This window comes from Niveibacterium microcysteis (genome assembly GCF_017161445.1).
GTDB classification, from domain to species: Bacteria; Pseudomonadota; Gammaproteobacteria; order Burkholderiales; family Rhodocyclaceae; genus Niveibacterium; species Niveibacterium microcysteis.
In genome coordinates this window covers 3,204,461-3,261,310 of the sequence record NZ_CP071060.1, presented here as the reverse complement: position 1 = coordinate 3,261,310, position 56,850 = coordinate 3,204,461, and the positions used below count along the sequence as shown (strand labels likewise).

Annotated in this window: 48 protein-coding genes and 1 riboswitch (2 of these 49 only partly in view); of the genes, 17 read left to right on the top strand and 31 right to left on the bottom strand. The window is 65.7% G+C overall.

Features of this window, described 5'->3' with window-relative positions; genetic code table 11:
* On the bottom strand, positions 1-1,442 hold the 5' end (the start) of the coding sequence (locus JY500_RS22195) for an HD domain-containing phosphohydrolase (RefSeq protein ID WP_246479640.1). Its footprint begins 1,501 nt before the window's first position; only the first 1,442 of its 2,943 coding nucleotides appear in the window; the start codon lies at positions 1,440-1,442; its stop codon lies beyond the left edge, outside the window.
* A gap of 58 nt (positions 1,443-1,500) precedes the next feature.
* Complete coding sequence (gene otnI / locus JY500_RS14730; RefSeq protein ID WP_246479639.1) at positions 1,501-2,301, bottom strand: 2-oxo-tetronate isomerase; 801 nt, start codon at positions 2,299-2,301, stop codon at positions 1,501-1,503.
* 340 nt (positions 2,302-2,641) lie between these two features.
* Here otnI and JY500_RS14725 point away from each other — a divergent pair, with 340 nt between their 5' ends.
* Positions 2,642-3,421: a hypothetical protein gene (locus tag JY500_RS14725; RefSeq protein ID WP_206253587.1), complete on the top strand. Its 780-nt coding sequence runs from the start codon at positions 2,642-2,644 to the stop codon at positions 3,419-3,421.
* 66 nt (positions 3,422-3,487) lie between these two features.
* Here the strand turns inward: JY500_RS14725 and JY500_RS14720 are convergent, their stop codons facing one another.
* A complete protein-coding gene (locus tag JY500_RS14720) occupies positions 3,488-5,125 on the bottom strand; it encodes an electron transfer flavoprotein-ubiquinone oxidoreductase (RefSeq protein WP_206253586.1) in 1,638 nt (545 codons plus the stop codon).
* 133 nt (positions 5,126-5,258) lie between these two features.
* Here JY500_RS14720 and JY500_RS14715 point away from each other — a divergent pair, with 133 nt between their 5' ends.
* From JY500_RS14715 to JY500_RS14705, 3 genes are all read left to right on the top strand, one after another.
* The gene (locus tag JY500_RS14715; protein ID WP_206253584.1) at positions 5,259-5,669 is read left to right on the top strand and encodes an acyl-CoA thioesterase; all 411 of its coding nucleotides are present in this window, start codon (positions 5,259-5,261) and stop codon (positions 5,667-5,669) included.
* Positions 5,670-5,888: 219 nt separating this feature from the next.
* A complete protein-coding gene (locus tag JY500_RS14710; protein ID WP_206253582.1) occupies positions 5,889-7,532 on the top strand; it encodes a DEAD/DEAH box helicase in 1,644 nt (547 codons plus the stop codon).
* Between the two features lie 134 nt (positions 7,533-7,666).
* Positions 7,667-9,256, top strand: coding sequence for a BCCT family transporter (locus JY500_RS14705; RefSeq protein ID WP_206253572.1), 1,590 nt, complete (start codon positions 7,667-7,669; stop codon positions 9,254-9,256).
* On the opposite strand, the gene miaA is transcribed toward JY500_RS14705, so the two are convergent.
* Positions 9,253-10,212 carry a tRNA (adenosine(37)-N6)-dimethylallyltransferase MiaA gene (miaA, locus tag JY500_RS14700; protein WP_246479638.1) on the bottom strand — a complete coding sequence of 320 codons (960 nt, stop codon included), beginning with the start codon at positions 10,210-10,212 and terminating at the stop codon, positions 9,253-9,255. The genes JY500_RS14705 and miaA overlap by 4 nt on opposite strands.
* Before the next feature lie 2 nt (positions 10,213-10,214).
* On the opposite strand from miaA, the gene JY500_RS14695 reads away from it, so the two are divergent.
* On the top strand, positions 10,215-11,144 hold the full coding sequence (locus tag JY500_RS14695) for a TraB/GumN family protein (RefSeq protein ID WP_206253571.1): 930 nt from the start codon (positions 10,215-10,217) through the stop codon (positions 11,142-11,144).
* 16 nt (positions 11,145-11,160) lie between these two features.
* Here JY500_RS14695 and JY500_RS14690 read toward each other — a convergent pair whose 3' ends face one another.
* From JY500_RS14690 to JY500_RS14670, 5 genes are all read right to left on the bottom strand, one after another.
* Positions 11,161-11,421, bottom strand: coding sequence for a hypothetical protein (locus JY500_RS14690; protein WP_206253570.1), 261 nt, complete (start codon positions 11,419-11,421; stop codon positions 11,161-11,163).
* 133 nt (positions 11,422-11,554) lie between these two features.
* Positions 11,555-12,016: a hypothetical protein gene (locus JY500_RS14685; RefSeq protein ID WP_206253569.1), complete on the bottom strand. Its 462-nt coding sequence runs from the start codon at positions 12,014-12,016 to the stop codon at positions 11,555-11,557.
* Positions 12,017-12,146: 130 nt separating this feature from the next.
* Positions 12,147-13,931, bottom strand: coding sequence for a DNA mismatch repair endonuclease MutL (gene mutL / locus JY500_RS14680; RefSeq protein ID WP_206253568.1), 1,785 nt, complete (start codon positions 13,929-13,931; stop codon positions 12,147-12,149).
* Between the two features lie 67 nt (positions 13,932-13,998).
* Positions 13,999-16,569, bottom strand: a complete 2,571-nt coding sequence (gene cphA / locus JY500_RS14675) for a cyanophycin synthetase (protein WP_172197990.1) — start codon at positions 16,567-16,569, stop codon at positions 13,999-14,001.
* Positions 16,570-16,615: 46 nt separating this feature from the next.
* Positions 16,616-18,802 carry a cyanophycin synthetase gene (locus JY500_RS14670; protein WP_206253562.1) on the bottom strand — a complete coding sequence of 729 codons (2,187 nt, stop codon included), beginning with the start codon at positions 18,800-18,802 and terminating at the stop codon, positions 16,616-16,618.
* Positions 18,803-19,117: 315 nt separating this feature from the next.
* Here JY500_RS14670 and JY500_RS14665 point away from each other — a divergent pair, with 315 nt between their 5' ends.
* The 3 genes from JY500_RS14665 (at position 19,118) to JY500_RS14655 (ending at position 22,793) form a co-directional block, all read left to right on the top strand.
* Positions 19,118-21,376: a cyanophycin metabolism-associated ABC transporter gene (locus tag JY500_RS14665; protein WP_206253561.1), complete on the top strand. Its 2,259-nt coding sequence runs from the start codon at positions 19,118-19,120 to the stop codon at positions 21,374-21,376.
* Positions 21,377-21,381: 5 nt separating this feature from the next.
* Positions 21,382-21,846 (top strand): cyanophycin metabolism-associated DUF1854 family protein, encoded by a 465-nt coding sequence (locus tag JY500_RS14660; protein WP_246479637.1) that lies wholly within the window; start codon positions 21,382-21,384, stop codon positions 21,844-21,846.
* Positions 21,847-21,974: 128 nt separating this feature from the next.
* Positions 21,975-22,793 carry a M90 family metallopeptidase gene (locus JY500_RS14655; RefSeq protein WP_206253557.1) on the top strand — a complete coding sequence of 273 codons (819 nt, stop codon included), beginning with the start codon at positions 21,975-21,977 and terminating at the stop codon, positions 22,791-22,793.
* Positions 22,794-22,796: 3 nt separating this feature from the next.
* Here JY500_RS14655 and JY500_RS14650 read toward each other — a convergent pair whose 3' ends face one another.
* The 8 genes from JY500_RS14650 to JY500_RS14615 form a co-directional block, all read right to left on the bottom strand.
* Entirely contained in the window at positions 22,797-23,015 is a 219-nt protein-coding gene (locus JY500_RS14650; RefSeq protein WP_206253555.1) for a KTSC domain-containing protein, read from the bottom strand.
* A gap of 49 nt (positions 23,016-23,064) precedes the next feature.
* Entirely contained in the window at positions 23,065-23,640 is a 576-nt protein-coding gene (locus JY500_RS14645) for a TMEM165/GDT1 family protein (RefSeq protein WP_172198005.1), read from the bottom strand.
* Between the two features lie 3 nt (positions 23,641-23,643).
* Positions 23,644-23,826: riboswitch (yybP-ykoY riboswitch) on the bottom strand.
* Between the two features lie 89 nt (positions 23,827-23,915).
* Positions 23,916-24,086, bottom strand: a complete 171-nt coding sequence (locus tag JY500_RS14640; RefSeq protein ID WP_172198008.1) for a hypothetical protein — start codon at positions 24,084-24,086, stop codon at positions 23,916-23,918.
* An 86-nt stretch (positions 24,087-24,172) separates the two neighbouring features.
* On the bottom strand, positions 24,173-25,342 hold the full coding sequence (locus JY500_RS14635; RefSeq protein ID WP_206253553.1) for an MFS transporter: 1,170 nt from the start codon (positions 25,340-25,342) through the stop codon (positions 24,173-24,175).
* Between the two features lie 48 nt (positions 25,343-25,390).
* Positions 25,391-26,293, bottom strand: a complete 903-nt coding sequence (locus JY500_RS14630) for a carbohydrate kinase family protein (RefSeq protein ID WP_206253551.1) — start codon at positions 26,291-26,293, stop codon at positions 25,391-25,393.
* Positions 26,294-26,296: 3 nt separating this feature from the next.
* Positions 26,297-28,126 carry a maltodextrin glucosidase gene (gene malZ / locus JY500_RS14625; protein WP_206253549.1) on the bottom strand — a complete coding sequence of 610 codons (1,830 nt, stop codon included), beginning with the start codon at positions 28,124-28,126 and terminating at the stop codon, positions 26,297-26,299.
* A gap of 100 nt (positions 28,127-28,226) precedes the next feature.
* Positions 28,227-29,306: a GGDEF domain-containing protein gene (locus JY500_RS14620; RefSeq protein ID WP_172198020.1), complete on the bottom strand. Its 1,080-nt coding sequence runs from the start codon at positions 29,304-29,306 to the stop codon at positions 28,227-28,229.
* A gap of 79 nt (positions 29,307-29,385) precedes the next feature.
* On the bottom strand, positions 29,386-31,374 hold the full coding sequence (locus tag JY500_RS14615) for a DUF1631 family protein (RefSeq protein WP_172198023.1): 1,989 nt from the start codon (positions 31,372-31,374) through the stop codon (positions 29,386-29,388).
* Positions 31,375-31,610: 236 nt separating this feature from the next.
* Here JY500_RS14615 and JY500_RS14610 point away from each other — a divergent pair, with 236 nt between their 5' ends.
* Positions 31,611-32,882, top strand: a complete 1,272-nt coding sequence (locus JY500_RS14610; RefSeq protein WP_343073295.1) for a Glu/Leu/Phe/Val family dehydrogenase — start codon at positions 31,611-31,613, stop codon at positions 32,880-32,882.
* Positions 32,883-32,949: 67 nt separating this feature from the next.
* Here JY500_RS14610 and mlaD read toward each other — a convergent pair whose 3' ends face one another.
* From mlaD to JY500_RS14590, 4 genes are read right to left on the bottom strand one after another with little or no spacing between them, the layout of a single operon-like run.
* Positions 32,950-33,417, bottom strand: a complete 468-nt coding sequence (gene mlaD / locus JY500_RS14605) for an outer membrane lipid asymmetry maintenance protein MlaD (protein WP_206253546.1) — start codon at positions 33,415-33,417, stop codon at positions 32,950-32,952.
* A 37-nt stretch (positions 33,418-33,454) separates the two neighbouring features.
* Positions 33,455-34,999 (bottom strand): DHA2 family efflux MFS transporter permease subunit, encoded by a 1,545-nt coding sequence (locus JY500_RS14600; RefSeq protein ID WP_206253544.1) that lies wholly within the window; start codon positions 34,997-34,999, stop codon positions 33,455-33,457.
* Between the two features lie 8 nt (positions 35,000-35,007).
* A complete protein-coding gene (locus tag JY500_RS14595; protein ID WP_206253533.1) occupies positions 35,008-36,135 on the bottom strand; it encodes an HlyD family efflux transporter periplasmic adaptor subunit in 1,128 nt (375 codons plus the stop codon).
* 23 nt (positions 36,136-36,158) lie between these two features.
* Positions 36,159-37,532, bottom strand: a complete 1,374-nt coding sequence (locus JY500_RS14590; RefSeq protein WP_172200672.1) for an efflux transporter outer membrane subunit — start codon at positions 37,530-37,532, stop codon at positions 36,159-36,161.
* Between the two features lie 208 nt (positions 37,533-37,740).
* Here JY500_RS14590 and JY500_RS14585 point away from each other — a divergent pair, with 208 nt between their 5' ends.
* Complete coding sequence (locus JY500_RS14585; protein WP_206253532.1) at positions 37,741-38,352, top strand: TetR/AcrR family transcriptional regulator; 612 nt, start codon at positions 37,741-37,743, stop codon at positions 38,350-38,352.
* An 11-nt stretch (positions 38,353-38,363) separates the two neighbouring features.
* Here the strand turns inward: JY500_RS14585 and JY500_RS14580 are convergent, their stop codons facing one another.
* Entirely contained in the window at positions 38,364-40,382 is a 2,019-nt protein-coding gene (locus JY500_RS14580; protein WP_206253530.1) for an ABC transporter substrate-binding protein, read from the bottom strand.
* Positions 40,379-41,623 carry an EAL and HDOD domain-containing protein gene (locus JY500_RS14575; RefSeq protein WP_206253519.1) on the bottom strand — a complete coding sequence of 415 codons (1,245 nt, stop codon included), beginning with the start codon at positions 41,621-41,623 and terminating at the stop codon, positions 40,379-40,381. Before JY500_RS14575 ends, JY500_RS14580 begins: the two co-directional genes overlap by 4 nt.
* Positions 41,624-41,732: 109 nt before the next feature.
* Here JY500_RS14575 and JY500_RS14570 point away from each other — a divergent pair, with 109 nt between their 5' ends.
* From JY500_RS14570 to JY500_RS14560, 3 genes are read left to right on the top strand one after another with little or no spacing between them, the layout of a single operon-like run.
* Positions 41,733-43,265, top strand: a complete 1,533-nt coding sequence (locus JY500_RS14570) for a DUF4118 domain-containing protein (protein WP_206253517.1) — start codon at positions 41,733-41,735, stop codon at positions 43,263-43,265.
* Positions 43,262-43,951, top strand: coding sequence for a response regulator (locus JY500_RS14565; protein ID WP_206253516.1), 690 nt, complete (start codon positions 43,262-43,264; stop codon positions 43,949-43,951). The genes JY500_RS14570 and JY500_RS14565 overlap by 4 nt, the downstream gene beginning before the upstream one ends.
* 26 nt (positions 43,952-43,977) lie before the next feature.
* Positions 43,978-45,864, top strand: coding sequence for a potassium transporter Kup (locus JY500_RS14560; RefSeq protein WP_206253514.1), 1,887 nt, complete (start codon positions 43,978-43,980; stop codon positions 45,862-45,864).
* Positions 45,865-45,873: 9 nt separating this feature from the next.
* Here JY500_RS14560 and JY500_RS14555 read toward each other — a convergent pair whose 3' ends face one another.
* From JY500_RS14555 to JY500_RS14545, 3 genes are all read right to left on the bottom strand, one after another.
* Positions 45,874-47,739: a tetratricopeptide repeat-containing diguanylate cyclase gene (locus JY500_RS14555; RefSeq protein ID WP_206253512.1), complete on the bottom strand. Its 1,866-nt coding sequence runs from the start codon at positions 47,737-47,739 to the stop codon at positions 45,874-45,876.
* Between the two features lie 144 nt (positions 47,740-47,883).
* The gene (locus tag JY500_RS14550) at positions 47,884-49,260 is read right to left on the bottom strand and encodes a phosphomannomutase/phosphoglucomutase (RefSeq protein ID WP_172198053.1); all 1,377 of its coding nucleotides are present in this window, start codon (positions 49,258-49,260) and stop codon (positions 47,884-47,886) included.
* Between the two features lie 50 nt (positions 49,261-49,310).
* Positions 49,311-50,288 (bottom strand): hydrolase, encoded by a 978-nt coding sequence (locus JY500_RS14545; RefSeq protein ID WP_172198056.1) that lies wholly within the window; start codon positions 50,286-50,288, stop codon positions 49,311-49,313.
* Between the two features lie 124 nt (positions 50,289-50,412).
* Here JY500_RS14545 and JY500_RS14540 point away from each other — a divergent pair, with 124 nt between their 5' ends.
* Positions 50,413-51,234 (top strand): hypothetical protein, encoded by an 822-nt coding sequence (locus JY500_RS14540; protein ID WP_206253510.1) that lies wholly within the window; start codon positions 50,413-50,415, stop codon positions 51,232-51,234.
* Here the strand turns inward: JY500_RS14540 and JY500_RS14535 are convergent.
* The 4 genes from JY500_RS14535 to JY500_RS14520 form a co-directional block, all read right to left on the bottom strand.
* On the bottom strand, positions 51,204-51,635 hold the full coding sequence (locus JY500_RS14535) for a YybH family protein (protein WP_172198062.1): 432 nt from the start codon (positions 51,633-51,635) through the stop codon (positions 51,204-51,206). The genes JY500_RS14540 and JY500_RS14535 overlap by 31 nt on opposite strands.
* A complete protein-coding gene (gene waaF, locus JY500_RS14530; protein WP_206253509.1) occupies positions 51,632-52,654 on the bottom strand; it encodes a lipopolysaccharide heptosyltransferase II in 1,023 nt (340 codons plus the stop codon). Before waaF ends, JY500_RS14535 begins: the two co-directional genes overlap by 4 nt.
* 76 nt (positions 52,655-52,730) lie before the next feature.
* Positions 52,731-52,931, bottom strand: coding sequence for a zinc-finger domain-containing protein (locus JY500_RS14525; RefSeq protein WP_172198068.1), 201 nt, complete (start codon positions 52,929-52,931; stop codon positions 52,731-52,733).
* 12 nt (positions 52,932-52,943) lie between these two features.
* Positions 52,944-53,864: a branched-chain amino acid transaminase gene (locus JY500_RS14520; protein ID WP_172198071.1), complete on the bottom strand. Its 921-nt coding sequence runs from the start codon at positions 53,862-53,864 to the stop codon at positions 52,944-52,946.
* Between the two features lie 107 nt (positions 53,865-53,971).
* On the opposite strand from JY500_RS14520, the gene JY500_RS14515 reads away from it, so the two are divergent.
* From JY500_RS14515 to JY500_RS14505, 3 genes are read left to right on the top strand one after another with little or no spacing between them, the layout of a single operon-like run.
* Positions 53,972-54,445 carry an NUDIX hydrolase gene (locus JY500_RS14515; RefSeq protein ID WP_246479636.1) on the top strand — a complete coding sequence of 158 codons (474 nt, stop codon included), beginning with the start codon at positions 53,972-53,974 and terminating at the stop codon, positions 54,443-54,445.
* 27 nt (positions 54,446-54,472) lie between these two features.
* Positions 54,473-55,567, top strand: a complete 1,095-nt coding sequence (gene mnmA, locus JY500_RS14510; protein WP_206256497.1) for a tRNA 2-thiouridine(34) synthase MnmA — start codon at positions 54,473-54,475, stop codon at positions 55,565-55,567.
* A gap of 16 nt (positions 55,568-55,583) precedes the next feature.
* On the top strand, positions 55,584-56,210 hold the full coding sequence (locus tag JY500_RS14505) for a hypothetical protein (protein ID WP_206253507.1): 627 nt from the start codon (positions 55,584-55,586) through the stop codon (positions 56,208-56,210).
* A 23-nt stretch (positions 56,211-56,233) separates the two neighbouring features.
* On the opposite strand, the gene JY500_RS14500 is transcribed toward JY500_RS14505, so the two are convergent.
* On the bottom strand, positions 56,234-56,850 hold the final stretch of the coding sequence (locus tag JY500_RS14500; RefSeq protein ID WP_206253506.1) for a wax ester/triacylglycerol synthase family O-acyltransferase. The gene runs 928 nt beyond the window's last position; the window shows 617 of its 1,545 coding nt (coding positions 929-1,545); its start codon lies beyond the right edge, outside the window — the gene reads right to left on this strand; the stop codon is at positions 56,234-56,236.

Here is a 56,850-nt window from a genome sequence, read left to right as displayed (position 1 = left end):
GGGATCTCGGTTTCACCCTGGCGGTTGATCGCTGCCGCCGTGAGGCGTGTGCCGCTCGCGTCCGCAAGGTAGAGCACGCCGCCGGTGGCCTGTGCCGCGTCGATGACCTCGTTGAGCAGACGCGGCAGCAGGCGTTCGAAGTTGTCTTCCGCCGCAATCGCCGACGAGATGTCCAGGAAGCGGCGGATGGTCCGCTTCATCCCTTGCATCGTCGCGGCGAGATCATCCACCTCCTGCACCAATGAGCTCACCACGATCGGCCGAGTGAAATCGAAGTGCCGGATTGCGTCAGCCTCGCCGACCAGTCGGCGCAGCGGATTGGCCACTGCACGCGCAACAACCAGCGTGAGCGGGATCGCCAGCAGCATCACGATGGCGGTGGCAAACAGCAGCTCGTTGCGCAGTTCCCGCGCGTGAGCGAGCAATTCGTCATCGGGCACGGCAAGCGCGAGGAAGAGCGGGCGCGCGTCGCTGCCAGGCAGGCGCACTGCGGCGGTGTGCCAGTCACGGCCGTCGATGTGAAGCGCTTTCGGATGCGGCGCGGTGTCGGTTGCCACCGTTTTGCCCAGATGGGCGAGCGCCGGGCTTCCGAAGGATTCGAGCTGCACCAGTTGCGGCCGTTCGCCGTTGCGGTCGCTGCGCACGACCCGTTCGATCTGGTCCGCGGCGATTACCCGGCGCTGTGCATCGAAGATCACCAGTTGCGTGCCGGGCGTGAACTTCTGTTGCTTGAGCAGATCCGCGACCGTCTCGAGCCGGATGTCGATCCCGACGATGGCGTGCGGGTCGATGCTGCGCCGCGCCAGCGTTACACCGACACGTGCGGTGGTGAAGAAGACGTAGGGGTCGGTACGGATTACGCCCGCGGCCGCGCTGGCTTGTTTATACCAACCGCGTTCGCGCGGGTCGTAGCTTGCATAGCTGTCGCGGGCATCGCGGCCAAGTGGGCGCAACTCGTTGTCAAAGAACAGGAATTCGCCAACCGTGCCGCGCGCATCGCGCTCGACGCTCTGCACCGCGTAGGTGGCGCCGGCGGGCGCGTTCAGGAGCTTGATCGTTTCCGGATCATCGAGCTTGCGGACCAGAAAGAAGTCGCCATCGTCGTAGCCGGCATAGACCGAGGTGGCGGAGGGCGTCGATTCCAGCGCGCGGGCATAGAAACCGAGGCTGTCGAGCCTGTCCGGCAGGTTGCGGGCACGGACCACCCGCTGCTCGGCCTGCAGGCTGAGCGCGGTTTGCGCTGGCGCGACGATGCCCTCGAGCTGGTTCGTCGTCTCGCGCACGATCCGGGTGAAGACATCCTGCACGGCTTCTTCGATGATCTCGGCGCTGCGCGCATACGAGAGCCATGCGAGCAGGCCCCCGATGGCAAGCAACATCACGAAGAACAAGGTCGTGATGTGGACGTAAAGCGGGAAACGTCTGCCAGACGGTCGATCCATGACTGCCCTCTACGTGCGGCGCGGAGCAGTCAGTTTAGGCGGTTTGGCCGCCGGCGGATCAGCGCGCGGTCAAGCGCTCCCGCCAGTGCAGGCCGACTACCGTGTCGGCCGCGGGGCGATATTCGCAGCCGATCCAGCCCTCGAATCCAGCGGCGTCGATCTGCGCGAACAGCATTCGATAGTCGAGCGTACCGGTATCGGGTTCGTTGCGCCCCGGGCTGCCGGCGATCTGGATATGCGCAACCTGTGGTTGGGCGACCGCGAATGTGGCACCGACATCGTCCCCAACGCGATGCACATGGTAGGCGTCGAATTGCAGCCGCAAGTTCGGCTCGCCGACTTCGGCAATGATCTCCAGCGCCTGCGAGACGTGGGTGAGGAAGTAGTGCGGCATGTCGCTCGGGTTGATCGGCTCGATCAACAACTCGATGCCGCTGGGCGCGAGGCGTCGGCATGCCTGGCGCAGGTTCTGGATGTAAACATGGCGTTGCAGGCTGTGCGGCAGATCCGGATCGGTGAGACCGGCCATCGCGTGAAGCCGCTTCACGCCCAGTGCGCGCGCATGCAGCAGGGCGAGTTCCACGCTGGCTGCGAAGTCCTGCTCACGACCCGGTTGCGCGGCGAGTCCGCGTTCGCCGTTGGCCCATTCGCCGGGCGGCAGATTGAACAGCACGGTCTGCACGCCGGCATCACGCTGCCACCGCGCTACCGCTTCCGGGGTGTAGTCATAGGGGAAGAGGAACTCGACGGCCTCAAAGCCCGCCCTGGCAGCGGCCTGGAAGCGACCAGGGAAGTCGAGTTCGGTGAACAGCCAGGACAGGTTCGCTGCAAAGCGCGGCATGGCGGCAAGTGGGTTCAAGGACTGCCACTCACCATACCTGAATGTCGGTGCCTCGCGATACGAAGCCAAGACTGCCGGTCCCTGCGCAGCCCGGTCGGGTATCCGCATCTACGTGCGGTTGTTGTGAAATGGCGACACATTGAGCCGCCAGATCGCACTGCATGCTCATGTGTCACCTTCAGTTAGATCAGGGACTTGCCTGCGTGCCCGCCGCAGAGCTTCGAATTTGATGATGAATCAATAAATCAGTGCAATGAGGGGGAATGTCACCGTGTTGCTAGATTCCCGACCGCACGGCAGCAATGACGTGTGTGGTGGGGGCTCGGGGCCATGCAATGCAAGATCTGGAGTAGATGAAATGCACAAGCGTATTGGTAGTTTGGTTTTCGCTCTCTTGTTGGTGTTGCCGGGCCTTGCCGCGGCAGCTGGCGAAGTGGCGTTGAAGAAGGCGAACAGCTACGTTTCCTACTACCGTGGGTACTGGCACAACGGCCGTTTTGAGGTCGAGGTCGCCAATCTTGGTTACCAGAAGCAGGTGGCCGCCTACATCAAACAAGCAAACGGTACCTGGGCCGACTTCCCGCTCAGCTACGTGCGCGGCAGCGGCGCCAACAAGGAGATCTGGGCCGCCGACTTCTCGTCGTATTCGTTGCCCGATTCCGTCGGCAACACGATCGAGTTCGCGGTCAAGTACTCCGTTAACGGAACCACTTTCTGGGACAACAACGGCGGCGCCAACTACAAGCTCGGTAAGGGTGCCGGTTCCCTGCTTGGCAATGGCGTGAATGTCTACGGCGCGAACTACAGCGCGGAGATCTACGCTGGCGCAGGCGTCACCACATGGTCGGGCTACGTGACGGTGCGCAACCTTGCGTATGCGAAAGACGTGAAGCTTGTGTATTCCACCGACAACTGGGCGACGTCGAGTACCGCGGTAGCGACATTCAGCAAGGACTTCTGGTCGTCGAGCTATTACAGCATCGGCAACCCGAACACGATGGGCTTTGAGGAGTGGCGCTATCAGCTGAACATTGGCAACGCTTCACAGGTGGAGTACGCAATCTCGTACACCGTGAACGGCGTGACCTATTGGGACAACAACAACGGTCGCAACTACTTCAGCCGCATCCTGCGCTGAACACGCGCTTCGCGCAGCAATGAAAACGCCCGCATTGCCGCGGGCGTTCTTCTTTGCGCGCGGCGCTTACATCTGCTGGTAGATCGGGCCTTCACCGCCCTGCGGCACGACCCACACGATGTTCTGCGTCGGATCCTTGATGTCGCATGTCTTGCAGTGCACGCAGTTCTGCGCGTTGATCTGCAGGCGCGGGCCGGCCTCTTCGCGGACGATTTCGTAAACGCCAGCGGGGCAGTAGCGTTGCTCCGGTGCGTCGTACTCCGCGAGGTTCACCTTCACCGGCACGCTGGCGTCCTTCAGCTGCAGGTGGCAGGGCTGATCTTCCTCGTGGTTGGTGTTCGACAGGAACACCGATGAGAGGCGGTCGAAGGTCAGCACGCCGTCGGGTTTCGGGTAGGTGATCGGGGCGCACTCCGATGCCTTCTTCAGCTTCGTGTGATCGGCGGTGTTGTGCAGCGTCCACGGTGCCTTGCCGCGCAGCAGTTGCTGGTCGATGCCGTAGAGCAGGGTGCCGAGCCACAGGCCCTTGGCCATATACGGTTTGAAGTTGCGCGCCCGATACAGTTCGTCGAACAGCCAGGATTGCTTGTAGGCCGCCGGATAGGCGACCAGCTCGTCCTGCGCGCGGCCAGCGGCGACCGCCTCGAAGGCGGCGTCACCGGCCATCATGCCGCTCTTGATTGCGGCGTGGGAGCCCTTGATCCGCGCGGCATTGAGGAAGCCCGCGTCGTCGCCGATCAGCGCGCCCCCCGGGAAGGTGAGCTTGGGCAGGCTTTGCACGCCGCCGGCCGTGATTGCACGCGCGCCGTAGGCGATGCGCTTGGCGCCGTCGAAGTAGCCCTTGATCGACGGATGCGTCTTGTAGCGCTGAAATTCTTCGAACGGCGACAGATGCGGGTTGCTGTACCCGAGGCCCACCACAAAGCCGATCGCCACCAGATTCTCGCCGTAGTGGTACATGAACCCGCCGCCGTAGGTGTCGGGGTTCATCGGCCAGCCAGCGGAGTGCAGCACCAGACCTTTCTGGAACTTCTCCGGCTTCACCTCCCACAGCTCCTTGATGCCGATGCCGTAGGTCTGCGGATCAACGCCGTCGCGCAGGTTGAATTTCGCTTCGAGTTGCTTGCCGAGGTGGCCGCGGCAGCCTTCGGCGAACAGCGTGTACTTCGCATGCAGTTCCATGCCTGGCTGGAAGTTGCCGCCCGGTTCGCCGTCGCGGCCTACGCCCATGTCGCCGGTGATGACGCCCTTTACGCGGCCCTGCTCGTCGTAGAGCACCTGCGCGCCGGCAAAACCCGGATAGACCTCGACACCCAGCGCTTCGGCCTGCTCGCCCAGCCAGCGTGCCAGCATGCCGAGGCTGATGATGTAGTTGCCTTCGTTCTTCAGCGTGGCCGGCGTGGCCCAGTGCGGTACTTCGGTGGCTCCGGATTCGGAGAGAAACAGCACGCGGTCGTGCGTGACGGCGGTTTCGAGCGGGGCGCCGAGTTCCTTCCAGTTGGGGAACAGTTCGTTGATCGCGCGCGGATCCATCACCGCGCCAGACAGGATGTGGGCGCCGATCTCGGCGCCTTTCTCGATCAGGCAGACGCTGACGTCCTGACCTTTCTCCTGTGCCAGCTGCTTGATGCGGATCGCCGCCGACAGGCCCGCAGGCCCGCCACCCACCACCAGCACGTCGAATTCCATCGACTCGCGTTCCATTCCTACACTCCTGGAAAATTCAGCCCGTCTGCGCGACCGGTGTCCGCAAAACGTCATTCACCATACGGTACGGTATGGTAGATTACCCCCGTGATGCGCCTCGAATCAAGGCGCGAAAACCCGGAGACAGAACATGCAGGACAACGCTGGCACCTTGCTACACGAATGCGACATCCCGGTTCGCTGGGGCGATCAGGACGCGCTCGGACACGTCAACAACACCGTGTTCTTCCGCTTCATGGAACAGGCGCGCGTGGAGTGGCTTGACAAGCAGGGTTTCGTCTGCGACCCCGCCGAGCCTCAGGTGCCGGTGATCGTTCACGCCGCCTGCACCTTCCTGCAACCGATCAATTATCCCGCAACCGTGCGGGTAAAGCTCTACGTCGGTGATCCGGGGCGCTCCAGCGTCCAGACGCGCTACGAGCTGGTCGATGCCGCGAATGGCAAAACCTACGCAACCGGCGAGGCCAAAGCCGTGTGGATCAACCTGAATACCGGCAAATCCGCACCTTTGCCGCAGAAGCTGCTGGACCTGATTGCCTGAGGTTTTCAAGGCCGGGCGCAGGGGCTGACCTGCGCCGAGGCTGACTTTTACCCGAATCACGGGTATGCTGCGCCCACCCTGCGAACGCCAATCGTCGTAGCGGTCTCTGCTTACCACCCGATCGTCCGGCCACTCAAGGCCTTCTCCTCGATCTCATTCACGTCTGCCTGGATTGGTGTCGCTCGGTTTACAGCGACGGGCCGTCGCTGGAGCTGTTTGATGAATTCCGAAGTTACGTTTGCCAGCCTGGCGCTGGCCGAACCCCTTTTGCGTGCAATCGGCGAAGCCGGTTACACCCACCCGACGCCGATCCAGGCACAAGCCATTCCCCTCGTGATGCAAGGCGGTGACCTGATGGCCGCCGCACAAACCGGTACCGGCAAGACCGCCGGCTTCACGCTACCGATCCTGCATCACCTCGTGACCAAGCCCAAGCGCGCAACGCCCGGCAAGCCGCGTTGCCTGATCCTGACCCCGACGCGCGAGCTCGCCGCACAGGTCGAAGAATCGGTGCAGACCTACGGCAAGCATGTGGACGTGACCTCGATGGTGATGTTCGGCGGCGTGGGCATGAACCCGCAGATTGCCGGCTTGCGCAAGCCGCTTGATATCCTGGTTGCCACGCCGGGCCGTTTGCTCGACCACATCGGCCAGAAAACGCTGTCGCTCGCCGAGGTCGAAATTCTCGTGCTCGACGAAGCCGACCGCATGCTCGACATGGGCTTCATCCGCGACATCAAAAAGGTGCTCGCGCTGCTGCCCAAGCAACGCCAGAACCTGCTGTTCTCGGCCACGTTCTCGGACGAGATCAAGGCGCTGGCCGACGGCCTGATGAACAAGCCGGGCTATGTCGAAGTCGCGCGTCGCAATACGGCGAGCGAGCTGGTCGCGCAGTCGGTTCACCTGATCGGCCAGAAACAGAAACGCCACCTGCTGGCGCACCTGATCAAGAAGCACCAGTGGTTCCAGGTGCTGGTGTTCACGCGCACCAAGCACGGCGCCAATCGCCTTGCCGAGCAGCTCGACAAGGACGGCATCCCGGCCCTTGCGATCCATGGCAACAAGAGCCAGAACGCGCGTACCCGCGCACTCTCCGAATTCAAATCGGGCGACCTGCAGGTGCTGGTCGCAACGGACATCGCCGCACGCGGCCTGGATATCGACCAACTGCCGCAGGTGGTGAACTTCGAACTGCCGAACGTACCGGAAGACTACGTCCACCGTATCGGCCGTACTGGCCGCGCGGGTTCGACCGGCGCTGCGATCTCGCTGGTCGACGACGAAGAGATGAAGCACCTCGTCGCGATCGAGCGCCTGATGCGGCGCAAGATCGATCGTGTCACCGATCCGGATTTCGTACCGGTGGCGCTACCTGCCGGCGGCGAATCGCACGCTGGCCATGCACGCCCGGCACACCCGGCGCCGGCGCATACACGCGGCGGCCGCAATGCTGGCGGTGGTCGTGGCGGCAATGCGGGTGCGCGCAGCGGCAATGCGTCGCCACAGCAGCATCCGGCGCGCGGGCCGCAACCCGGCCCGCGTCATGGCAAGCCGGCAGCCGCGACGGCCCAGGCCCCCAAGCGCTCAGGCCAAGGACAGCCCGGTAACCGCAACGCAGCGCCCGGCGCGCGTGCTGCCGAAGGCACGACGACCCGGTCCGATCGCCCGGCCCGGCCGCAAGGCGAGGCGCGCCGGGGCGGTGCATCGCAGCAACAACGCCATGCCAACGCGGCGCCGCGCCATGCAGAAGCCGCACCGCGCGCCAGCGCGACCCCTGCCAAGCCGGAAGCGGCGCCGGTCGGCGGCGCCCAGCGCGCGCTGCGTGCCGTTGCGGCACTGCTCGGCGGCAAGCGCAAGGACTAAACGGTTCCTGGGCGGGCTTGACCCGCCCGTCGCCGTGCTGTGGCCGCCGCAGCATGGCGCTTGGCGTGTGCGGACGTGGTGAAGACGGGCGTTGGATCGTACCTTTGGGGTTCGACCCAAAGCCCGGAGTTGCCATGGTTTTCCGATTGTCGCTGCTGATCGTCTCCGCCTTTGTCGGCTGGGGCCTGATCTCGCCCGCCGGCCTTGCCGCCACCACCACCGGATGGCTCGCCGCGACGATTCACAACTTCGGTTGGTACTACCTGCTGGTGGTGTTTGGCATCGTCGTCTTCGCGCTGGTGCTGGCCTTCGGCCGCTTTGGCCGGATACGGCTTGGCGGCGAGGATGCGCGGCCCGAGTTCGGCCGCGGCTCCTGGTTCGCCATGCTGTTTTCCGCCGGCATGGGGATCGGGCTTGTCTTCTGGGGCGTGGCCGAACCGCTTTCGCACTACCTCGCTCCCCCCAGCTATATCGACGCGGCAACGCCCGAAGCTGCCCGTTTCGCGCTTCGCGCATCGTTCTTCCATTGGGGTCTCCATCCCTGGGCGTTGTATGCCGTGGTTGGACTCTCGCTGGCCTATTTCAAGTTCAACCGTGGGGCGCCTGGGCTGCTGAGTGCGGCATTCCGGCCGCTGTTGGGCGCGCATGCCGAGGGCTGGGCCGGCCGCACCATCGACATCCTTGCAATCGTCGTCACGGTATTCGGTGTAGCCACATCACTTGGCTTCGGCGCAATGCAGATCTCGGGCGGGCTTAGCCACGTGTTCGGCCTGCAAAAGGGCACCGCGCTGACGCTCTCCGTGATCGGCATCGCGACGGTGCTGTTCCTGTTGTCTTCAGCCACTGGCCTCGCGCGGGGCATCAAGTGGCTCTCCAACACCAACATGGTGCTGGCGGCGCTGCTGGCGATCGCCGTGCTCGTGATGGGGCCAACGCTTTTCGTGATGGACGCCTTCACGACAACCGTAGGCGCTTACCTCGGTGGCCTGATCCAGCAGTCCATGCGCCTGACGCCCTTCACGCAGGGGTCCTGGACGGCAGACTGGACCGTCTTCTACTGGGCCTGGTGGATTACCTGGGCGCCGTTTGTCGGCATGTTCATCGCACGCATTTCGCGCGGCCGAACGATCAAGGAATTCATGGTTGGCGTGATGCTCGTGCCCTCGCTGGTCAGCTTCCTGTGGTTCTCGATCTTTGGCGGCAGCGCGCTGCAGCTTGAAATGTTCGGCGGCGTTCCGATTGCGGCGGCCGCCAAGGCCAGCGTCGACAATGCGCTGTTTCTGCTGCTTGAATCCTTGCCCTTGGGGCAGCTCCTGTCGATGCTCGCGATCGGGGTGGTCGGCGTCTTCTTCGTCACCTCCGCGGATTCGGCGACCTTCGTGCTCGGCATGCTGTCGTCGAAGGGCTCGCTTAACCCTTCGGCGGCCACGAAGCTTGTGTGGGGGCTGTTGATCTCGCTGATTGCCGCGGTGCTGCTGATCGGTGGCGGGCTCAAGGGGCTGCAGACGATGTCGATCGTCTCGGCATTGCCCTTCACGCTGGTGCTGCTGGGGCTCTGCGCGTCGACGTGGCGGGCGCTGTCCGAAGATGCCGACGCGCAGGACTTGCGCGATCAGCGCGTGCAGCGTCGCCTGCGCGAAATCGCAGACGCGGACTTGATGGACGCGCCAACCGAGATGCGTGGCGTGGACGACAGCGCCCGATTCGCTGCCGAGCTACGTTAGTCCGCGAGGGCGCGCTGTGCTGCTTCACGCACCGCATCGACCAAGTCCGTGCGCAGACAGTCGATGCGGGTGACTTCCGGCCAGGTGGCGGCGAACTTGCGTTGCCAGGTGATCTGGCGCTTTGCCAGCTGACGCGTGGCGTAGATGCCGCGATCGCGCAGTTCGGCCAGGTCGTAGTCGCCATCGAGATGCTCCCACGCCTGTCGATAGCCGACACAGCGCATCGAGGGCATTTCGGCATTCAGAGGGTAGCGCTGGCGAAGACCCGCCACTTCGTCGACCAGACCCATCGCGAGCATTTGCTCGAACCGCTGTGCGATCCGCGCATGCACCACGCTGCGATCCGAAGGTTCCAACGCGAGAATCGCGAGCGACGGGGTGGCGGTGTCGTCTTCCCGCTGCGCGTAGTTCTCAGCCAGCGAGCGACCGGTCAGGCGCACGATCTCCAGCGCGCGCTGAATGCGCTGTGCGTCATTCGGTTTGAGCTGTGCGGCCGCGGCCGGATCGATCACCGCAAGATCTGCATGCAAGGCGGGCCAGCCACGAATGCGCGCTTCTGCGTCGATCTCCGCGCGCATGTCGGCATCGGCTTGAGGCAAGTCCGACAGGCCGTCGTGCAATGCCTTCAGGTAAAGCATCGTGCCGCCCGCGAGCAGCGGCACACGGCCACGCGCGCGGATCTCCGCAATCAGGCGGATCGCGTCGGCGCGAAACTGGGCCGCGGAATAGGCATCGGTCGGATCGATCACGTCGATCAGATGGTGCGGGCAGGTCGCCAGCTCCGCCGGTGTCGGCTTGGCGGTGCCGATATCCATCTCACGAAACACCAGCGCGGAATCGATACTGATGATCTCGCACGGCATCTGCTGTGCAAGATCCAGCGCGCACGCGGTTTTTCCGCTGGCGGTGGGGCCGATCAGCGCGATAGCATCGGGACGGATAGACGGAGAAGACACGGATGAACTCGTTGCGCGAAGCGGCTGACAGGGTGCGCCATTCTAGGGGGCGCGGCGGGCTTCTGCGCGCGCTGAGTGGCGTGCTGTGCATTTCCGTGGCGTTTGCGGCCCAGGCGGCCCCCTTGCTGCTGTGGGAAGTCAGCGGCGGAGCGGCGCCAATGTGGTTGTTCGGCTCGGTGCACGTGTGCCGGGCGGACTGCTTCCCGCTGCCCGCGGCGGTCGAGTCCAAGTTCCGCCGCGCCGAGGTGCTGGCGGTGGAGGTGGATGCGACGCGGGCGGACATCGCCGGCGCGCTGGGCGATGTATCGGGCGGCGGCGCGGGCTTGCGCGAACAGCTTGGCAATGCGGACTGGCGCCGGCTCGTCAAACAGCTCTCGGCGATGGGCATGCCCGAAGAATCGGTCGACGCGCTGTCGCCAGCGATGGCGAACGTGTTTGTCGCGGTGGCGGCGGCGAGTCGCGCCGGCTTGTCACCACTTCACGGCATCGACCTGCATTTCATCAACCGCGCGCAGCACGATGGCAAGGCGCTGGTCGAGCTGGAAACCGTTGAACGGCAAATGCAGGCGCTCGCGGCCGGGTCCGAGCGCGAACAGATCGAGTCGCTGCGCTCGAGCCTCAAGGCTGCGGACGACGGCTCATTGCGTGCATCGCTCGACGAGCTGGTCGGTGCCTGGCGGCGCGGCGATGCGAACGGCCTTGCCGAGGCGCTGCGCAAGGCTCAGGCTGCCGATCCGTCAAGCCGGGCAATGTTCGAGGAGCTCTTCGATCGCCGGAATCGCGAGATGACCGATGCCATCGCGAAGCTCGCACGCGAGGGGCGGCCTGCCTTTGTGGTGATCGGGAGTGGTCATCTGGCCGGGCGCGAAGCGATCCCGGCACTATTGGCGCGTCGTGGCTTCCGCGTGCGCCAGCTCAGCAGCAGCGATTGAGCTTCGTAGGCCGCGCTCAGCCCGGCGGGCGCTGCGAGAGATACAGCGCGGTGCAGTAAAGCAGCGCCGTCTGGAAGCTGACGACACCAGCAACGCCCCACAGTTTGCGCGCCTCGCGCAGGATGTCGGCGGCGAGGTTGCCGGCGAGCACCGTCAGACCATCGGGTGATTCCACGTCGAGGTGTTCGTTGTGCGGGTTCGACGTAACACTGATGCCGGCTGCGCGCGCTGCTTCGGCGCCCCGACTGACCTGCATGGCAAGAATGACATTGTCCATCGCGCGAGTCTCCGTTTTCGTTGCATGCGACGCGGGGGAGGCGCCGATGCTGCCAGTGCGTCTGTTGCGCTTTGATGAATGAGTGCCGATTATGCTTCCGGCATTGCGCTGCAGCAAGCCCATTTAGTCACGATCATTCCGCGTTATAGCGCGCCAGCAAAGGCTTGGCAGCATTTCCGACGGACGGATATATTCGATTGGCGAACGAACATCGTGCAGTGCGGCGAACGTGCCTGAGGCTGCTGGGAGCGCTGTCGTCGCCCCGCAAGAATGCGCGGCTGCCTGGCGTGGGCGCTGAGCGGCCGTGGTGCGGGTCAGCCCGGCGATCCGGTAACGCCTGCAGGCCGCTCACCAAAATGCGCTTGGCCACTACATGCAGCAAGGCGCAGTCAAAGCTCACCGCGTCCGCGACGGTCCAGACCGTTCGAGCGTGCCGCAGCATGCGTTCGGCTTCGCTCGTCGAGAAGGTGAATTGGCGGCCGCGCCGTGTCAGCACCAACTGACCGCGTTCGAAGCAGAATTCGATCTGGAAGCCGTCTTGGCGCAGCCGATCGGCGGTTGCGGCGACTTCGTTCGCGAAGGGCGATTTGGACATGTAGGTTCCCCTGTTCAGACCGTCGCTGCATTGTGTGCATTGACGTCGGGAATATTGTCCGCGTCGCGTGGCTACGGGCCCTTGTCTTGCCGGGCCCCCGGTTTGTCCCTCGGTGCCAACAGGCGTCGGCTCAGCGGCCGCGCAGGAACAGCTTGTCGAGGTCGCTCATCGAGAGCTGCACCCAGGTCGGCCGGCCATGGTTGCACTGGTCGGCGCGCTCCGTGGCTTCCATCTCGCGCAGCAGTGCATTCATCTCGGGCAGCGTCAGGCTGCGATTGGCACGTACCGCACCATGGCACGCGAGGGTGGCCAGAAGTTCGTTGCGGCGCGCGGAAACGACGTCGGACGCGGGGTAGTCCACCAGTTCGCTGAGCAGTGCGCGCGTCAGGGCGACGATGTCTGCCCGGGCGAGCAGGGTTGGCACGCTGCGCACGGCGAGTTCGGCTGGGCCGGCGGCAGCGATTTCGAAGCCGATGCGGTCGAGCGTCTCGCGCTGCGCTTCGGCACACGCCATTTCCTTCGCGCTGGCACCGAAGACGGCCGGGATCAGCAGGTGTTGCGTGCTCGGGGCGCCGTCGAGCACGTTCTTGAGCTTTTCGTACAGGATCCGCTCGTGGGCTGCATGCATGTCCACCAGGATCAGGCCGCGTGCGTTCTGCGCCAGCACATAGACCCCATGCAATTGCGCGAGGGCGTAGCCGAGCGGCGCGCCTTCCGTGTCGGCCGCAGCAAGCGGCAGGGTCTGCGGCATGGGGGTGTTGAGCGCTGCCGGCCGGAAGAACTCCGCCATTGAGCCGGCCGATGGGCTGCGAGCAGGTGAGTCGCTGCCAAAGTGGTAGGGTGTTCTCGGCTCCTCGACGGCGAGCCGGATTTGCTCCGGCTGCGGCATTGGCGGCGCATGGGTCTCGATACGCGGCGCCGTGGCGGCGACAGCACCGATCGTAGCGGCAAGCCCGCGGCTGACAGCGTGATACACGAACTGATGGATCGCCCGTGCTTCGCGGAATCGCACTTCCGTCTTCGCCGGGTGCACGTTGACATCGACGCCGGATGGGTCGAGTTCGAGGAACAGGGTAAAGGCCGGGTGTTTGCTGCCGTGCAGAATGTCGGCGTAGGCCTCGCGCAGCGCGTGCTGGATCAGCTTGTCGCGCACAAAGCGGCCGTTGACGAAGAAGTACTGCGCGTCGCGGCTGGCGCGTGCGTAGGCGGGCAGGGCGGCAAAGCCGGACAGCCGCAGGCCGGCGGCCTCCACGTCGATCACGCGAGCGTGCTCGAGAAACTCTTCGCCGAGAATGTCGCCGCAACGCCGACGCATGTCGCCCGTTGCCAGCCGCAGGCTGACACGGCCGTTGTGCTGCAGCTGGAACGCCACCTCGGGGCGAGCAAGCGCGATGCGGCGAAAGGCGTCGTCACAGTGGCCGAACTCGGTGCCTTCGCTTTTGAGGAATTTGCGGCGCGCGGGAACGTTCCAGTACAGGTCGCTCACCTCGACAACCGTGCCGCTGTTCAGCGCCGCGGGCGAGGGTGACGTTTCACCCGCATGGATCCGCCAAGCGTGCGGCGAGCCCTGCGCCCGGCTGGTGAGGGTGACGCGCGCGACCGACGCGATCGACGCGAGCGCCTCACCGCGGAAGCCCATCGTGGCGACGCATTCGAGATCGTCGAGCGAGGCGATCTTGCTGGTGGCGTGGCGTTCCAGCGCGATGCCCAGTTCGTCCTTGTCGATGCCGCAGCCGTCGTCGGCGATGCGGATCTGCTTCACGCCGCCTTGTTGCAGTTGCACTTCGATTGCGCGCGAGCCGGCGTCCAGGCTGTTTTCCAGCACCTCCTTGAGCACCGAAGCCGGTCGTTCGACGACCTCGCCAGCGGCGATCTGGTTGATCAGGAGTTCGGGCAGGCGGCGAATCGTGGGCATTGTCGGATTTGCGTTCCAGAAGCGAAAAGCCCCGCCGGAGCGGGGCATGGGCCAATGCTAGCAGGCTTCAGCCTTCGGCGATCCGCTTGGCGATGTGGGCAAGCGCCTCCTCGACCTGGTCCACCAGGATCAGGCACAGATCACCGGGTTGCAGGCGGGCGAGGGCTTTGTCGATCGCGATGAATTCGCCAGTGATTTCCTCGACATGGGTGGTGCGTGGGGCGCCGACCAGGCCTTCGCGCAGCAGTCCGATCACTTCGCCGTCGGCACGACCGCGCTGACAGGCGTCCTGATACAGCAGCACATCGTCGAAGGCCTTGCCGAGGATCTCGGTCTGCTGGCGGATGTCCTCGTCGCGGCGGTCGCCGGCGCCGCTGATAACCACGCTGCGGCGCTTGCCCGGCATGGCTTCCACGGCGTTCACCAGTGCGCTCATCGCATCCGGGTTGTGGCCGTAATCGGCGATCAGCGTCGCGCCACGGTAATCGAACACGTTGAAGCGGCCCGGTGCGTTGTCCGAGTCGTTCATAAAGGTGGCGAGACCCTTGCGGATCACGTCCCACTCGAGCCCGGCGGCCCAGCCAGCGGCCACCGAGGCCATGACGTTCTCGACCTGGAAGCCGATCGTGCCATTGCGGGTGATCGGGATCTCCGCCAGCGGCACGCGATGCTTGACCATGCCTTCGGCTGCGACGATCGCATCGCCATCGACGTACACCACGCGGTTGCCCTGTGCGCGGTGCGTTGCCATCACAGGCAGATGGCGGTCGGCGGCGAAGAACGTGACCTTGCCGCTGCAGTTGTCCGCCATGGCGGCGACGATCGGGTCTGCGGCGTTGAGCACAGCGGTGCCGTCCGGCGCCACGTTTTGCACGATCACGCGCTTGAGCACGGCGAGTTCGTCCACCGTGGTGATGAAGTTCAGGCCAAGGTGGTCACCAAGGCCGATGTTCGTCACCACCGCGACCTTGCAGCGATCAAACGCGAGGCCTTCGCGCAGCACGCCACCACGGGCGGTCTCGAATACTGCGGCATCCACCGTCGGGTTCAACAGCACGTTGCGCGCGCTCTTCGGGCCCGAGCAGTCGCCGCTGTCGATGCGGCGGCCCTGGATGTAGACGCCGTCGGTGTTGGTCATGCCGACCGTCTGGCCGTTGGCCATGAACAGATGCGCGATCAGGCGCACGGTGGTCGTCTTGCCATTGGTGCCGGTGACTGCGACAACCGGAATGCGGCCATCCTCGCCATTCGGGAACATGCTGGAGATGATCGCTTCGCCGACCGCACGCCCTTTGCCGAACGACGGGTTCAGATGCATCCGCAGGCCCGGCGCGGCATTCACTTCGACCATGCCGCCGCCTTGCTCTTCGAGCGGCTTGAGCACGCTGTCGCACACCACATCCACGCCGCAGATATCCAGCCCGACCATCTGGGCCGCGGCTACGGCGCGCGCGGCGACTTCCGGATGCACGTCATCCGTCACATCGGTGGCGGTGCCACCGGTTGAGAGGTTGGCGTTGTTACGCAGCACCACGCGCTTGCCCTTGGGCGGCACGGATTCCGCCGTGAGGCCTTGCATTTCGAGACGCGCGATCGCGATCTCGTCAAAGCGGATTTTCGTCAGCGAGGTGGCGTGGCCGTCACCGCGGCGCGGGTCGGCGTTCACCTGGTCGACCAGCTGGCGCACCGTATGCACGCCGTCGCCAATGACGAAGGGCGGATCGCGTCGTGCGGCAGCCACCAGCTTGTCGCCCACCACCAGCAGGCGGTAGTCGTAGCCGGGCAGGTAGCGCTCGACCATGATGTCGTCGCGGAATTCGCAAGCCACCTTGTAGGCCATCTCCAGCTGTTCACGGCTGGTGATGTTGACGGTGACACCCTTGCCCTGGTTGCCGTCCTGCGGTTTGACGACGACCGGCAGGCCGATTTCCTGTGCAGCAACCCAGGCGTCCTCGATATCCGCGACCGGGCGGCCCACCGGCACCGGCACGCCGGCGGCAAGCAGCAGGCGCTTGGTCAGCTCCTTGTCCTGCGCGATCGATTCGGCGATCGCGCTCGTCGTATCCATCTCGGCAGCCTGAATGCGACGTTGCTTGGAACCCCAGCCGAACTGGACCAGGCTGCCTTCGGTCAGCCGGCGGAACGGGATGCCGCGCTCGACGGCGGCTTGCACGATGGAGCCGGTGGACGGGCCGAGTCGCACGTCCTCGTCGACTTCGCGCAGACGTGCCAGCGCGCTGGCGAGATCAAACGGTGTGTCATCCACCGCGGCCTGGATCAGCGTTTCGGCAAGCTCCAGCGCGAGGCGGCCGACCGCTTCTTCCGAATACTCGACGACCACTTGATACACGCCGGTTTCCAGCGTGGCGTGACAGCGGCTGAAGGTGACCGGGCAGCCCGCCTGCGCTTGCAGGCTCAGTGCGGCGGCTTCCAGCACATGTGCCATCGCGACCGAGGTGCTGTGGCCACGCGGCTGCAGTTGGCCAAGATCCGGGAAGCGTGCGCGCAGGCGCGCCTCAAAGCCGGGAATGGTGTCGATCTCGGTCTCGGGCCCTTTGCAGGCAACGATGGCCTCGATCGAAGTGTGGCGGCTCCACAGGTTCGGGCCACGCAGGGCCCGGATGCGGGAAACTTCCATCAAGCGATCTTCCTGTATCTGTCGCAGTCGTCTGGGCGACGGTCGTTCAATGTGCGCGTGCCCGAGCGGCGGTTTGCTCGGCTTCGAAGGTTTCGATGCCGGCGCCGATCAGGTCGGGCGACATTTCAAGGGCCCAGGCTGCGCCGACCGCAGCGAGGATGTTCTCGGCTTGCAGCGTGCCGGTGTCGGGCGCGGGCAGCATCGCTAGTTCGTCCAGGCGCTCTTCTTCGGCGCCGGTGGCGAGGAAGACCCGGCCATCGCGCGCGAACACCGCGCGGCCGCCGGCGGCGCGATGCGCGACGATAGCGGGCAGCGTTTCCGACAGGCCGTAGAAGATCACCGCGCCGTCACATAGCGGGGCCAGTTCGGCGACCGTTGCATCCGCTGCATTCAGCACTGCGAAGCCGTCCGGCAGGATCACGTCGATCTGGGTGCGCAGCACGTTGACCAGCTTGTCCGCGTCGTCGATGTAGAACTCGCCGAGCGATTCGAAGCCGGATACATCGGTGACGACGCCGATCGTGCAGCGATCGTAGGGCAGGCCTTCACGCAGGATCGATTCACCGCTGTGCTCAAACACCGCGGCGTCCACATTGCGGTTCATCAGCAGGCGCTGCCCGGACTCGAAATTGACGCCGTTGCGGCGGTCGACCTGGCGGCGATCGAGGAACAGACCATCATTGCACGCGAGGCCGACATGACGGCCAGAGAGCCGCACCAGCCAAGCGATCAGGCGGGCAATCTGCGTCGTGCCCTGGCGCCCGGTCACGCCGATCAGCGGCACACGGCCCGAATCGGATGGGCTGAACAAGTGGTCGACAATCGCAACGCCCACCGGGCGCGGCTGGCCTTGGGCCGGTTTCAGGTGCATCAGCAGGCCTGGGCCTGCATTGACTTCGACCACGGCGGCATCCTGCCCGCTGAGCGGGCGCGAGATGTCTTCCGCGACGAGATCGACGCCGGCGATGTCGAGGCCAACGACGCGGGCGGCGAGCGCGACGACTTCGGCGAGTTCCGGATGCAACTCGTCGGTGCAGTCGAAGGCGACGTTGCCGTTACGCTGGATCAGCACGCGCTTGCCCGCGGCGGGCACCGAGTCGGGCGTGAAACCCTGGCGCGTCAGATCGAGCTGGATCGCGGCATCGTTCGCGACAATGATCTTGTTGAGCGGGAATTCCTCGGTGAGGCCGCGACGCGGATCGGTATTCAGCTGTGAATCGATCAGTTCGAGGATCGTGGATTTACCGTCGCCGGTGACCCATGCCTCTTCACCGCGCGCAACGGCGACGACCTTGTTGCCAACCACCAGCAAGCGGTGCTCGTTGCCGCGGATGAAGCGCTCGACGATCACCTCGCTGCCGTGTTCGAGCGCGAGCGCGTAGGCGGCTTCAATGTCTTCACGACGCGACAGGTCGAGCGAGACGCCGCGGCCGTGGTTGCCATCGACCGGTTTGACGACGACCGGCAGGCCCACATCTTCGGCCGCTTCCCAGGCATCTTCGGCGCTATCGACGATGCGGCCCTGCGGCACCGGCACGCCGCAGGATGCCAGCAGGCTCTTGGTCAGATCCTTGTCGCTGGAAATGCTCTCCGCGATCGCGGAGGTGCGGTCGGTCTCGGCGGTCCAGATTCGGCGCTGGCGCGCGCCGTAGCCCAGCTGGACGAGGTTGCCTTCGTTCAGCCGGATCGACGGAATGCGCCGATCGGTTGCAGCGTCGACGATGCATGCGGTGCTGGGGCCGAGGCACAGCGAATCGACCATGTCCGTCAGGCGTTCGACAGTGGCGGCAAGGTCGTACGGGCGATCTTCGACGGCTGACAGCACCAGTTCGCGACCCGCTTCCAGTGCGGCGCGGCCGACTTGCTCATTGCGGGTGCGGAAGGCCATCTTGTAGATGCCACTGCCTTCGGCGGTCTGGCGCGTCTTGCCGAACCCGGTGCGCATGCCGGCGAGGTTCTGCAACTCCAGCACGACGTGCTCGAGCACATGCCCGATCCACGTGCCTTCGTTGAGCCGCTGGATGAACCCGCCCGGTTCGCCCACGCCGCAGCGATGCACGGCAAGGCCGGGCAGCCAGGCGACCAGGCGATCGACAAAACCAGGCAGGGTGTTTGACGGGTGCTGTTCGAACGCACCGATATCCAGCCAGGCTTCGATGACTGGTCGGTAGGTCCAGATGTTCGGGCCGCGCAGATGCGTGACGCGAAGAAACGTGATGTCTTTCTTCTTCATGTTCCAGTCGTGAGTCCCGGTCGGCCGTGCCGCAGGGACCATTTCCGAGGTCGCTTCGCCTCGTGTTCCGGGCTTGTGCCCGAATACCTCCGCGCGTGAGGGCGCGGGGGCCGGTGCGGTATACTTCCTTGCCATCTGGCTGGGTGGGAAGTTCCGACCCGCCAGAATATCGCAATTGTGCGTTTCTCTCCCGCTCGCACGCTCAGAAGACCGGGAAAAGACCGCGGTCAACCGGATTGCCGTGCCATACGTTTTGCCCGGTTTCCCGGGCGATCCAGCCCATTCACAACTCAGGCGCCTGCCGAACAGCCCCACATGACGATTGAACCACTCGCCGCGGATACCGCACGCAACGCAGTTCCCGAGGTCTGGCGCGAGGCGCTGTCAGGGCAGCTTGAACGGGGAGAGAACGTTCTCGCGGCGGTTGAGGTTGACCTCGACGCGCGCCTGCGCTTCGGATCCGGCCTTGTCGCGATGACTGATCGCCGCCTGCTCGCGCGCGCGCCTGGCGATTCCGAGTGGCGGGCCTGGCCTTTGCGCGAGGGGCTCGCGCTGCTGCACCACGACCATGCCGGTGTCGGGACGCTGGAGCTGCGTGACGCCACGTCGCTACTCGCAAGCTGGCGCTATACGTTGGGGCAGAACGTCGCGGCGCTGCGAGTGATTGACCAGTTCGACGCGCAATTGCAGTTGCTGCTCACCGGCAAGCCCGTCGAGCACGATGGCGAAGATATCTGCCCGACCTGCAATACGCCGCTGCCGCCGGACGAGGACGAGTGCCCGATCTGTACCCGCGAGCTGCACACGCCGCCCTCCACCTGGACGCTGTTCCGCCTGTGGCGATTCGCACGCCCCTACCAGGGCCAATTGCTGGCGGGCTTCCTGCTGATGCTGGGCGCGACGGCCGCGACGCTTGTATCGCCCTACCTGTACATGCCGCTGATGGACGAGGTGCTGATCCCCTTCCAGAACGGCCAGCACATCGAGCCGGGCAAAGTCGCGCTCTACCTCGGCGGGCTGTTCGCTGCGGCGATGGTGTCGTGGTCGCTGGGCTGGGCCAAGACGTACATCCTCGCACTGGCCTCGGAGCGCATCAGCGCCGACCTGCGCACGACAACCTTTGAACACCTGTTGCAACTCTCGCTCGAATACTTCGGCGGAAAACGCACCGGCGACCTGATCTCGCGTATCGGCTCGGAATCGGACCGCATCAGCGTGTTCCTGTCGCTGCACGCGCTGGACTTCATCACCGACGTACTGATGATCACCATGACTGCGGTGATCCTGTTCAGCATCAATCCGGCCCTCGCGCTCGTCACGCTGCTGCCCTTGCCGTTCATCGGCTGGATGATCCACCTGGTGCGCGACCGCCTGCGTACCGGCTTCGAGAAGATCGACCGGGTGTGGGGGGAGGTCACCAACATCCTCACCGACACGATTCCCGGCATCCGTGTCGTCAAGGCGTTTGCGCAGGAGCAGCGCGAAGCGAAGCGTTTCCGCGAAGCCAACCGCCACAATCTGCTGATCAACGATCGACTCAACAAGACCTGGTCGCTGTTCTCGCCGACGGTGTCGCTGCTGACCGAGATCGGCCTGCTTGTGGTGTGGGCGTTCGGCATCTGGCAGGTCTCGAAGAGTGAGATCACGGTGGGTACGCTGACCGCCTTCCTCGCCTACATCGGCCGCTTCTATGGCCGGCTGGATTCGATGAGCCGCATCGTGTCGGTGACGCAGAAGGCCGCTGCCGGCGCCAAGCGCATCTTCGACGTGCTGGATCATGTGTCCAACGTGCCGGAACCGACCAATCCGGTGCATCTGGAGACCGTGCGCGGCGAGATCGAGATGCGCGACATCGGCTTCCGCTACGGCAATCGCTCGGTGATCCGCGGCCTTTCGCTGACGATCAAGCCGGGCGAGATGATCGGCCTGGTCGGTCACAGCGGTTCGGGCAAGAGCACGCTGGTGAACCTGATCTGCCGCTTCTACGACGTCAGCGAGGGCGCAATCCGCGTCGATGGCGTCGACACCCGTTCGCTGCCGGTCGCCGACTACCGCCGCAACATCGGCCTCGTCCTGCAGGAGCCCTTCCTGTTCTTTGGCACGATCGCGGAGAACATTGCCTACGGCAAGCCGGACGCGACGCGCGCCGAGATCATCGCTGCGGCGCGCGCGGCCCATGCGCACGAATTCATCCTGCGCCTGCCGCAGGGCTACGACTCGCTGGTGGGCGAACGCGGCCAGGGGCTCTCTGGCGGCGAGCGTCAGCGGATTTCGATTGCACGCGCGCTGCTGATCAACCCGCGCATGCTGATCCTCGACGAAGCGACCGCCTCGGTTGATACCGAGACCGAGCGCGAGATCCAGCGGGCGCTGGACAACCTGGTTCAAGGGCGCACCACGATTGCGATTGCGCACCGCCTGTCCACGCTGCGCAAGGCCGACAGGCTGGTGGTGATGGACCGCGGCCAGATCGTCGAGGTGGGCCATCACGACGAGCTGATGGAAAAGCAAGGCGCCTACTGGCGGCTCTACCAGGCCCAGGCCCGCAACGCCGAAACGCACCTTGAGGAATGAGCGCCATGATCGACTGGCAACTTGAACGCAATGCCTTCGGGCGACTGGAGCTGACTGATGCAGCCGGCGAGCGGCATGAGAATGTGGTGCCGGTGCGCGCGTTTCCCATCGCAGCGCCAGAGGACGGGCTCTCGCTGGTCAGCCAGGATGGCCATGAACTCGCCTGGGTCGATCGGCTGGGCGATCTGCCGCCGACGGTGCGCGAGATGGTGGAGACCGAACTGGGCAGCCGTGAATTCGTGCCCGAAATCCGCCGGCTCATCAGCGTGTCGACCTTCGCGACGCCGTCCACCTGGACGGTCGAGACCGACCGCGGGGAGACGCAGTTCATCCTGCGCGGCGAGGAAGACATCCGCCGTCTGGCGGGCTCAACGATGCTGATCGCCGACAGCCACGGCATCCAGTTCCTGATCCGCGATCCACAGGCGCTGGACCGGCATTCGCGCAGGCTGCTCGACCGCTTCCTCTGAGCGTCCGCTTGCGGCGCGTGCGCCAGCGCGCTGCCGGAAATGAGACTTGGCCGGGTGCGGTGCTTGAATTCGGGCGGCGCGCGCCCAGATAGCCCTCATCGCTCATCGAGCATTTGCGGGGCCTGATCGTGGCGTTTCTGTTGCTGGCGGTGCTCGCCCTGGGCCTCGCGGTATGGATCGGAATGTGGCCCTCGCTGGTTGAGCGTCGCCGCAGCGCGGTGCGCGCGCGGCCGTTTCCCGATGCCTGGCGCGAGATCCTGCGCTGGCGCGTGCCGTACTTCCGCCGCTTGCCGGCAGACCTCCAACTGCAGTTGAAGCAGCACATCCAAGTGTTTCTCGACGAGAAGTCCTTCGTCGGCTGCGGTGGGCTGGAGATCAACGACGTCATCCGCGTCACGATTGCGGCGCAGGCCTGCCTGTTGCTGCTGAATCGGCCGACGGATTACTACCCCGGTCTGCATGAAATTCTGGTGTATCCGGCGGCATTCGAAGTGCCGACGCGGCAGATCGATGCGAGCGGCTTGGTCACCGAAAAGCGCGAAGGGCGTGTTGGCGAATCCTGGGCACGCGGCCAGGTCGTGCTGTCCTGGCATGACACGGTGGAGGGGGCGGCGGAGCATGAGGACGGGCACAACGTCGTGCTGCACGAATTTGCCCACCAACTCGATCAGGAGACCGGTTCCGCGAACGGTGCTCCGGCCCTGCCCTCACGGCGGCGCTACCGCGAATGGTCGTCCGTCTTCAATGCCGCGTACGCTCAGCTTCAGGCGCGGCTTGGCGTGGGTGAGCCCAGCGTGCTACGCGCCTACGCTGCGACGAGCCCCGGTGAATTCTTTGCCGTCGCAACCGAGGTGTTCTTCGAACTGCCCGCCACGCTGCAGGAGGAATACCCAGCGCTCTACGAACAACTCGCGCGTTACTACCGTCTCGACCCGCTCAGCTGGTGAGCGTCATTTCACACGGCGCTGCGTGAATTCGTCCTGGATGTTGTCGCGGTAGTAGCTTGCCGGCGAGCCGCTGGACAAGAAGCGGCGAGCGATCTCGTCGCCGACCCCGGTGTGCTGGATCACCGATCCATTGTCTAATTCGATTTCCAGCACCCGCGCGCTGCGATCGTAGCCGGCGGACTTGATGCCGCCACGACGGACCGGTTTGCGTTCGATGGACATGCGCTACCTCCGGAAGGCGGGGCGCTGCGGCGCCCCGCGCGTTACAGACTCAGAAGCCGAAACGTTCGCCGGCACCCAACAAGGTGGCGACACCGAGCACGGCGAAGATCGCGGCGGCGACACCATGCACGACGCGAACCGGGATGCGGTTCGCGATGCGGTCGCCGAGGATCACTGCAGGTACGTTGGCGAGCATCATGCCCAGCGTGGTGCCGGCCACGACCATCACGACAGACTTGTATTGCGCGGCCAGCGCGACGGTGGCGATCTGCGTCTTGTCGCCCATCTCGGCGAGGAAGAACGCGATCAGCGTTGTGGTGAAGACGCCGTAGCGCGCGAGCTTGGCGTCGTCTTCATCGAATTCATCCGGCACCAGGATCCAGGCGGCCATCGCGATGAAGGACACGCCGAGCACCCAACGCATCACTCCGGGGCTGACGAGTGAGGTGATCCAGGCGCCCAGCGCGCCGGCGCCAGCGTGGTTGGCGAGCGTGGCGACGAGTATGCCGAGCACGATCGGTACGGGGCGACGGAATTTTGCGGCGAGGATGAAGGCGAGCAGCTGCGTCTTGTCGCCGATTTCGGCCAGGGCGACGACGCCCGTCGAGATGAGGAAGGCTTCCAATTTGAACTCCCTGGCCGGCGGATCCAATGACCACGCGCGCCCCGGCCAGTCCGGCAGCGTCGTGGTCAATGGTCTTGCCAAGTACGGGAACCGCCTGCGCCATGGCCGGGTGGGCCAAGTGTGTTGACGCAGGCCCCTCCGCTGGCGCGAAGGGCGGCTACTCCCCAATGACGGCGCGCATTTTAGCGTGTTCGGCCGCGATGGTCGAACGCGGCGTGCTCAGATCGTTGCCGCGGACCGAGGTGGCAAGGCCCTTGCGCCTCGCCTGAAGGGGTTCAACGCAGGCCGAGCCGGCCTTCTTCGTAAGTGGCGAGCAGGCCCCAGGTGCGGCCGCGGCGGCGAACCACATCCAGCATTGCCAGGGCTCGCAGGCTCAGGGCGGCGTCACAGGCGCGCAGCGGTGCACGCAGGGCTGAGGAGGTCAGGGTGCGGGGCATGCGGATCATGGCGGGTCTCCGGTGAGGGCTTTGAACAACGTGTAGCTGGAAGCTTATACAGTATCGCAACTGTATGCAATGCCAGTGGTGGTTGTTCAGCGTTGATCGGCAGTTTCGCTTCGTGGTCGAAGCGCCCGCGTGGTCAGCAGCGCGACGAGCGCGGCAAACACGGCAACGACGAAGAGCCCGACGCCAAGGCCCCAGTGCTGCGCAATCGCCCCGATCACCGGCGGGCCGATCATGAAGCCGAGGTAGCCACAACTGGAAACGCCAGCGATACCGCGAGCCGGTGTGATGCCGGGAATCCGGGCTGCCGCGGTGAAGAGCACGGGCACGACGTTGGCGAATCCGATGCCGACCAGCGCGAAACCGAGCAAAGCGGCCCAGGGTTGGGCGATCAGCAAGGCGGCACTCATCGCGGCAGCGGCAAGCCAGGCAGAGGCGCGCAGCAGCGGTTCCGGCCCCACATGCGCGCGCACCCAGTCGCCGCCGAAGCGCGCGGTGGCCATTGCCGCGGAGAAGGCGCCGTAGGCCAGGGCTGCCTGTGCCTGCGGACTGCCCAGTTCCTTGGCCATGTAGAGCGTACTCCAGTCGTACATGGCGCCTTCGCCGACGAGGCCGAGGGCTGCCAGCAAGCCGAGCAGCAGAATCGGCCCCGGCGGCAGGCTGAAGCCGCCACTTGGCTCGTCCGGGGAATGAGTGGCTTCATCCGGCAGCATCCAGCGGCTTGCGATCAGGATCACCGCGCCGCCGCCGATGCCGGCAAGCAGAAGGTGCGTTGTCGGCGCGACACCCGCGGCCGCGACAAGGCTGCCAATGCCGGCGCCGACCATGCCACCAAGGCTGAAGAATCCGTGGAAGGAGGACATGATCGGCCGCGCATAGGCGTGCTCGACTGCCACCGCTTCCGCATTCATCGCGACGTCGAAGGCGCCGGTCGCAAGCCCGAATGCGAACATCAGCGCGAGCATCGCGAGATAGCCTGGCATCCCGAGCAGCAATACCAGCGGCGCGGCGACGGCCACTCCGCCCACCATCACGACCGGCCGCGCGCCATGCTGTGCAACCCAATGGCCGACGCGAGTCAGCGCGATCAGGGCGCCGATGCCGGAGGCCAGCATCAGACCGGCGAGTGCCGATTCGGACAGCAGGTAATGCGCCTTGACCGTGGGCACATGCACGCCCCAGGTGGCAAACAGCAATCCGCTGACGAAGAAGTGCGCCTTGGTCGCAATGCGGGCGGCAACCGGGGTGATACGGGCCATGCGGTGAATCCAGATCAATCAATCGGTGACGGGGTGGGCGCCTGCGCCTCAGTAGGTGGCAGCAATCGCTTCGGCGAAGCGCGCTGCGTTCATGAGCCCACAGGTTGCGCCACTCTCGCTGATTTTCGTGCCGGCAAACAGCGCCGCATTACGAAGCGCAAGCGGGGCACGGGTACCGCGCAGCGTCTGGTCGACGAAGGCGGAGAACAGCGCGTCGCCGGCACCGATGGTGTTCACCACGCCGCGTGGTGCGATTGCCGGAACGTGCAGCGTGTCGGCACCGCGTTCCGACAACAGTGCGCCGCCAGCGCCGAGGCCGACGACCAGCACACGCGGATCGAAGCGTGCGCGCAGCGCGGCGATGGCCTCCTGCGGTGCGCAGGGCAACTGCTCGTGCGACAGGAACAGGATGTCCGCCGCGGCCATGAAGTCGCGGTTGTACGCGTCGTCAAAGTTGCTGAGCGCATGCACATCCGTGGCGATCGGGATGCCGCGTTCGCGCGCCGCGGCGAGCAGGGGGCGTGCGAAGTTGATGTTGCACACCACCGCCAGCGCAGCGTCGGCGAGCAGGCTGTCGACCTTGTCCTGCGGATAGTGATTCTCTTGCAGGTCTTTCAGATCACAGTGGATCTGGCGATTGCCGTCCGGTGCGACGAGGATCACCGACTGCGAAGTGGCCGAAGCGATCCGCGCGACGTGGCCGCCATCCAGCCCGAAGCGGGGCAGGGCGGCGAGCAGGTTGTCGCCCGGTTCATCCTGCCCGATCAACGTGGCGAGCCTGACTTCATGGCCGAGGCCCGCCAGTGCGACCCCGACGTTCAGCCCGACGCCGGCATGCGCCTGCGTGATGCCGTGAAAGGGGTAGGTGACCGGGTAGTAGGGGAGCGGAAAGCCCTCGATACGCAGGTTGGTTTCCAACGTATAGAGCCCTGCGACTGCAATGCGTGCCATGGCTTAATCCTCGCCGAGCAGGATCACATGCGAGCGGGGCGGCAGGATCGTCGTGATCCAGCCCGGCTCGTTGGCGATCGGCTCGCCGCCAGGCGCGCACCAGTGCTTCTTGTGCAGCGGCAGCACCCACAGCGGCAGGCGCACGGCATGCGGGCGATCGCCCCGGTTGAGGGCGAACACCGACACTGATTCTTTCGTGTAGCGCGCGAAGGCATAGGTGTCACCTTCTGCCAGCAGGGTCTGGTAGGCGCCGTGGCGCAGTTCGGGCCGTGCCTTGCGCAGTGCGATCAGCGCCTTGTAGTGCTCGAACAGTTCGCGATTCCAGTGGTTGCGATCCCAGTCGAAACAGCGGCGGCAATCCGGGTCCTGACCACCTTCGAGGCCGATCTCGTCGCCGTAGTAGATGCAAGGCACACCGGGGTAGGCAAAGAGCAGGCTCACGGCGAGCTTCATCGCTTCGGTGTCGGTGCCCACCAGCGTGAAGAAGCGCGCCGTGTCGTGGCTGTCGAGCAGGTTCAGCTGCGTCAGCTGGTTGTCGTAGGGGATGCGGCCGCGTGCCGAATCGAGCCAGGCGCCGAACTCCACCGTATCGAGCCGCGCCGCGTGATACGCGATGTCGGTGCCGGCCAGCCATTCGCGCACAGGGTGCGCGAAGCCGTAGTAGTTCATCGCGCCGTCTTCCTGGTCACCCTGCAGCCACCGCGTGGCCTCGTTGAAGTGCTCGCCCATCACATAGGCTTGCGGGTTCTCTTCGCGCAGGGCCTTGCGGAATTCGCGCACATAGTGGGCGTTGTTGTTCGAGCCTGGGCCTTCACCCAGCATGTGGATCACGTCGAAGCGCCAGCCATCGATGCTGTAGGGCGCCCGCATCCAGTGCCGCAGCACCGCATTGGGCCCAGCGTAGATCGCATCACGCAGACCTCGCGAGCTGAAATCCAACACCGGCAGCGACTTGTGACCGTTCCAGCCGTAGTAGTAGCCGGCTTCGTCGAAGTAGTACCAGTCGCGCCACGGTGACTTCGCGCTCTGCGTTGCGCCGATGCTGTCGTGCCGGCCGTGCAGGTTGAACCAGGGGTGGTTGGTGCCGGTGTGGTTCACCACTGCGTCGAGGATCAGCCGCATGCCGCGGCACTTCATCTCGGCGGACAGCGCGGCGAGGGACTCATTGCCGCCCAGGTGCGGGTCGACGTTGTAGTAGTCCTCGGTGTCGTACTTGTGGTTACTCCCCGAGACGAAGATCGGGTTGAGATAGAGCGCGGTCACGCCGAGCTCGTTCTGCAGGTAGTCGAGGCTGCGGCGCACGCCGATCAGGTCGCCGCCATAGAACTCGGTGGCCGGCAGCTCGGGATTCACCGGCTCGCCCCAGCGCTTGGCGACCACCTTCATGCGGCCGCTGCCGTAGGTGTATTCGCCGGTCTGCACCGCAAGCGAGGGGTCGCCCTGGCAGAAGCGGTCGGGGAAGATCTGGTAGAAAACCTGATCACGCACCCAAGTCGGCGGCGTATCGACGCGGTTGATGCGGAACATCTGGTCGCGATGCGGCACGCGATGGTGCTGGCCATCGCCGGCCAGCCAGTACTGCTTGCCTTCTTCGATGACCTTGAAGCAGTAGACCGTGGGGTCGTTGCCCGAATCCCATGGCAGGGTGGCCTCGAAACGGTGCAACTCGGCTTCGCGGCCGGTATGGGTCATGTCGATGAAGCGCGCTTCGTTGTCCGGCTCGCAGCGCAACATCACCGTGAGCCCCTCGCTGCGCTCGGTCAGCAGTGTGAGCTTGACGCCTTCCTCGCCGCGGACGAGCCACGGTTCTACCTGGGGGTGTAGCAGGAACATGCTTGCTCCTTGAGTCGTGATGGCTGCACTGTAGCCAGGGTGTCATCCACCTGCGTCGGCGGAGGCGGTGGATCTTGCGGGGTGGAGACGGCGAGGCGCCTTACGCCGCAGTGCCAACCTGGCGCCGGTCCAGCGTGTGCCCGGCCAGCTCGGTGCGGTTGCGCCCCGCATGTTTGGCGGCATAGAGGGCGCGGTCGGCCCGCTCGATCAGGCTGGCGATCGATTCGCCCGGCTGGTGCAGGGCAAGCCCCGCCGAGAGGGTGACGGCACGGCCGACGGCCTCAACCACCTGGCCCGCGCAAGCTTCGCGCAGGCGCTCGATGCTGTGTTGCGCCTGCTCGTAGTCACCATGCAGCACGACGACGAATTCTTCTCCACCCCAGCGCGCAATCACGTCGCCCTTGCGCAGCGTGTCGCGGGCAAGCAGGGCGAAGCTACGGATCACCTCGTCACCCGCAGCGTGGCCGAACTGGTCGTTGATCTGTTTGAAATGGTCGAAATCAAGCACCGCAACGCAGAACGCGACCTGGTTGGGGGTGGAGAGGCGCGTCAGCTGATCGAGATAGGCCAGTGCGGCGCGCCGGTTGTAGAGGCCGGACAGTTCATCGCGATCAGACAGGCGCTTGTAGCGGTTGTAATCGAACAGTCGCCCCGCCACATACGCGGTGAAGGGCAAGACGAGCATCAACGCCATCCACTGCACGAGCTCCAGTTCCAGCGCAGCGCCACGCATGCCCAGCCAGTGGCTGGCTGCGATTGCAAGCGGCAAGCCGGCGGCAGGGATCAGGCAGAGCCGGAGCAGGACCGGCGTGGTAAGCGCGAAGGCGCCGAACTGCAGCGGAAGGATGTAGGCCAGCATCACGATGCCGCGCAAGGGGCCGGCAAACGTCAGTACCAGCGTGCAGTTGAGCATGGCGGCCGCGATCTGCGCTTCGGTCAGGGACGGGTCGCGCCAGCGCAGGTTCGCGCCGCTCGCGATCAACGCCACGAACAAGGCAGGCGTGCACAGGAACATCACCAGCACGATGTACAGGGCGCCCAGCGGGAAGAGCCCGATACCGCAGGCCACCGCCAGTACCGTTGCACTGGCGCCGTAGAACAGGAACGCAAGCAGGCTGCGGCGCAAACGCAGGCGCTGCGCGCGGGCAATCTGCTCGGTGGTGTAGGTCGCTTGGCTCAACGGCGTGCTCGCGATTCCGGATCGGGCAAGGCTATTCGATGACCTACGGATCGAACAACCGGAAGCTTGAGAGCTTGTGCTACTGCGTGGCGCCCCGCAGGCGTTTGAGCGCAGCGGCGGAGGCCGCCTCGAAGAGCGGCGTTTCGTCGAGCCGGCGTGCATCACCCGTTTGCAGCTCGCGTTCCAGTGCCCGCATCGTGACGCCCATGACGCCGCGACGGTCGGGGTCGCAGATCACAATCGCATGCCGACCGGGCCCGATCCAGCCGACGCAGCCGCGCACCCGCCGGTTGTCCGGCAGCGAGAACTCGATCCAGTCCCCCGCCTTGAGCGTCGCCAGCTCGGCATTCGGCAGGCTCTCACGCCCCGGCGCGCCGTTCAGTCGCAGCACCTTCAAGCCCGGCGCTTCGCCAACAGTGCCGAACTCGAGCGTGGGTTGTGGCGCCGCATAAGGCACATCGGCCGGCGCCGCCTGGCCGTTGATCGCTGCGGTGTGGAATTGCATGCACGGCGCCAGCAGCTCGCGCGCCTGCTGTTCGCTCACGCCCACCATTGCGAGGCCGTCTGCCGCACGGCGAAGCAGTTCCGGCAACAGTTTGAGCAAGTGTTGCCGCTCTTCCGGCGTGGTTTTCGGTTGCACGCTCCAGATCAGGCGGTCAGCCACCATCAGCTGGTTGCGCCATTCGGGGCTCTTGTCGCCATGCGCCGCGAGTGTCGTTTGAAGCACACGCAGCCAGTGCTGCTCGAGGAAGCCGCGCACGACGTTGGGTACGCCCTCGCTGGCGAGTGCGCGGATCGCCTTGGATGCGAAACGCAGCGCGGCTTCTTCGCGCTCCACGCGCGCGGCCAGTGCGTTTGATGCAGTAGCGAGCTGGATCGCAAGTGCGCGCCGTTCGCCAGCCACCTGTTCGACACGCGAGAGCGCCCGCTCGAACACCGCAGCGTCGCGGCCAAAGTCACGCAGCACGCCGGTCGTCACGGTTTTGACGAACACGCAAACCGGGTGATCGGCGTTGGCCGAAGGCGACATGCCGTGCACGCATTCGCCGATCGCGTTGATGAGCCGACGTGCCGCATGGTCCGGGGTTTCCAGCATGTCCGGATCGAGCAGGGCGAGCTTCATCATCGGCAGCGACAGCGTCGACAAGGCGCTGCGGATTGGCGTGGCGAGCTTGCGATCCTGTTCGATGACCTTGAAAACATGCTCCAGCGCATCGACCGCGGCGCGTTCGCGCGGGCCGAGCAGGGGGCCAAGATCGCTGCCGCTCAGGGCCGCGACATCGCCACCCGAGGCTGCGTTGGCTTGCTGGGTGTCGAGCCAGCCGAGCACTTGTTCGCGCACTGCAGCGGCGAGCGTTGCATCGATCGCCGCGCCGTTGCCGGCACCGAGGCGGGTGACGGCGGCACGATGCAGCTCACCGAAGCTGCCGGCGCCCCAGGCATGTGCGTCGCTCGCGGGGCCGCGTGCCGGGGCTGCCGGGCTTTGCGAACCGCTGCGGCTGAGCGACTTGGGCTCGACGCCGCGGCTTTCGAGTTCTCGATTGAGTTGGGCGTAGAGCGCGTTGAGGCCGCTCGCCAGGCGTGGCTCGATCCGTTCTAGCAATTTCAGGCGCGACGCCGGATCCAGCCCGGCCGCATCGGATAGCGCACGCAGCCCGCAGCAGGCGGTTTCGGGGCCGACGGGTAGCTGCTCCAGCGCAGCGTCGTCGCTTTGGTCCAGCAGCGTCATGTAGCGCTGGTGCAGGCGGCCCAGTTCGCGGTCGCAGCGTTCGCGCAGCCGGCGCGCCAGATCGTTGATGCGGATCGTGAATTCGAGGTCTTCCTCGTGCACCAGGCTGATGCGCGAGGCGGTCAGGCCGCGTGCGTTTTCAAAACCGCGGCGGTCGCGCAGGCCGGCGAGTTCGTCGTGGCTTTCGATCGTGCCGCGGCGCAGGCCCTCGAGCGCTTCCGGGTGGCTGAAGCCGCTGTCGCGCGCAACTTCGTCGAGCGTTTGCAGCAGTGCGTTGCGGCCGTGCGCAACCAGTTGCTCGGCAATCGTGGAAGAGGCGGGCGAAGGGGCGTCGTTCATGTCGCGGTCGTCAGGTCGATAACGGCCCCGGCAGTCTGCCAAGGCGAAGTCACTATACCTCTGCGAGGCAGCGCTGCGTGCGGCGCATCCTCGCAAGTCCCTGTCGCCGCGTCTTGGGTTTTTGGCGCCAGAGGCGCGGCAGAATGCGGCGCAGGGCGGTGATCCTGCCCTTTTTGTGGCCCGCCGGGCCATTCATAAATGTTGTCAAAAGCAACACCCGTAACGGGGGAGACATGATGAACGGGCTTTCATACGTCGCAACTACGGCCGGGGGGCCGTGGGCGACATACCTCGAACAGGTTGAGCGCGTGGTGCCGTATCTGGGCCATCTGGCACGCTGGGCAGAGACCCTGCGGCGCCCGAAGCGCGCGCTGATCGTCGATATCCCGATCGAGATGGACGACGGCAGCATCCGCCACTTCGAGGGCTTTCGCGTGCAGCACAACCTCTCGCGCGGCCCCGGCAAGGGCGGCGTGCGCTTCCATCCGGATGTCACGCTGGAAGAGGTGATGGCGCTGTCGGCGTGGATGACGGTGAAGAACGCTGCGGTGAATCTGCCTTATGGCGGCGCCAAGGGCGGTATCCGGGTCGATCCGAAGACCTTGTCGAAGAAGGAACTCGAGAAGCTCACGCGCCGCTACACCAGCGAGATCGGGCTGATCATCGGGCCGGACAAGGACATTCCGGCGCCGGATGTGAACACCAACGCGCAGATCATGGCGTGGATGATGGACACCTACTCGATGAACGTCGGCGCCACGGCGACGGGTGTCGTGACCGGCAAACCGATCGAACTGGGTGGTTCGCTGGGCCGTTTGAAGTCCACCGGCCGCGGGGTCTTCGTGATCGGGCGCGAAGTGGCTCGTCGCATCGATCTGCAGATCAACGGTGCGCGCGTCGCGGTGCAGGGCTTTGGCAACGTTGGCAGCGCGGCGGCTGAACTCTTCGCCGGCAATGGCGCGAAGATCGTTGCGGTGCAGGATCACACCGGCACGATCTACAACCCGAACGGCCTCGACATCGCCGAGTTGATGGCGACCTTGCGCCGTGATGGCGGCATTGCGAAATGTCCGGGTGCAGAGGTGATCCCGAACGAACAGTTCTGGGATGTCGAGACCGAGTTCCTGATCCCGGCTGCTCTCGAAGGCCAGATCACGCCGGAGCGCGCCAAGCGGATCAAGACGCGTGTCGTGCTCGAAGGCGCGAATGGCCCGACGGTGCCTGAGGCCGACGATATCCTCACCAACAAGGGCGTGCTGGTGATACCCGATGTGATCGCCAACGCGGGCGGCGTCACGGTGTCGTACTTCGAATGGGTGCAGGACATCGCGAGCTTCTTCTGGAGCGAGGACGAGATCAACATGCGGCTCGAACGCATCATGTCCGAAGCCTTCCGCAAGATCTGGGATACCGCACAGGAGCATCGCATCTCGATCCGCACAGCGGCGTTCGTCGTGGCCTGCACGCGGATCCTGCAGGCACGCGAAGAGCGCGGTCTTTATCCGTGATCCGACGCTGAGCGTAAGGAAGCAAAGGGGCCGTGCGGCCCCTTTTTTCGTGCTTTGGCTCGTGCGTTCAATGCCCGGTCGAGGACGCCTGAGCCTTGTCATACAAGAGCCGCCCGACGAGATCCTCAAGCACCAGCGCCGACTGCGTACGTGAAATCGTGTCGCCGCCGGAGAGCTGCGTCGAGGCGCTGCCCGGCGACAGCGCGAGGTGCTGCTCGCCCAGCAGGCCGGCGTTGCGGATGCTCACCCGCGTATCGGCCGGGAAACGGTAGCGAGCGTCCATGTCGATCTCGACGACTGCGATGCCCGCTGCACCGTCATATCGAATCCCGCGCACACGCCCGACGACGACCCCGGCGGCCTTCACTGGCGCTTGCGGGCGCAGGCCACCGATCTGCTCGAAGCGGGCCTGCAGGCGATAGGGCGCCGACGCTCGATCGAAGACACCGCTTGAGCGCAGCGACATGTAGACGAGCGCCATCGCGCCACAAAGCAATACGACGCCGACGACGAATTCGATGTGGCGCAGCGCCATCAGCCGGCCTCGCAACACGCTTCGCTACGCCCCACGCTCAGTGGCCCGCCGCCGCTGCATCCACGACGCGCGTGGGGCGCGGGGCCAGCCAGATCGCAAATGCCGCGATGAAGAAGGCTATGCCGACCATCAACAGCAGTTCATTGGTGGCGACCATTACGGCCTGCCCCTGCGTGATCTGATCGAGCGTGGCGCGCACTGCATCGGCGGGCATGCCTTGCTGCGTCAGCGCCTGTGCGCTGGCGCCCTGCGGGTCGATGAGCCCAGCCAGTTCGGCGTGCTTTGCAGAAGCGCCGTCTTCCCACAGGGTAGTGACGAGCGAGGTGGCAAAAGCGCCCGAGACGGTTCGCAGGAAGTTCAGCAGGCCTGCGGCCGAGGCGGTTTCCGATTCCTCGACGCTGGCCAGCGCAAGCGCGTTCAGCGGCACGAAGAAGAAGGGCATGCCGAGCCCCATCAGCAACAGCGGCAGCGCGATCTGCCAGTAGTCCATGTCGGTGTTCGCCACCACCCGCAGCAGCGTCACGATGCCTAGCCAGATCACGCCGCCGAACACCAGCGGGCGCGGATCGACCTTCGCGGACAGCGCCGCGGCGACGGGCGCCACCAGCACCGCGAGCACGCCGCTCCATGCGGTGGTCATGCCGGCCCAGGTGGCGGTGTAGCCCATGTAGCTCTGCAACCACATCGGGGTCAGCACGTTGGCACCGAAGAAGGCGCCGAAGGCGAGGCTGATCGTCAGCACGCTGGCGGTGAAGCCACGATGGCGGAACACACGCAGATCAACGATCGGGTGCTGTTCGGTCAGCTCCCAGATCATGAACGCAGCAAAGCCGATCGTGGCGATGATCGCGAGCGCCCAAATCTTGCTGGAGGCAAACCAGTCGAGCTGCTTGCCTTCGTCGAGCATGATCTGCAACGCGGCGACCCAGATCACCAGCAGGCCCAGCCCGACCTTGTCGACCGGCACGCGTTCGAGCGGATGCTCGTAGCGCTTGAGCATCCGCCACGCCATCGTCGCGCAGGCAAGGGCCACGGGCACGTTGATGTAGAAGATCCAGGGCCAGGAGAAGCTGTCGCAGATCCAGCCGCCGAGGATCGGGCCGAGGATGGGCGCGATCAGCGTCGTCATCGCCCACAAGCCCATTGCTGCCCCCTGCTTTTCCTTCGGGAAAATGCGCAGCATCAGTGTCTGCGAGAGCGGCATCATCGGGCCGCCCGCGAGGCCTTGCAGCACCCGTGCCGCGACGAGGAAGCCGAGCGAGTTGGCGAAACCGCACAGCGCCGAGAACACGCCGAACATCATCATCGCGCTGACGAACACCCTTACCGCACCGAAGCGCGCGGCGAGCCAACCGGTCAGCGGTACGGTGATGGCCTCGGCCACCGCGTAGGAGGTGATCACCCAGGTACCCTGGCTGGTCGACGCGCCCAGCCCGCCGGCGATGCTGTTGACCGACACGTTGGCGATCGTCATGTCGAGCACGGCGATGAAGTTGGCGGCGGCCAGCACAAGGGCGGCCGCCCAAAGCGCGCCGCCGTGCAGCGGCGCGTCGCCCGAATGAAGCGTGGTGTTCGAAGACATGGCGGCGCTCAGTGACGGGTGTCGATCGTCGCGATCATCGAGAGTCCGACCTGCAGCGGGCGCTCGGCCAGCTCCTCTGCCTTGAGGCGCACACGTACCGGCAGGCGTTGCACCACCTTGATCCAGTTGCCGGTTGCGTTCTGCGCCGGGATCGTCGCAAACGCGGCACCGGTGCCGCCCGAGATGCCCTCGACCACGCCGTGATACACAACGTCGCTGCCGTAGCGGTCCGAGTGCAGTTCAACCGCTTGGCCAACCTGCACGCGATCGAGCTGCACTTCCTTGAAGTTGGCGTCCACATGCATCTGCTGCACCGGCACCACGTTGAGCAGCGGTGCGCCGGCCTGGATACGCTGGCCAACCTGCACCTGGCGGCGGGCGATCACGCCATCCACCGGCGCACGCACGACGGTGCGTTCGAGGTCGACTCGGGCCTGGTCACGCCGTGCTCGGGCTAGTGCGACTTCCGGGTTGCTGTCGAGGTCTGCGTTTTCGATCAGCACGGCATTGGCCTCGCGCGAGCCCAGCGCGGCGGCGCGGTTGGCGCGGGCCTGTGCGGCTGCGGCGCGTGCAACGTCGAGGTTGGCCTTGGCTGTGGCGAAGGCGTTCTGCGCGCGGGTCAGCTCTTCACCGGAGACGGAACCCGAACCTGCGAGCGCTTCACGGCGCTTGAGATCGATCTCTGCACGTTCGAAATCCGATTCGGCAGCGACAAGCTGGGCGGCGGCGCGGCGCTCGTCGGCATCGCGCGCCTGAATCTGCGCCGAGAGGCCGTTGTCGTTGGCGACATAGCCCTTCACGCGGCGCACGGCACGGCCGAGTTCGGCCTCGGCCTGTGCCAGCGCGAGGCGCGCATCGGTGTCGTCGATCACGACGAGCACGTCGCCTTGCTTCACGCTTTGCGTGTCGACCACCTTCACGGCGGCGACGGTGCCGCCGACCGACGGCGTGACCTGCGCCACTTCGGCCGCGGTGTAGGCGTTGTCGGTGCTGATGAAGCGTGAGGCGTGGAAATGCCAGTAGAGGCCGTAGCCGATCGCGCTGAGTGCGATGACACCGCCAAGGGCGGCGAACAGGCGCTTGCGGCGCAAGCTGTTGTCAGGGGTGGCGAGCGTCGTGGTGAGTGTGTCGGACATGATCAATTCCTCGGGGAGATTTCTTAGTTGTTCTGGTAGCCACCGCCCAGCGCGCGCACCAGCGCGACATCGAGCGTGAAAGCGCGTGACTGCATGTCGGTGAGCGAGCGCAGGCTGGCGAGCAGGGCGTCTTCAGCGGTCAGCACATCGAGGTAGTTCGAGAGCCCGCCGTCGTAGCGGTTGTTGGCGATGCGCCAGGCCTCGCGCGCCGCGCCCACGGCTTCATCCGCCTTGGCGAGCTGGGCACCGAGCGCGCGCTGGCTGGTTGCCGCGTCGGCCACGTCATGCAAGGCCTGGGTGACCGCCGCGTCGTAGTTGGCGACGGCCTCGGCGTAGTCGGCGTTTGCGCCCCGCAGCTGGCCCCGCAAACGGCCGCCGGAGAAGATCGGCAGCGAGATCGCCGGCCCGATGCTGCCGACGAAGGAGCCGGGCTTGGTCAGCAAGTCGAGCCCGAGCGACTGCACGCCGACGAAGGCGGCAAGGTTGATGTCTGGGTAGAACTCCGCGGTGCGCTGGTCGATGCGCTTGGCGGCCGCTTCGGCGCGCAGGCGCGCGGCAACGACATCCGGCCGACGGCCGAGCAGGTTGGCATTCAGTTCAGCCGGCAAGCCAAAACTGCGGTCCAGATTGACGCTGGGCCGGGCGATGGCGATGCCGCGGTCCGGGCCGGCGCCGAGCAGGGCGGCGATGCGGTTCTTCTGCAGCGTGATCTGTTCGTCGGTGGCAAGCAGATCGCCTTCCGCGGCGGCGCGGCGGGCATCGACCTGGCGCACGCTGCCGAGCGTTTCGAGGCCGTTGTCGTATCGTTGGCGGAACAGCATGGCGGTCTTCGTGCGCACCTGAACCGCGGCTTCAGCGGTGTCGCGGGCGGCATACAGGCGCGCGAGTTCGGCGTAGGCCGCAGTGATTGATGCCGAGAGTGCAAGGCGCGCTTGTGCGGCGTCGGCGCGGCTGGCCTCGACTTCAGATGTGGCGGCGGCGAGTGCCGCGCGGTTCTTGCCCCAGAAGTCGAGTTCCCAGCTGAAATCCAGCGTCGCACGGCCGTAGTCGTGCCAACCCTCGGGCGTCATCGAGCGGGGCGTCAGGTAGTTGTAGCTCTGGTGCTGTTCGGTAGCGGATGCGTTGGCGCTGACTTGCGGCAGGCGCGCGGCGCCGGCGATCTGGGCGCCACTCTCGGCGCGGGCGAGGCGGGCGCGGGCTGCGTTGAGGCTGGGCGCGCCTTGCAGCGCTTCAGCGATCAACTGGTCAAGCTGTGCATCGCCGTAGTGGGTCCACCAGGCATCCTGCGGCCACTGGGCGAGCGGTGCTGCGAAGCTTTGTGCGCTGGCGTAGGCCGAGGCCGGCTTCGGTGAAGCGGGCGAATCGAGAGCGGGAAGCTGGGCGCAGGCGCCCAGCATCAGCACGCCCGAGATGCCCAGAGCGGTCGAGAGTTGGTGCAGCCGGGGCAGCGGCCTGGTTGTGTTTATCGCGGGCGCTAGCGCCGCGTCAATCGAAGGGGGCGTCACGGTGTTTTGCCTATAACTGAACTGTACGGTTCAATTAAAACTTGACGCCAGACGCCTGTCAATCAAAACTGTACGGGTGAGTTTAAAAAAGGGTTAAACGATGCGGACGAAGACTGAAGAGCGCCGACAGCGAATCGTCGATATCGCCGCCGATGCCTTTCGCGAGCAAGGTTTCGAGCACACCTCGATGGCGGAGATCGCGAGCCGCGTCGGCGGCTCGAAGGCAACGCTCTACAACTACTTCCCGTCGAAGGAGGCGCTCTTTGTGGAGGTGACGCTGCAGGCCGCGCATCATCACATGGAGCAGGCCTTCACCCTGCTGAGACCCGATGACGACCTGCGTGGCGTGTTGCAGCGCTTCAGTGAGCGTGCGCTGGCGGTGTTTGGCTCGCAGTCCTTCATTTCGATACGGCGCACGGTGATCGCCGAGTCGAGCCGGCAGGGCGTCGGGCCGTTGTTTTACGAGAATGGCCCGGGCAAGGGAACGATACAGATAGAGAACTACCTGCGCGCGGCGATGGAGCGCGGCCAGCTTCGCCAGTGCGACTGCCGCATCGCGGCGCAGCACTTGCGCGGCCTGATCGAGGCGGAGACGATGGAGCCGTTGCTGTTCCGGCTGGTGGAAGGTTTTACGCCGGCGGAGATTTCAGCGATTGTGAGTCGCGCCTTGGACGTGTTCTTCGCGGCCTACGGCCCGCGCGAGGCCCGCTGACCGCCGCGCCTTCAATCGACCGCGTTTGCCTCGCCGCCGTGGGCAACCGCTACGCCATGTTTGCCCGCGTGTTTGACGCGGTACATCGCTGCGTCCGCTGCGCGTAGCAGGGCTTCGGCCGAACTGCCGTGCTGCGGGCTGAGGCTCACGCCAATGCTGGCGCCGATATGCGCGAACTGTGCCGGGCGTACTTCGATCGACATCCGCACCGCTTCTTCCGCTTTATGGGCCACGACCAGCGCGGCATCGCGATCTGGCACATCGAGCAGCAGGATCACGAATTCATCGCCGCCGATACGTGCCACGGTGTCTGAATCGCGGATCAGCCGGCGCAGGCGCATCGCCACCGTCCGCAGAACGATGTCACCCGCCTCATGCCCTTGCGTGTCGTTGACCTGCTTGAAGTCGTCCAGATCAATGTAGATCAGCGCGATATGGCCGGTGTGACGCTGCGCCAGCGATAGTGCGCGCTCGAGCCGGTCGTAGAAGAGCGAGCGATTGGCGAGGCCTGTCAGCGGGTCGGCGTGTGCCATCAGTTGCAGCCGGCTTTCGAGTTCGCGCTGGGCGGTGACGTCGATGGCCATCGCGACCACCCGGTGCTGGCGACCATCGCTCGAGGGCATCACCGCGAAGCGCCAGTCGCAGCGGATCCGCCGCCCGCTCGCGGTATTCGCCCAGGTCTCGCCGGAATGACTGCCGGTGGCGTCGCGGCGGGTGTCGTCCAGCAGCGTGCGCATCGCGGCGCGGTCAGTGTCGGGTGCGAGCAGGTCCAGCAGATTGCGAGCGCGGGCGTCTTCGAGCTTCCAGCCGAAGGTGCGCTCCGCAGCCTGGTTCCAGTCCTGCACCTTGTCGTCGTCGCTCAGCACGATCAGCGCCAAGGGGGCGGTGTCGATGATCACGCGCTGCCGCTCGCGGCTGGCGTTCAGGCGCCAGTTCAGGCGTAGTACGTAGGCGCTGCTTGCAGCGATCAGCACCATCGCGGCGAGCGCCACCATCAGCCAGCGCCGGGTGCGGTCGTTTTCGCCGATTGCGCCATCTTCGTAGAGGAAGCCGTCGAGCGAGGCGCCGGCCGGCATCAGGCCGAGTTCGGCGTAGGTATCGGCAATGTGCTGCCAGCGCCCGACGTGCATGTAGCCCGGTTCCACCAGCGTCGGCTGTAGCAGGCGCTCCATCACCTTGGCTTCGTAGCGCAGGTGCTCGACGCTGTGCCGGTCGCCATACTGCGTGAGGATCAGGTTGATGATCTCGTCCGGGTGCTGCATCGCGTAAGCCCAGCCTTTCAGCGTGGCTTCGCGGAACGCGCGCACGCGTTCCGGGTGTTTGCGGATCTGCGCCTCGGTGGTGAAGAGGTTGTCGCCGTAGAAATCGATGCCAGAGGAACGGGGTTCGAAAAGCTCGTAGGCGACACCGGCTTCGCCCAGCTCGAAGGGTTCGTCCGTCGCGTACACCGACATCGCATCGAGCTTGCCCGCCACCAGATCCTGGACGTTGAAGTTGTGCGTGACCAACTGCATCGAATCGGAGGCGATGCCCTCGCGCTGCAGGTAGGCAAAGAGTTCGGCCGAGTTCGGCTCGATCATGACGCGCTTGCCGGCGAGGTCGTGCAGGCTGCGGATGCCGCTTTCGCGACGCGCGGCGAGCGCCAGCGGCGAATGCTGGAAGATCACCGCCAGCACGACCACCGGCTTGCCTGCATTACGCAGCAGCAGCAACTCGCTGGTGCCAACGCCGAAGTCGGCGCGCCCGGCGAGTACTTGCTGGATCGGATCTTCGCCTTCGTTTGCCTCGCGGATTTCCACATCGAGGCCGGCGTCCCAGTAGTAGCCCTTGTAGAGCGCGGCGTAGTAGCCAGCGAACTGGAACTGGTGGCGCCATTTGAGCTGCAGCGTCACGCGGTCCTGCTCCGGCGCGGCGGATGCGGCGGGGGCGCAGAGGGTGCCAAAGCTGACGATACCCACCACCAGCAAAGTCAATGCGCCGCGCATCAGCGCGGTCAGTCGATTCCGGTGCGAGGGTGTCAGTGCTGTCATTCCGATACGGGTTTGCCGATCTGTGATGCCCATGTCATGGCTGAGGCCTCAGCGGCAAACACCGCCATCGGCGCAATGCCCGGGCAGTGCGCGAGTGCGGCAAGGAATGCATCCTGGTCCGCACCCTCCAAAGTCTCCACCAAGTGTAACAAGGCGCCGAGCGGTCCGGCGCGCTCTCGCACTGCGGCGCTCAGTGTGGCAGAAACCGGCAGACCTTTGAGGATGTCGTCCATCGGCGTCATCAACAGGGCAGGCAAGAGCGAGACGATGCCCGCAAGGAAGGCCTCGTCACGCAGCCGGTAGAGGCTGCTGTCCGGCGTGCCGGCGAGGATCTCCATCGTGCGGCCACGCGTGGCGGCGAGGATCATCAGCGGATCGTTCTGGCTGTGGCTGCCGGGGCGTGCGAACAGCAGAAGCTGGATCCAGCGTTGCAGCGGCCTGCGGCCGAGCGCTGTGATGGCGTGGCGCAGCGAATGAACCGGACTGCGCAGCCCCGAGCCGGCGGAGTTGACCAGGCGAAGCAGGTTCACCGTCAGGCTCGGGTCCGGCTTCACGACGCTTTCCAGTTCCTCGGTGTCCGCATCCTGCATGACCAGCCCCAGCAGGCGCAGCAGCGTCATCTCGTTGTGGTCGAGTTTCCTTTGCGCCAGGATCGTTGGCCGGGCGAAGAAATACCCCTGGAACAACTCAAAACCCAGATCGCGGCAAAGATCCGCCTGTGCCTGCGTGTCCACCTTCTCTGCCAGCAGCGGCACACCAAGCGGCAACAGGCGCGCTGTCAGTGCACGCAAGGCGGCTTCGTCGAGCGGCTGGATATCGACCTTGATGAAGTCGACCATCGCCAACAGCTCGCGGAAGCGGTCCTCGGCGCCGATGTAGTCGTCGAGCGCGAGCATGAAGCCCTTGTCGCGCAGCGCGCGGCATCGCGCGAGGACTTCCGGCGTCGGATCGACGGTTTCGAGGATCTCCAGCACGATGCGGTCGCACGGCAGCACCTCGATCGCGTCGGAGAGCAGCAGGTTCGCATCGCAGTTGATGAAACCGAGGCCGCTGCCGAGTGCGGCATCGATGCCAAGATCGGAAAATGCGCGTGTCAGAACGACGGCAGTGGCTTCCGTGTCGTTCGTGACCTCGGCCCGGTTTTCCTTGCCGCCGCGGAACAGCAACTCGAACGCGACCAACTGCTTGTCGCGGTCCAGGATCGGCTGGCGGCCGAGAAAGGCTGTGCTGGAATCCGTCATACCGATGATTACGGCAGCGGCGGGGCAATGTTGAGTGATCGTTTTCGCAAACTTTTGCGTCGTGTTTACACACTCGGCGCTAGGCTTCACATCAGACCAATCCACTGCCGTGCCCGTGATCCCAACCGCCACTCATCCCGTCGAAGTCTCGCGCCCGCGCGCCAGCGGCTATGCGGCGGCGCTCGCGATCGTTGCGTTGGTCAGCGTGGGCGGCGTGCTGGTGTTGCCCGACCTGGCACTGACCAACCTCGCCATGCCCTACCTGCTGGGCGTCGTGGGGATCGCCGTGCGCTATGGTCGAGGCCCGGCGGTGCTGTGCGCGGTGAGCAGCGTCGCCGCCTTCGATCTGCTCTTTGTACCGCCGCGCTTCTCGCTCGCGGTGCATGATCTTGAATACCTCGTCACCTTCGCCGTCATGCTGCTGGTTGGGCTTGTGGCCGCTGAGCTGACCGCCCGCTTGCGCGCCGAGGCGGCCCGCGCCGCCGCCCGCGAGCAGGAAACGGCCGCGCTGTACGCCGCGGCCGAGCGCTTTGCCGGCTGCTACGCGGCTGAGCAGGCGGCCGAGATCGTGCAGGACGTCTTGCGGTTGCAAGGTGGCGTGCGCGCGCAGCTTTGGCAGTGCAATGCAGGTGAGGCTGCGGTACCTCGGGGGGGCGATCTGCCGGCGGCTTGCGTGCCGGCGCGCGCCCTGAGCCTGGCGCTGGAGGCCGATGCACCCTTCGACTGGGCTGACCCCCCGGCACTTGAGCATGATCTGCGGGTTCAGCCGCTGCGTGTGGCGGGCCGGCCGCGTGGTGTGCTGGTGGCGGAGTTGTCGCCCCAGGCGCGCGAGACGCGAGCACGCGAACTGGTTGCCGCACTCGGCGCCTTGGCTGCGACCGCGCTTGAGCGCCTGCACTACGTCGAGGTCGCTCAGCGTACCGATATCGAGATGGCGCGCGAGCGCCTGCGCAACACCATCCTGTCCGCGCTCTCTCACGACATCCGCACACCGTTGACAGTGCTGGTCGGCCTCAGCGATGCGCTCGCCGCGTCGCCGCTGGCAAATACGCCCGCCACCGCACAAACCCTTGCGAGCCTGCGCGAACAGGCGCTCGCTCTGGGCGCGTTTGCCAACGATCTGATCGACATGGCGCGTCTGCAGAGCGGCGTGGCGCTGCGGCGCGAGTGGGAGTCGATGCAGGAGATCGTCGGCGCCGCAGTGGCGACGCTGGAGCCGCAACTGCCGAGTCATCGTTTGCGCATCGATGTGCCCGCCGAGCTGCCGCTCGTCGAATGCGATGCAGTGCTCGCCGCGCGCCTGGTTGCCAACCTGCTCGACAATGCCCTGCGCTACACGCCAGCCGGCAGCGAGATCCGCATCAGCGCCAGCGCGCCCGCCGGCGAAATGCGTTTGCAGGTTGCGGACGATGGCCCCGGCCTGCCGCCGGGCGATGCCGAAGCGCTGTTCCAGCCCTTTGCGCGTGGCCAGGCTGAGGGCGGGCCCAGTGGCTCGGGCCTCGGGCTCTCTATTTGCCGCGCGGTGGCCGAGTTGCATGGCGGGCACATCGGCGTGACCGCGAACACACCGCACGGCTGCATCTTTGAATGGGTGCTGCCGCGCCGCGACATGCCGGCGATCGACGAGGAGCCCGCTGCATGAGTGCGCTGCCGGATCTGGTGATGGTGGTTGAGGACGAGCCGCGCATTCGAGCGCTGGTGGCGGATGCGCTGCGTGCGGCCAACTACGCGGTGCACGAGGCGGGCACCTTGCGCCAGGCGCTGACCGACGCGGCCAACCGCAACCCCGCACTGGTCGTGCTCGATCTTGGCCTGCCCGATGGCGATGGCGCGGAATTCGTGCGCCGGATGCGCGATTGGTCGGCGGCGCCGGTGCTCGTGCTCTCGGCTCGTCACGATGAGGCAGTGAAAGTGGCGGCGCTCGATGCAGGTGCCGACGACTACCTGACCAAACCCTTCTCGATGCCGGAGCTGCTCGCCCGCGTGCGCGCGCTGTTGCGGCGCCAGCTCAAGGCCCGTGTGCCACAGGCGAGCGTCGCGTTCGGCGATGTCGAGCTCGACCTTTCGCGTCAGCAGGTCACCCGGGCGGGCGAGCCGGTGCACCTCACGCCGACCGAGTACCGCCTGCTTGTCGCGATGGTGGCAGGGCAGGGCCGCGTATTGACCCATCGCCACCTGCTGCGCGAGGTATGGGGGCAGGCCTACGCCGAGTCCGCCCACTACCTGCGCATCTACGTCGGCCATTTGCGCGCCAAGCTCGAAGACGACCCGGCGCGCCCGAAACACTTCATTACCGAAACAGGGGTCGGCTACCGCTTCGTCGTCTGACGCTGCGCTGCGACCGGAGAATCTTGATGTCACACAGCAATGAAAAGAGCTCGCAGTCAGCGCTGACGCTGGCTGCCTTGGGGGTCGTGTTCGGCGATATCGGCACCAGCCCGCTCTACGCCTTGAAGGAAGCCTTCACGCAGCAGCATCACCCGCTCGCCGCCACACCGGACAACGTGTACGGGATCCTGTCGCTGATCGTATGGACACTGCTGATCGTCGTAACCCTGAAGTATGTGGTGTTCGTGCTGCGTGCCGACAACCACGGAGAGGGCGGCGTGGTGGCGCTGATGGCGCGTGTGCTCGGGCATGCCGGTGAGTCTCGTCCGCGCAAGCGCATGACGGTGATCGTGCTGGGTCTGGCGGGGGCTGCGCTGTTTTACGGAGACGGTGTCATCACGCCGGCAATCTCGGTGTTGTCGGCGGTCGAGGGGCTTGAGATCGCCACGCCGGCGGCGACACGCTTTGTGGTGCCGATCACGCTTGCGATTCTGGTCGGGCTGTTCCTGGTGCAAAAGCATGGCACCGCGAAGGTCGGCGGCGTGTTCGGGCCGGTGGTTGCGATCTGGTTCGGCGTGCTTGCACTGGTTGGGCTCTACAACATCATGCATCACCCGGAGGTGCTGTTCGCGTTGTCGCCGCACCATGCCGTCCGCTTTTTCATGGAACATGGGTCAATTGCCTTCCTGGCACTCGGCGCGGTATTCCTGACCGTGACCGGTGCCGAGGCGCTGTACGCCGACATGGGCCACTTCGGCGCGAGGCCGATCCGTCTGGCGTGGACCTTCGTGGTGCTGCCCGGCCTGCTGCTCAACTACTTCGGCCAAGGTGCGCTGCTCATCAGCAGCCCCGATGCGGTGCGCAACCCGTTCTTCCTCGCCGTGCCGGGTTGGGGCGTGTACCCGATGGTGGCGCTCGCAACGGCTGCGTCGGTGATTGCGTCGCAGGCCTTGATCAGCGGCGTCTATTCGGTAACGCGGGAGCTGATCCAGCTCGGCTTCTGCCCGCGCATCTCGATTCAGCACACCTCTGGCGCGCAAATGGGTCAGATCTACGTGCCGTTCATGAACTGGACCTTGCTGCTGCTGGTCGTGCTGGTGGTGCTGGGTTTCCGCTCTTCGAGCAATCTGGCCGCGGCGTACGGCATCGCGGTGTCGATGACGATGGTGATCACGTCGGTGCTCGCCTTCTCGCTGGTGCGGCGCGACTGGAAGTGGCCGACTTGGGTTGCAGTACTGGTATGGGGCCCGCTGCTGACGATCGAAACCGCCTTCCTGCTTGCCAACGGCACCAAGATTCTCGATGGTGGCTGGTTCCCGCTGCTGTTCGGCGGCTTCCTGTTCATGCTGCTGTCGACATGGCGCCGCGGGCGTGAGCTCCTCGCGGAGCGCAGCGAAGGCGAGGGCATTCCGCTCGCCCCCTTCATCGAAGGTCTGGTCGCCGATCCGGGCCTTGCCCGCGTGCCGAGCGAAGCGGTGTTCCTGTCTCCGCGTGGCAATGCCGTGCCGCGCGCGCTCTTGCACAACCTCAAGCACAACATGGTGATGCACGAGACCACCGTGTTCGCGAGCGTGATCTTCCTGCCGCAGCCGCGTGTGCAACCAGCGCAGCGCGTACTGGTGGAGCGCATCGCCGGCGGTTGCTGGCGGGTGCGGCTCTTCTTCGGCTTCATGGAAGACCCGGACGTACCTGCCGCGCTGGAATGGTGTGCCGAGCAGGATCTCGCGCTCGACCCGATGCGCGTCTCCTACTTCCTGAGCCGGGAAACCCTGTTGCCCACCCCGGGCGAGGGCATGGCGCTGTGGCGCGAGCGGGTGTTCGAGTTCATGTTCCGCAATGCCACCAGCGCGGCCGCGTTCTTCAAGCTGCCCCCGAACCGGGTGGTGGAGCTGGGCAGCCAGATCGCGATCTGAGCGGTGCGCTCAATCCGCCATCGCCATCCGGTCGCGGCCCGCCTGTTTGGCCTCGTAAAGCGCGAGGTCGGCGCGCCGCAGAACATGGGTGAGGGTTTCGCCCGGCCGTAATCGTGCAACGCCCATGCTGAAGCTCACGACGAGTCCGCTCGGCAGGCCGTCAGCGGGCATGTGCGCGACGGCGCTTCGCATGCGTTCGAACACCGCCTGCTCGGCGCCCGGTTGCGCCACGGGCATCACCAGCAGCCATTCCTCGCCGCCCGCGCGGCCGAGCATGTCGTCGGGCCGGATCGCGGACGCCGCTGCCTTGTAGAAGTTGCGCAGCACGGCGTCGCCCACGTCGTGGCCATAGCTGTCGTTGATCCGCTTGAAGTGGTCGAGATCGAGCAGCGCGATGACGGCCCCGTGTGTCGATGCCGCGGCTCGCGCCTGCACTGACTCGGCGAACTGCATCACGGCGCGGCGATTGGGCGCGCCGGTCAGTTCGTCGAGCAGCGCGAGCGAACGGAAGGCCTGTTTCTGCGCCACTTGCCGACGCAGCAGGATCACCCCGCTGAGCAGTGCCACCACCGCAGCAGCCAACCCACCGGCGAGCGCGAGCTGCCGTGCCTGTTGCGCCTGGATCGTCGCATCCTTGAGCTGCTCGGCGAGTTTCAGGCGCGTGTTCTCGGCCTCGCGCCGCTGGGTTTCATAGCGGACCGAGAGCTCGGTCAGCGCCTGGATCTGCTGGGTGTCGAACAGCCGCTGCTGTGCACGCAGCTGGCGTTGTACCGCGGCGTAGGCCTGTTCGTAACGCCCGAAGGCCGCATTCACGCGTGCTTCTGCGCGCCAGTAGGTGCTCTCGTTCTGCACGGTTTCGGTGGCCATCAGCACCGGTTTCGCCCGGGCAAGCGCGGCCCAGGCTTCCGGGTCGCGCAGCATCGCCAGCGCATCGGCCAGGCGCACGTCGATGCCCGCCACCGCCAGCGTGTTCTGCCCTGCGGCGAGCACCGGGCCGGCGCGCCGCAGGGTGTCGACCGCTTCGCGCGCGTTGCCCTGGTCGATCAGCACGTCGGCCAGCGTCAGTTCGGCGAACGCGACGCCGAGCTTGTCGCCAATGCTGCGGCTCAGTTCGATCGAGCGCCGCAGCGCGCGGTCGGCCTCGCCCCGGTTCTCGTTGCTCTGCGCGACCGCGCCGAGTTCGTAGTAGATCGTTGCTGCGAGGTAGGCCTGATGGGCCGGATTGATGAGTTCGAGTGCCCGGGTGCGTTCGGCGTTGCCGCGTTTGGGGTCGCGCAGGCGGTCGTAGAGCGAGGCCGACATGTAGCGCAGCTCCGCTTCACGGGTGCGATTGCCGGTTCTTTCGAAGTGCGACAGCGCGGCTTCGAATTCGAGCGCGCCGTCCTGATGGCGCTGCATCGAGCGGGCGAGGAACCAGCCGTACTGGCTGCGCACGATCGCCTCGGTGTCCCTGTTGCCGGAGCGCTTGACGGCATCGAGCGCGGCTTCGAACGCGCGATGGGCGTCCGCCAGGCGGTTGTCCGCCGCCTTGATCTCGCCTTCGACGGCAGCGAGCAGCGCTTCGGCGTCTAGGTCGCGCAGTTCTGTCGCCAGGTGCTGCGCCTCCACCATCGGCGGCTGCGCGGAGACCGAGTCGCCCACGAGGTTGTAGGCCATCGCCACCTGCGTCAGCGATTCGAGCAGCACTTTCTGGTCACCCCGGCTGCGCGCGGCAGCGGCCCGTTGCGTGGCTTCGCGCGCCGTCGTGTAGGGGTCGTGGTCGAGCGCACCGCGCAGGGCCAGGGCGTCGACCGCAAAAGCGGCGTCACACGCGATCAGTCCGACGACGATCGCGGCGAGACGCAGGCAACGCAGGAATCGTGGCTGAACAGGCATCCGGTCTGGTTCGGGATGGGAATATCTCCCGCGTCAGTATGCCTGCCCCGGCGCGCGGCGTGAATCCTCGCTTCCCCCTTGTTGCATGTGCTGCCGGACGCAGCTCGCCACGCGCCTTGCGGCCGGTAGTGCCCCGCCAGGCGGTCAGAACGGCAGCGTCAGTCCGGGCCGGAGTGCGCGTATGGCGCGCGCGGTATCGGCTTGAATCCGCGCGAGCGCGGCTTCGTCGTCGGCCTCAAAGCGCAGCACCAGTACCGGCGTGGTGTTGGATGCGCGCATCAGGCCGAAGCCATCGGCGTACTCGACGCGCAGGCCATCGATCGTGATCCGCTCGATTTCGCCTTCAAAGTGTGCCGAGGCCTTGAGCTGCGTGACCAGTTCAAGCGCTTCGCCTTCGCCCATCTTTACGTTGATTTCCGGTGTGCTGATCGCGTTCGGGAGCGCCTTGAGCACCGCATTGGCGTCGGGGTGCTGCGAGAGGATCTCGAGCAGGCGCGCACCGGTGTAGAGGCCATCGTCGAAGCCGTACCAACGCTCCTTGAAGAACACATGGCCGCTCAGCTCACCAGCCAGCGGTGCGCCGCTCTCGACGAGCTTGGCTTTCATCAGCGCGTGGCCGGTGCACCACATCACCGGTTCGCCGCCGTGCTGGCGGATCCACGGGGCAAGGTGACGGGTGCATTTCGCGTCGTAGATCACCTGGCCGCCCGGCACGCGCGTCAGCACATCGGCGGCGAACAGCATCAGCTGGCGGTCCGGGTAGATGATCTCGCCATCCTTCGTCACCACGCCAAGGCGGTCGCCGTCACCGTCGAACGCAAGGCCTAGTTCGGCCTCGCCCGCCTTCAGTGCCGCGATCACATCGTCGAGGTTTTCCGGCTTGCTTGGGTCCGGGTGGTGGTTCGGGAAGTTGCCGTCGACCTCCGAGAACAGTTCGGTGAGCTCGCAACCCAGCCGGCGGAACAGCGCCGGTGCGGTGTTGCCGGCGGCGCCGTTGCCCGAGTCGAGCACGATCTTCATCGGCCGCGCGAGCTTCGCATCCGACAGGATGCGCGCGATGTAGGCGGGGCGCACATCGGTCTGGGTGATCGCGCCAGAGCCTTCGGTGAAATCGCCCTCGACGATGCGGCGTCGCAGATCGCGAATCATCTCGCCGTGCAGGGTTTCGCCGCCAAGCACCATCTTCAGCCCGTTGTATTCGGGCGGGTTGTGGCTGCCGGTGATCGACACGCAACTGTGTGCGTCGAGATGGTAGGCGGCGAAGTAGGTGAGCGGCGTTGCGACACAGCCGATGTCGATCACATCGACCCCGGCGCGGGTGATGCCCTCGCTTAACGCCTCGGCGAAGGCCGGACCGGACAAGCGGCCATCACGGCCCACCACGATCGTCGATTGGCCGCGTGCGCGCGCTTCGGAGCCGATCGCGCGGCCGATCTGCGCCACCACGTCGGCGGTCAGGGTTTTGCCGACGATGCCGCGGATGTCGTAGGCCTTGAAGATTGATTGTGCAGGAACGGACATCACGGATTCCTCAGCAGTTCATACGATGTGGGCCGGCGCCGCAGGGGCGCTCAGTTGCCGTGTTCGAAGAAGTGCAGCATGCGGCGCGGCAACCATTCCAGGTTGCCCGGGAAGCGCCCCTCGACGAAGCCCACATGACCGCCCTGGTCGTGCAGCTCCAGCTTGACCGTCGGCGAAAGCGCGTCGGGCTGCGGATAAACCGAACGCGGGATGAACGGGTCGTTGCGCGCATGCAGCACCAGTGCAGGCAGGCGTATCTGCGGCAGCAGGGGTTTCGACGAGCACCGCGTCCAGTAATCCTCGGTGCCGTCAAAACCGTGCAGCGGCGCGGTGATCACGTTGTCGAACTCATAGAGGTTGCGCGCGCTGCGCAGCTTTGCGACGTCAAACGCCTCCGGGAAGCGATCGAGCTTCTCAATGCAGCGTGCCTTCAGTGTCGACAGGAAATTCTGCGTGTAGACGCGGTTGAAGCCGCGCGCGAGGTGGTGCCCGCACGCCGTCAGATCCAGCGGTGCGCAGACCGACACGATGCGCTCCACCACCGATGCTGCTGCGCCGCCCTCGCGTGCAGCCCACACGAGCAGGGCGTTCCCGCCGAGCGACACGCCTGACGCATAGCGCGGCACATCGTCAAAGCGTTGTGAGAAGCGCCGGAGGATCCAGTCGATCTCGTCAGCGTCGCCGGAATGGTAGGCGCGCGGCAAGCGATTGGGTTCGCCCGAGCAGCCACGGAAATGCGCGACGGCGCCATTCCAGCCCTGCCGGTGCAATGCGGCGAGCAGGGCACGCGAGTAGTGGCTGCGGCTGGAGCCTTCGAGGCCGTGGAACAGCACGACCAGCGGTTTGCCCGGGCGACGGGCGAGCAGGTCCACGTCGATGAAGTCGCCGTCCGGCGCCTCCCAGCGTTCGCGTGTGAGCGAGGGCAGCGGCGGCTTGATCGCGAGGGGCCAGATCGTCTGTGCATGGCTGCCTACGAGCCAGGCGGGAGCCCGGTAGGGCGGTGGAAGCGGAGCGGAGCGGGGCGTCATGGCGCGGCTTGCAGTGGCGGAATTCGCATCGTCGAGTATCGGATGATGCCACCGCGCCGGCGCCGGATGACGGTTTGAACGCGGCAGCGCAGGCTGCCGCCCACGAAGTCTCATGGAGAGCATGATGAATCTGCAGGTTTTTCGGCACCACGCACCGCTTGGTGCAGTCCTCTTGATCATTTTCGTGTTGGCGCTGGCGGGGCCGATCCATACCCCGGCGCACTACCACGCGTTTGCCGACCAGCGCGCATGGGGTGCGCTGCCGCGCGCGGCCGATGTGCTGTCGAACCTGCCCTTTCTGTGGGTAGGTGCGCTTGGCCTGCTTGGCATTGGAGCCGGCCGCTGGCTGACGCCGCCCGTTTGCCTGGCGATGCGCGTGTTCTTCGTTGCGATTGCGCTGACGGCGGTGGGCTCCTGGTGGTATCACCTGCAGCCGGACGATGCGCGCATCGTGTGGGATCGACTGCCAATCGCACTGGCCTGTGGTGCGCTGTTTGCGGCGGTGCTGGAGGAGTGCTCCAGCGTGCGCCCGCCCTTGGGCTGGTTGCCGACGCTGCTGCTGTTGGCCGCGGGCAGCGTGGCGTTGACGAACGATGCGCTCTGGCTGGCGCCCGGCGACCTTCGCGCCTATCTCGCGCTGCAGCTTGGCTTGATGATCGTCGCGCCGCTGTTGCAGTGGCGTGCCGGGCTGGCGTGGTCGCAGCGGCGGCTATGGCTGGCGGCGGTTGGCTGCTATCTCGTCGCCAAACTGCTGGAGGTCGCTGACGGCGCAGTGCTCGATCTGACGCAGTGCGTGAGCGGCCACACGCTCAAGCATCTGTTCGCCGCGGCGGGTGCGTGGTTTGTGTGGCGCGCGTTCCGGCTACGCAAGCTGGCGGGCCCGGCGCTTGAGGCGGGCGCGGGCCGCCCGGCGGCTCAGTGGACGATGCGCGGCGTATCGTCCTGATAGCCGCTGGTGTTTTCTGGCGACGGCGAGGCGTGATGCATCGCGATGCGCCAGCCGAATGGGCCGCGCACATACACGTTGGTGGCGATGATCGGCGGCGGAATGCCGTCCTCGCCTTCCACGACGACATGCTGCAACACGCTGCGCACCGCGAGCATCGGGCTGGAATGGAAGACGCCGTGGTGCACCCGCAGGCGCAAACGCAGGCCACTTTCAAAGAGTTGCTTCCAGGCCTCGCGGATTGCGTGCAGGCCGACGAGGCGCGCGCCGCCCGGGTGGATGCAGACGACTTCATCGCCTTCGGACCACAGCGCCATCAGCGCTTCGAGGTCGCAACGGTTGAACGCGTCGTAGAACGCCGCCTCGGCGTCTTCGACGCTCGCGTGGAAAACGGGTTTCATCGGGGGCCTCCTTGGGTCAGCAGGTCGCGCGCTTGCGCTTCGACCATCTCGGGCGTGATCTTGTTGAGGCAGTCGAGGTGCCCCAGCGGGCACTCGCGTTTGAAGCAGGGGCTGCAGGGCAGCTTGAGCCAGATCACCGCCGCGCGGCCTGACAGCGGCGGCGTGTAGTTCGCACTCGTCGAGCCGAACAGCGCCACCAGTGGCGTGCCCAGCGCGGCGGCCACGTGCATCAGGCCGGAATCGTTGGTGACAACGAAACGTGCGTGAGCGATCAGGTCGATCGCGTCAGCAAGCGAAGTGTTGCCGCACAGGTTCAGCGCCGCGCCGCCCGACAGGCGCACGATCTCGTCGGCGACCGGTGCGTCCTTCTTCGAGCCGAGAATCCACACCGGATTCCCCTCGGCCTTGAGGCGGCGGGCCAGTTCGGCGAAGTGGCGTTCCGGCCAGCGCTTCGCCGGGCCGTACTCGGCGCCGGGGCAGAAGACAACCGGTTTCGGTTCGGCGGCCAGACCGTGCTTGGTCAGAGTGGCGGCTACAGCCGTTGCGTCGCGCCGCAAAAGCGGATTCGGCAACGGGCGTTCGAGTGCGGTGCCGGGCACTTCGGCCAGTTGCGCATAGCGTTCCACCTGCAGCGGTAGCGCTTGCTTGTCGAGCCGGTGGGCGCGGTTGATCACACCGTAGCGCGCTTCGCCGATGAAACCGACGCGAACCGGAATGCCGGCGAAAAGCGGGATCAGTGCGGATTTCCACGAGTTCGGCAGCACGTAGGCTTCGTCGTACTGGCCGGCGAGCGAACGTGCGAGCTTCCATCGACCGACCGGATCAAACGCACCATGCCCGAAGGGATTCGGGATCACCTTGCGGATTTCCGGCATCGCCTGCAGCGCCGGGGCCACCCAGGCTGGCGCCAGCGTGTCGATGACGACGTCGGGGCGCCGGGTGGCCAGGCGCATGAACAGCGGCTGGGCCGCGACGCAGTCGCCGATCCAGTTCGGGGTGACGATCAGAATCCGGGTCATGGGGCTCGCAATGAAAACGGGGGCCGAAGCCCCCGATCCGCTGCGCGTGTCGGGGGCGGCTGCCACCCGGGTCGGCTCAGTGGTGTCCGGTCGGGCGTTCGCCGGTGAAGTGGTACTTCGCACCGCAGTACGGGCACGCGGCGTCACCGGTCTTCAGCACATCGAGGAACACGCGCGGGTGCCGTGCCCACAGCGGGGCGTCCGGCATCGGGCAGTGCAGCGGCAGATCTTTCGCGGTGACCGCGATGGGCTGGTTCTTGTCCTGATTCTCGGGCATGGCGCAAACCTCTCAGACGTAAGCGAGCCAGTCTTTGTGCTCGGGCAGGCGGCCGTTCACCAGATCGAAGAAGCGTGCCTGGATCTTGGCCGTGATCGGGCCACGCGAGCCGGTGCCGATGGTGCGGTTGTCCAGCTCGCGAATCGGCGTGACTTCGGCTGCAGTACCGGTGAAGAAGGCTTCGTCGGCGATGTAGATGTCGTCGCGCGTGACGCGCTTGGTGACGATCGTGTAGCCGAGTTCCTTGGCCAGCGTGTGGATCGTGGAACGGGTGATGCCGGTCAGCGCGGAGGCGATCTCGGGTTCGACGATCACGCCATCCTTGATGATGAACACGTTCTCGCCCGCGCCTTCCGCGACGAAGCCTTCGGTATCCAGCAGCAGGGCTTCGTCGTAACCGTCGCCGGTGGCTTCGAGGTTGGCGAGGATCGAGTTGGCGTAGGTCGAGGCCAGCTTGGCGCGCGGCATCGTCACGTTCACATGGTGGCGGGCGAACGAAGCGGTCTTCACGCGGATACCGCGCTCCAGGCCGTCGTCACCGAGGTAGGCGCCCCACGGCCAGGCCGCGATGGCGACATGCACGGTGGCGCCACGCGTCGAGATGCCCATCTTCTCCGAGCCGTAGAAGGCGATCGGGCGCATGTAGCAGCTCTCGAGCTTGTTCGCGCGCACGACTTCCTTGTGTGCTTCGTTGATCGTCTCTTTGTCGAACGGCATCTTCATCATGTAGATGTGTGCCGAGTTGAAGAGGCGGTCGGTGTGTTCCTTCAAACGGAAGATCGCGGTGCCGGAATCGGTCTTGTAGGCGCGCACGCCTTCAAACACCGACAGGCCGTAGTGAAGCGAGTGCGTCAGCACGTGCGTGGTGGCTTCGCGCCACGGCACGAGCTTGCCGTCGAACCAGATGAACCCGTCACGATCGGCCATCGACATGAGCATTCCCCCTTGGAATTGTGTTGTTGCATCGCCAGCAGCCGGCGAAAGGCGAGATTTTAGCCGATTCCGCCCTGACTCCGGCAGCCGGCCCGGTGCGCGCTAAAATGAGCGTTTTCCCGCCGGAGCCGAAGATGGGCTGGAATCCGCATGTCACCGTGGCTGCCGTGGTCGAAAACGCAGGCCGCTTCCTGCTTGTGGAAGAGGAAACGATCGATGGCGTGCGGCTGAATCAACCTGCTGGTCATCTGGACGAAGGCGAGTCGCTGCTTGCCGCATGCTCGCGCGAGGCACTTGAAGAAACCGCGCATCGCGTCGTGCCTAGGGCGCTGGTGGGGGTCTATCAGTGGCCTCGCCCGGACGGCGAGATCACTTACGTCCGTTTCGCGTTTGCGGCAGACCTCGCTGGTTTCGAGGAAGGGCGTGTGCTCGACAAGGGCATCCTCCGCGCGGTGTGGATGACGCGTGACGAACTGGCAGCCTGCCCTGAACGGCATCGTAGCCCGCTGGTGCTGCGGTGTATCGATGATTACCTGGCCGGCCGGCGCTACCCGCTGGATCTGATCCGGCATTACGACTGAAGAAGACAAGCCATGAGCGGTAACGGAATGAAGGTGGTAGTCGGCATGTCCGGCGGTGTGGATTCGTCGGTGGCGGCGCTCTTGCTCAAGCAGCAGGGCTATCAGGTCACCGGCCTGTTCATGAAGAACTGGGAAGACGACGATGACGACGAGTACTGCTCGACACGGCAGGATCTGGTCGATGTCGCCTCGGTGTGCGACGTCATCGGTATCGACCTCGAAGTCGTGAACTTCTCCAAGGAATACAAGGACCGCGTGTTCGCCGACTTCCTGCGCGAATACGAGGCCGGCCGCACGCCGAATCCGGACATCCTGTGCAACAGCGAGATCAAGTTCAAGGCCTTCCTCGATCACGCGATGCAACTTGGCGCCGACAAGATCGCGACTGGCCACTATGCCCAGGTGCGCGAATGGCACAACGATGGCGTGACGCGCCATCAACTGATGAAGGCGGAAGACGGCACCAAGGATCAGAGCTACTTCCTCTACCGACTGAACCAGGCGCAGCTGTCGAAGACGCTGTTCCCGCTGGGGCACCTGTACAAGCGGGAGGTGCGCCAGATTGCCGAGCAGGCCGGGCTGCATGTCTTCGACAAGAAGGATTCGACCGGCATCTGCTTCATCGGCGAGCGTCCGTTCCGCGAATTCCTGATGCGCTACCTGCCGACCAAGCCGGGCGAGATCCGCACGCTGGATGGCGACAAGGTGATCGGCGAACACCAAGGGTTGATGTACCACACGATCGGCCAGCGCAAGGGCCTGCACATCGGCGGCATCAAGGGCAATGATGTGGCGGGAGAGCATGACGCCTGGTACGCCGCGGTGAAGGATGTGAAGAAGAACGTGCTCTACGTCGTGCAGGGGCATGATCACCCGGCGCTACTGAAGGAACGTCTGCAGGCGATTGATCTGAACTGGATCTCGGGCGATGCGCCACGTACGCACTGGGTCTATACCGCCAAGCCGCGCTATCGCACGCCGGACGCGCCCTGCGAGATCGAGGCGATCGACGCCGAACGCTGTGAAATCGCGTTTGCAGCGCCGCAGTGGGCGCTCACGCCGGGCCAGTCGGTGGTGGTCTACGAATCGCGAGTCTGCCTGGGTGGCGGCATCATCGCCTGAACTTTCCGACCCGCGCGTGGGGCAGCGCCTGGCGTGGGCGCTGACCCTATCGCTGATTGCGCATGGTATGGCGGTGCTGGCCTATCGGCCCGGCGGCGCGCCGGGCACCGTGCGCTTCCAGGCGCATCTGCGACCAGCGCCCGCCCGTGAAGAGGTAGTGGTGACGACACCGTCTGCGGCGGTTTCGGCTGAACGATCGATCTTGTCCTCGCACGCATCCGAACGCAGGTTGGTGCGGCGCCCGGAGGCGGCAGCGGACACACCGACGGCGACGGTTGAGGCCACGTCAATCGCCGAGCCGCGCAGCGGCCGGGACATGGCGGACGACGCCAAGGCCGATCTGGGCCGGGTGCTGCGCGAGATGTCGCGCCAGGAACATACGCTCGATCCCGCGCGTTTCCAGAGGGGTGAGCGCCGCGAGGCACCGCGCGATGCCGTCGCTGCGGCACTGGAAAAGCGCTTCGGCCGCCCGATGCCGTTTCACGAGGAGTCCAACTGGGTGGACGCGAATGGCGCCATGAGCTGGCGTATCGCCACCGAGGCTGGCGCCGTCTGCTTCAAGGAGTTACCGACCCAGGTGCTGCTCAGCGCCCCGGGTCAGGGGATCCGCAGTTCGATTCTGGTGCCGATGCTGTGCGACTGAGTGGGTGCTGCTGACGCAGCGCCTCAGTTCTCGCCGAGTTCGGCCTTGATGTGCTGCTCGACGTCTTGCGGGTCGCTCAGGCGGTCCCACGGTTCCATCAGCACCAGCCACATCAGTTTCTCGAACTCGCCGGCGAAGCGGCTGATGATGTGTTCCGGATCGGGGCAGTGCTTGTGATCGGTGATCAGGCCGAACTGCACGTTCCCGTTGTACGACAGGATGCTCACGCCCATGCCGATGTTGCCGCTCTGCGGCACCCACACCATCAGCTGCGAGATGTTCACGCCGGCCAGGAACAGCGGGTTCTGCGGGCCAGGCACATTGGTCATCACGGCGCTCGCCTTGTTCGCGAGCAGATCGAGTGCTTCCTGCTGCACGATCTTCGGCGCCATGCCGGCCACGCCAAGCAGGGCAAAGGCAACCGCAGCCTGGTAGGAATGCTTCAGCGCGGCCATCCGTTGGCGGGTCTCGTAGAGGCGCTCGAGCGGGTTCTCAAGACCAACCGGCAACTCCAGCGCGACCAGGCCGAAATGATTGCCGAGCTTGGCGGCCTGGCCGGCTGGCCGCAGGTTGACCGGCACCATGGCGCGTATCTCGATGCCATCCACCGGGTCCCCTTTTTCCTGCAGGTAGCTGCGCA

What these genes read in the sequence shown, in the direction of transcription:
- JY500_RS14725 (WP_206253587.1), top strand. Translation starts at nt 2,642, where the DNA reads ATGCACAAGCGTATTGGTAGTTTGGTTTTCGCTCTCTTGTTGGTGTTG.
- JY500_RS14720 (WP_206253586.1), bottom strand. Translation starts at nt 5,125, where the DNA reads ATGGAACGCGAGTCGATGGAATTCGACGTGCTGGTGGTGGGTGGCGGG.
- JY500_RS14715 (WP_206253584.1), top strand. Translation starts at nt 5,259, where the DNA reads ATGCAGGACAACGCTGGCACCTTGCTACACGAATGCGACATCCCGGTT.
- JY500_RS14710 (WP_206253582.1), top strand. Translation starts at nt 5,889, where the DNA reads ATGAATTCCGAAGTTACGTTTGCCAGCCTGGCGCTGGCCGAACCCCTT.
- JY500_RS14705 (WP_206253572.1), top strand. Translation starts at nt 7,667, where the DNA reads ATGGTTTTCCGATTGTCGCTGCTGATCGTCTCCGCCTTTGTCGGCTGG.
- JY500_RS14695 (WP_206253571.1), top strand. Translation starts at nt 10,215, where the DNA reads ATGAACTCGTTGCGCGAAGCGGCTGACAGGGTGCGCCATTCTAGGGGG.
- JY500_RS14690 (WP_206253570.1), bottom strand. Translation starts at nt 11,421, where the DNA reads ATGGACAATGTCATTCTTGCCATGCAGGTCAGTCGGGGCGCCGAAGCA.
- JY500_RS14685 (WP_206253569.1), bottom strand. Translation starts at nt 12,016, where the DNA reads ATGTCCAAATCGCCCTTCGCGAACGAAGTCGCCGCAACCGCCGATCGG.
- mutL (WP_206253568.1), bottom strand. Translation starts at nt 13,931, where the DNA reads ATGCCCACGATTCGCCGCCTGCCCGAACTCCTGATCAACCAGATCGCC.
- cphA (WP_172197990.1), bottom strand. Translation starts at nt 16,569, where the DNA reads ATGGAAGTTTCCCGCATCCGGGCCCTGCGTGGCCCGAACCTGTGGAGC.
- JY500_RS14670 (WP_206253562.1), bottom strand. Translation starts at nt 18,802, where the DNA reads ATGAAGAAGAAAGACATCACGTTTCTTCGCGTCACGCATCTGCGCGGC.
- JY500_RS14665 (WP_206253561.1), top strand. Translation starts at nt 19,118, where the DNA reads ATGACGATTGAACCACTCGCCGCGGATACCGCACGCAACGCAGTTCCC.
- JY500_RS14660 (WP_246479637.1), top strand. Translation starts at nt 21,382, where the DNA reads ATGATCGACTGGCAACTTGAACGCAATGCCTTCGGGCGACTGGAGCTG.
- JY500_RS14650 (WP_206253555.1), bottom strand. Translation starts at nt 23,015, where the DNA reads ATGTCCATCGAACGCAAACCGGTCCGTCGTGGCGGCATCAAGTCCGCC.
- JY500_RS14640 (WP_172198008.1), bottom strand. Translation starts at nt 24,086, where the DNA reads ATGATCCGCATGCCCCGCACCCTGACCTCCTCAGCCCTGCGTGCACCG.
- JY500_RS14635 (WP_206253553.1), bottom strand. Translation starts at nt 25,342, where the DNA reads ATGGCCCGTATCACCCCGGTTGCCGCCCGCATTGCGACCAAGGCGCAC.
- JY500_RS14630 (WP_206253551.1), bottom strand. Translation starts at nt 26,293, where the DNA reads ATGGCACGCATTGCAGTCGCAGGGCTCTATACGTTGGAAACCAACCTG.
- malZ (WP_206253549.1), bottom strand. Translation starts at nt 28,126, where the DNA reads ATGTTCCTGCTACACCCCCAGGTAGAACCGTGGCTCGTCCGCGGCGAG.
- JY500_RS14615 (WP_172198023.1), bottom strand. Translation starts at nt 31,374, where the DNA reads ATGAACGACGCCCCTTCGCCCGCCTCTTCCACGATTGCCGAGCAACTG.
- JY500_RS14610 (WP_343073295.1), top strand. Translation starts at nt 31,611, where the DNA reads ATGAACGGGCTTTCATACGTCGCAACTACGGCCGGGGGGCCGTGGGCG.
- mlaD (WP_206253546.1), bottom strand. Translation starts at nt 33,417, where the DNA reads ATGGCGCTGCGCCACATCGAATTCGTCGTCGGCGTCGTATTGCTTTGT.
- JY500_RS14600 (WP_206253544.1), bottom strand. Translation starts at nt 34,999, where the DNA reads ATGTCTTCGAACACCACGCTTCATTCGGGCGACGCGCCGCTGCACGGC.
- JY500_RS14595 (WP_206253533.1), bottom strand. Translation starts at nt 36,135, where the DNA reads ATGTCCGACACACTCACCACGACGCTCGCCACCCCTGACAACAGCTTG.
- JY500_RS14590 (WP_172200672.1), bottom strand. Translation starts at nt 37,532, where the DNA reads ATGCTGGGCGCCTGCGCCCAGCTTCCCGCTCTCGATTCGCCCGCTTCA.
- JY500_RS14585 (WP_206253532.1), top strand. Translation starts at nt 37,741, where the DNA reads ATGCGGACGAAGACTGAAGAGCGCCGACAGCGAATCGTCGATATCGCC.
- JY500_RS14580 (WP_206253530.1), bottom strand. Translation starts at nt 40,382, where the DNA reads ATGACAGCACTGACACCCTCGCACCGGAATCGACTGACCGCGCTGATG.
- JY500_RS14575 (WP_206253519.1), bottom strand. Translation starts at nt 41,623, where the DNA reads ATGACGGATTCCAGCACAGCCTTTCTCGGCCGCCAGCCGATCCTGGAC.
- JY500_RS14565 (WP_206253516.1), top strand. Translation starts at nt 43,262, where the DNA reads ATGAGTGCGCTGCCGGATCTGGTGATGGTGGTTGAGGACGAGCCGCGC.
- JY500_RS14560 (WP_206253514.1), top strand. Translation starts at nt 43,978, where the DNA reads ATGTCACACAGCAATGAAAAGAGCTCGCAGTCAGCGCTGACGCTGGCT.
- JY500_RS14555 (WP_206253512.1), bottom strand. Translation starts at nt 47,739, where the DNA reads ATGCCTGTTCAGCCACGATTCCTGCGTTGCCTGCGTCTCGCCGCGATC.
- JY500_RS14550 (WP_172198053.1), bottom strand. Translation starts at nt 49,260, where the DNA reads ATGTCCGTTCCTGCACAATCAATCTTCAAGGCCTACGACATCCGCGGC.
- JY500_RS14545 (WP_172198056.1), bottom strand. Translation starts at nt 50,288, where the DNA reads ATGACGCCCCGCTCCGCTCCGCTTCCACCGCCCTACCGGGCTCCCGCC.
- JY500_RS14540 (WP_206253510.1), top strand. Translation starts at nt 50,413, where the DNA reads ATGAATCTGCAGGTTTTTCGGCACCACGCACCGCTTGGTGCAGTCCTC.
- JY500_RS14535 (WP_172198062.1), bottom strand. Translation starts at nt 51,635, where the DNA reads ATGAAACCCGTTTTCCACGCGAGCGTCGAAGACGCCGAGGCGGCGTTC.
- waaF (WP_206253509.1), bottom strand. Translation starts at nt 52,654, where the DNA reads ATGACCCGGATTCTGATCGTCACCCCGAACTGGATCGGCGACTGCGTC.
- JY500_RS14525 (WP_172198068.1), bottom strand. Translation starts at nt 52,931, where the DNA reads ATGCCCGAGAATCAGGACAAGAACCAGCCCATCGCGGTCACCGCGAAA.
- JY500_RS14520 (WP_172198071.1), bottom strand. Translation starts at nt 53,864, where the DNA reads ATGTCGATGGCCGATCGTGACGGGTTCATCTGGTTCGACGGCAAGCTC.
- JY500_RS14515 (WP_246479636.1), top strand. Translation starts at nt 53,972, where the DNA reads ATGAGCGTTTTCCCGCCGGAGCCGAAGATGGGCTGGAATCCGCATGTC.
- mnmA (WP_206256497.1), top strand. Translation starts at nt 54,473, where the DNA reads ATGAAGGTGGTAGTCGGCATGTCCGGCGGTGTGGATTCGTCGGTGGCG.